The 57,671-nt window shown below is 48.1% G+C and carries 47 protein-coding genes (2 of these 47 cut by a window edge); 11 read left to right on the forward strand and 36 right to left on the reverse strand.

Annotated elements, in window-relative coordinates; all coding sequences use genetic code 11:
- A protein-coding gene (locus BM257_RS10165) for a transketolase family protein (RefSeq protein WP_092071929.1) crosses the window boundary here: on the reverse strand, nt 1-836 show its start. It extends 1,180 nt beyond the left edge of the window; 836 of the gene's 2,016 nt are visible here — the first part of the coding sequence; the start codon lies at nt 834-836; the stop codon falls past the left edge of the window.
- Nucleotides 837-956: 120 nt separating this feature from the next.
- A complete protein-coding gene (locus tag BM257_RS10170; protein ID WP_255405745.1) occupies nt 957-3,431 on the reverse strand; it encodes a glycoside hydrolase family 2 protein in 2,475 nt (824 codons plus the stop codon).
- Between the two features lie 207 nt (nt 3,432-3,638).
- On the opposite strand from BM257_RS10170, the gene BM257_RS10180 reads away from it, so the two are divergent.
- Nucleotides 3,639-5,459 (forward strand): glycoside hydrolase family 2 protein, encoded by a 1,821-nt coding sequence (locus tag BM257_RS10180; RefSeq protein ID WP_092071938.1) that lies wholly within the window; start codon nt 3,639-3,641, stop codon nt 5,457-5,459.
- A 35-nt stretch (nt 5,460-5,494) separates the two neighbouring features.
- Nucleotides 5,495-7,489 (forward strand): PP2C family protein-serine/threonine phosphatase, encoded by a 1,995-nt coding sequence (locus tag BM257_RS10185; protein ID WP_092071941.1) that lies wholly within the window; start codon nt 5,495-5,497, stop codon nt 7,487-7,489.
- 213 nt (nt 7,490-7,702) lie between these two features.
- Here the strand turns inward: BM257_RS10185 and BM257_RS10190 are convergent, their stop codons facing one another.
- From BM257_RS10190 to BM257_RS10290, 21 genes are all read right to left on the reverse strand, one after another.
- Nucleotides 7,703-9,295, reverse strand: coding sequence for an alpha-N-arabinofuranosidase (locus tag BM257_RS10190; protein ID WP_092072151.1), 1,593 nt, complete (start codon nt 9,293-9,295; stop codon nt 7,703-7,705).
- 25 nt (nt 9,296-9,320) lie between these two features.
- A complete protein-coding gene (locus BM257_RS10195; RefSeq protein ID WP_092071944.1) occupies nt 9,321-10,541 on the reverse strand; it encodes a DUF4421 family protein in 1,221 nt (406 codons plus the stop codon).
- Nucleotides 10,538-12,139, reverse strand: a complete 1,602-nt coding sequence (locus BM257_RS10200; RefSeq protein WP_369821320.1) for a xylulokinase — start codon at nt 12,137-12,139, stop codon at nt 10,538-10,540. Before BM257_RS10200 ends, BM257_RS10195 begins: the two co-directional genes overlap by 4 nt.
- Nucleotides 12,140-12,142: 3 nt before the next feature.
- Nucleotides 12,143-13,684, reverse strand: a complete 1,542-nt coding sequence (gene araA, locus BM257_RS10205; protein ID WP_092071947.1) for an L-arabinose isomerase — start codon at nt 13,682-13,684, stop codon at nt 12,143-12,145.
- Between the two features lie 30 nt (nt 13,685-13,714).
- Nucleotides 13,715-14,413: an L-ribulose-5-phosphate 4-epimerase gene (locus BM257_RS10210; protein ID WP_092071950.1), complete on the reverse strand. Its 699-nt coding sequence runs from the start codon at nt 14,411-14,413 to the stop codon at nt 13,715-13,717.
- A gap of 4 nt (nt 14,414-14,417) precedes the next feature.
- Nucleotides 14,418-15,095 carry an NUDIX hydrolase gene (locus tag BM257_RS10215; RefSeq protein WP_092071953.1) on the reverse strand — a complete coding sequence of 226 codons (678 nt, stop codon included), beginning with the start codon at nt 15,093-15,095 and terminating at the stop codon, nt 14,418-14,420.
- 8 nt (nt 15,096-15,103) lie between these two features.
- Nucleotides 15,104-16,783, reverse strand: coding sequence for a sodium:solute symporter (locus BM257_RS10220; protein WP_092071956.1), 1,680 nt, complete (start codon nt 16,781-16,783; stop codon nt 15,104-15,106).
- 34 nt (nt 16,784-16,817) lie between these two features.
- A complete protein-coding gene (locus BM257_RS10225) occupies nt 16,818-17,996 on the reverse strand; it encodes an aldose epimerase family protein (protein ID WP_092071959.1) in 1,179 nt (392 codons plus the stop codon).
- 147 nt (nt 17,997-18,143) lie between these two features.
- Nucleotides 18,144-19,307, reverse strand: a complete 1,164-nt coding sequence (gene galK, locus BM257_RS10230; protein WP_092072157.1) for a galactokinase — start codon at nt 19,305-19,307, stop codon at nt 18,144-18,146.
- Nucleotides 19,308-19,323: 16 nt separating this feature from the next.
- On the reverse strand, nt 19,324-20,634 hold the full coding sequence (locus tag BM257_RS10235) for an MFS transporter (protein WP_092071962.1): 1,311 nt from the start codon (nt 20,632-20,634) through the stop codon (nt 19,324-19,326).
- Nucleotides 20,635-20,666: 32 nt separating this feature from the next.
- Nucleotides 20,667-21,755 carry an aldose epimerase family protein gene (locus tag BM257_RS10240; RefSeq protein ID WP_092071965.1) on the reverse strand — a complete coding sequence of 363 codons (1,089 nt, stop codon included), beginning with the start codon at nt 21,753-21,755 and terminating at the stop codon, nt 20,667-20,669.
- Nucleotides 21,756-21,866: 111 nt separating this feature from the next.
- Nucleotides 21,867-23,183, reverse strand: a complete 1,317-nt coding sequence (locus tag BM257_RS10245; protein ID WP_092071968.1) for a bifunctional folylpolyglutamate synthase/dihydrofolate synthase — start codon at nt 23,181-23,183, stop codon at nt 21,867-21,869.
- A 12-nt stretch (nt 23,184-23,195) separates the two neighbouring features.
- Nucleotides 23,196-24,350, reverse strand: a complete 1,155-nt coding sequence (dnaJ, locus tag BM257_RS10250) for a molecular chaperone DnaJ (protein ID WP_092071970.1) — start codon at nt 24,348-24,350, stop codon at nt 23,196-23,198.
- Nucleotides 24,351-24,401: 51 nt separating this feature from the next.
- Nucleotides 24,402-24,992, reverse strand: a complete 591-nt coding sequence (locus tag BM257_RS10255) for a nucleotide exchange factor GrpE (protein ID WP_092071973.1) — start codon at nt 24,990-24,992, stop codon at nt 24,402-24,404.
- Between the two features lie 45 nt (nt 24,993-25,037).
- Nucleotides 25,038-26,651: an ABC-F family ATP-binding cassette domain-containing protein gene (locus tag BM257_RS10260; RefSeq protein ID WP_092071976.1), complete on the reverse strand. Its 1,614-nt coding sequence runs from the start codon at nt 26,649-26,651 to the stop codon at nt 25,038-25,040.
- A gap of 554 nt (nt 26,652-27,205) precedes the next feature.
- Nucleotides 27,206-27,619 (reverse strand): lipocalin-like domain-containing protein, encoded by a 414-nt coding sequence (locus tag BM257_RS10265; RefSeq protein ID WP_092071979.1) that lies wholly within the window; start codon nt 27,617-27,619, stop codon nt 27,206-27,208.
- A 271-nt stretch (nt 27,620-27,890) separates the two neighbouring features.
- Nucleotides 27,891-30,776, reverse strand: a complete 2,886-nt coding sequence (locus tag BM257_RS10270; protein WP_255405751.1) for a UvrD-helicase domain-containing protein — start codon at nt 30,774-30,776, stop codon at nt 27,891-27,893.
- 333 nt (nt 30,777-31,109) lie between these two features.
- Nucleotides 31,110-32,153, reverse strand: coding sequence for a TRAP transporter substrate-binding protein (locus tag BM257_RS10275; RefSeq protein ID WP_092071985.1), 1,044 nt, complete (start codon nt 32,151-32,153; stop codon nt 31,110-31,112).
- A gap of 16 nt (nt 32,154-32,169) precedes the next feature.
- Nucleotides 32,170-32,988, reverse strand: a complete 819-nt coding sequence (locus BM257_RS10280; protein ID WP_143096826.1) for a hypothetical protein — start codon at nt 32,986-32,988, stop codon at nt 32,170-32,172.
- Nucleotides 32,989-33,004: 16 nt separating this feature from the next.
- A complete protein-coding gene (locus BM257_RS10285; RefSeq protein WP_092071991.1) occupies nt 33,005-33,583 on the reverse strand; it encodes a DapH/DapD/GlmU-related protein in 579 nt (192 codons plus the stop codon).
- Nucleotides 33,584-33,595: 12 nt separating this feature from the next.
- Nucleotides 33,596-33,982, reverse strand: coding sequence for an MmcQ/YjbR family DNA-binding protein (locus tag BM257_RS10290; protein WP_092071994.1), 387 nt, complete (start codon nt 33,980-33,982; stop codon nt 33,596-33,598).
- Nucleotides 33,983-34,909: 927 nt separating this feature from the next.
- Between BM257_RS10290 and BM257_RS10295 the strand changes: the two genes are divergently transcribed.
- The 3 genes from BM257_RS10295 to BM257_RS10305 all read left to right on the forward strand — a co-directional run bounded on the left by BM257_RS10295 (nt 34,910) and on the right by BM257_RS10305 (nt 38,860).
- Complete coding sequence (locus BM257_RS10295; protein ID WP_092071997.1) at nt 34,910-35,566, forward strand: porin family protein; 657 nt, start codon at nt 34,910-34,912, stop codon at nt 35,564-35,566.
- A gap of 11 nt (nt 35,567-35,577) precedes the next feature.
- Nucleotides 35,578-37,125: a S41 family peptidase gene (locus tag BM257_RS10300; RefSeq protein WP_092072000.1), complete on the forward strand. Its 1,548-nt coding sequence runs from the start codon at nt 35,578-35,580 to the stop codon at nt 37,123-37,125.
- A gap of 73 nt (nt 37,126-37,198) precedes the next feature.
- Nucleotides 37,199-38,860 (forward strand): S28 family serine protease, encoded by a 1,662-nt coding sequence (locus BM257_RS10305; protein ID WP_177216086.1) that lies wholly within the window; start codon nt 37,199-37,201, stop codon nt 38,858-38,860.
- A gap of 159 nt (nt 38,861-39,019) precedes the next feature.
- Here the strand turns inward: BM257_RS10305 and BM257_RS10310 are convergent, their stop codons facing one another.
- Complete coding sequence (locus tag BM257_RS10310) at nt 39,020-40,906, reverse strand: M13-type metalloendopeptidase (RefSeq protein WP_092072006.1); 1,887 nt, start codon at nt 40,904-40,906, stop codon at nt 39,020-39,022.
- Nucleotides 40,907-41,983: 1,077 nt separating this feature from the next.
- On the opposite strand from BM257_RS10310, the gene BM257_RS10315 reads away from it, so the two are divergent.
- Together BM257_RS10315 and BM257_RS14885 are read left to right on the forward strand one after the other, a co-directional pair.
- Nucleotides 41,984-42,877, forward strand: a complete 894-nt coding sequence (locus tag BM257_RS10315; protein ID WP_092072009.1) for an RluA family pseudouridine synthase — start codon at nt 41,984-41,986, stop codon at nt 42,875-42,877.
- Nucleotides 42,878-42,887: 10 nt separating this feature from the next.
- On the forward strand, nt 42,888-43,064 hold the full coding sequence (locus BM257_RS14885) for a hypothetical protein (RefSeq protein WP_177216087.1): 177 nt from the start codon (nt 42,888-42,890) through the stop codon (nt 43,062-43,064).
- Here BM257_RS14885 and menA read toward each other — a convergent pair.
- The gene (gene menA / locus BM257_RS10320; protein ID WP_092072012.1) at nt 43,033-43,944 is read right to left on the reverse strand and encodes a 1,4-dihydroxy-2-naphthoate octaprenyltransferase; all 912 of its coding nucleotides are present in this window, start codon (nt 43,942-43,944) and stop codon (nt 43,033-43,035) included. The two genes, BM257_RS14885 and menA, sit on opposite strands and share 32 nt — an antisense overlap.
- A 77-nt stretch (nt 43,945-44,021) precedes the next feature.
- Here menA and BM257_RS10325 point away from each other — a divergent pair, with 77 nt between their 5' ends.
- Nucleotides 44,022-44,663 (forward strand): HD domain-containing protein, encoded by a 642-nt coding sequence (locus tag BM257_RS10325; protein ID WP_092072014.1) that lies wholly within the window; start codon nt 44,022-44,024, stop codon nt 44,661-44,663.
- A gap of 14 nt (nt 44,664-44,677) precedes the next feature.
- Here BM257_RS10325 and BM257_RS10330 read toward each other — a convergent pair whose 3' ends face one another.
- The 4 genes from BM257_RS10330 to uvrB form a co-directional block, all read right to left on the reverse strand.
- Complete coding sequence (locus tag BM257_RS10330; RefSeq protein WP_369821321.1) at nt 44,678-47,026, reverse strand: putative porin; 2,349 nt, start codon at nt 47,024-47,026, stop codon at nt 44,678-44,680.
- The gene (locus BM257_RS14890; RefSeq protein WP_177216088.1) at nt 47,023-47,196 is read right to left on the reverse strand and encodes a hypothetical protein; all 174 of its coding nucleotides are present in this window, start codon (nt 47,194-47,196) and stop codon (nt 47,023-47,025) included. The genes BM257_RS10330 and BM257_RS14890 overlap by 4 nt, the downstream gene beginning before the upstream one ends.
- Nucleotides 47,193-47,819 carry a DUF4468 domain-containing protein gene (locus BM257_RS10335; protein WP_092072017.1) on the reverse strand — a complete coding sequence of 209 codons (627 nt, stop codon included), beginning with the start codon at nt 47,817-47,819 and terminating at the stop codon, nt 47,193-47,195. The genes BM257_RS14890 and BM257_RS10335 overlap by 4 nt, the downstream gene beginning before the upstream one ends.
- Before the next feature lie 77 nt (nt 47,820-47,896).
- Nucleotides 47,897-49,927 (reverse strand): excinuclease ABC subunit UvrB, encoded by a 2,031-nt coding sequence (uvrB, locus tag BM257_RS10340; protein ID WP_092072019.1) that lies wholly within the window; start codon nt 49,925-49,927, stop codon nt 47,897-47,899.
- A 147-nt stretch (nt 49,928-50,074) separates the two neighbouring features.
- Between uvrB and BM257_RS10345 the strand changes: the two genes are divergently transcribed.
- Genes BM257_RS10345 through BM257_RS10355 form a run of 3 tightly spaced genes read left to right on the forward strand, consistent with a single transcriptional unit; the run spans nt 50,075 to nt 51,714 of the window.
- Nucleotides 50,075-50,902, forward strand: coding sequence for an outer membrane protein assembly factor BamD (locus tag BM257_RS10345; RefSeq protein ID WP_092072022.1), 828 nt, complete (start codon nt 50,075-50,077; stop codon nt 50,900-50,902).
- A 3-nt stretch (nt 50,903-50,905) separates the two neighbouring features.
- Nucleotides 50,906-51,253 (forward strand): DNA-directed RNA polymerase subunit omega, encoded by a 348-nt coding sequence (locus BM257_RS10350; RefSeq protein ID WP_092072024.1) that lies wholly within the window; start codon nt 50,906-50,908, stop codon nt 51,251-51,253.
- Between the two features lie 8 nt (nt 51,254-51,261).
- Nucleotides 51,262-51,714 carry a DUF4293 domain-containing protein gene (locus BM257_RS10355; RefSeq protein ID WP_092072027.1) on the forward strand — a complete coding sequence of 151 codons (453 nt, stop codon included), beginning with the start codon at nt 51,262-51,264 and terminating at the stop codon, nt 51,712-51,714.
- Nucleotides 51,715-51,801: 87 nt separating this feature from the next.
- Here BM257_RS10355 and BM257_RS10360 read toward each other — a convergent pair whose 3' ends face one another.
- The 7 genes from BM257_RS10360 to BM257_RS10390 form a co-directional block, all read right to left on the reverse strand.
- Nucleotides 51,802-52,965, reverse strand: coding sequence for an AIR synthase-related protein (locus BM257_RS10360; RefSeq protein ID WP_092072163.1), 1,164 nt, complete (start codon nt 52,963-52,965; stop codon nt 51,802-51,804).
- A 21-nt stretch (nt 52,966-52,986) separates the two neighbouring features.
- Complete coding sequence (locus tag BM257_RS10365) at nt 52,987-53,568, reverse strand: LemA family protein (protein ID WP_092072166.1); 582 nt, start codon at nt 53,566-53,568, stop codon at nt 52,987-52,989.
- Between the two features lie 71 nt (nt 53,569-53,639).
- Nucleotides 53,640-54,851, reverse strand: coding sequence for a TPM domain-containing protein (locus BM257_RS10370; protein WP_092072030.1), 1,212 nt, complete (start codon nt 54,849-54,851; stop codon nt 53,640-53,642).
- A gap of 6 nt (nt 54,852-54,857) precedes the next feature.
- Complete coding sequence (locus BM257_RS10375; protein ID WP_092072033.1) at nt 54,858-55,604, reverse strand: shikimate dehydrogenase family protein; 747 nt, start codon at nt 55,602-55,604, stop codon at nt 54,858-54,860.
- Between the two features lie 13 nt (nt 55,605-55,617).
- Nucleotides 55,618-56,352 (reverse strand): bifunctional demethylmenaquinone methyltransferase/2-methoxy-6-polyprenyl-1,4-benzoquinol methylase UbiE, encoded by a 735-nt coding sequence (gene ubiE / locus BM257_RS10380; protein ID WP_092072036.1) that lies wholly within the window; start codon nt 56,350-56,352, stop codon nt 55,618-55,620.
- A gap of 42 nt (nt 56,353-56,394) precedes the next feature.
- Nucleotides 56,395-57,342 (reverse strand): phosphoribosylaminoimidazolesuccinocarboxamide synthase, encoded by a 948-nt coding sequence (locus BM257_RS10385; protein ID WP_092072039.1) that lies wholly within the window; start codon nt 57,340-57,342, stop codon nt 56,395-56,397.
- A protein-coding gene (locus BM257_RS10390) for a PhoH family protein (protein ID WP_092072042.1) crosses the window boundary here: on the reverse strand, nt 57,320-57,671 show its 3' end. The gene runs 626 nt beyond the window's last position; 352 of the gene's 978 nt are visible here — the last part of the coding sequence; its start codon lies beyond the right edge, outside the window — the gene reads right to left on this strand; the stop codon is at nt 57,320-57,322. Before BM257_RS10390 ends, BM257_RS10385 begins: the two co-directional genes overlap by 23 nt.

Here is a 57,671-nt window from a genome sequence, read left to right on the forward strand (position 1 = left end):
TTCTTCATGGTGTTGATGTATGCGTCGCCACCGAGAGGAGCACCATGAGTAGCACAGTTGCTCTCGTAGCTGCTGTTGTCAGCCTTACGGGCACCCTTACCCATGACACAGTGACCGATAATCAGTGAAGGACGGTTCTGCTCCTTCTGAGCGTTCTTGATAGCCTCACGGATCTGGTCAACGTCATTACCGTTGATTTTCTGAACATACCAGCCCCATGACTCATACTTCTTAGCAGTGTCTTCTGTCGTAACGACCTCTGTCTTGGTACTGAGCTGGATATCATTAGCGTCATAGAACATGATGAGGTTGTCGAGTCCGAGGTTACCGGCGATACGGCCTGCACCTTGGGAGATCTCCTCCTGGACACCACCGTCGGAAATATAGGCATAGATGGTCTGACCCATTACTTCCTCACCGAGCTTTGCCTTCAGGAACTTAGCGGCAATAGCGGCACCGACAGCGAAAGTGTGTCCCTGTCCGAGCGGACCGGAGGTGTTCTCAATACCACGGGCAATCTCACGCTCAGGATGACCAGGGGTCACTGAACCCCACTGACGAAGGTTCTTCAGATCCTCCAAGGTAAACTTGCCAATGAGGGCGAGCTGGCTATAGAGCATAGGAGCCATGTGGCCGGGATCAAGGAAGAAACGGTCACGGCCTTCCCACTCGGGATGCTCTGGGTCATAAACAAGGAATTCACTGTAAAGGGTGTTGATGAAATCTGCACCGCCCATTGCACCACCGGGGTGACCAGACTTTGCTTTCTCAACCATCGAGGCAGCCAGGATTCGGATATTGTCCGCTGCCATGTTCATAACTTTGTTGTCGTTCATAATATAAATATAGTTATAATTGTATTGCGTTAGAGAGTAACGTAGCCGCAAATTTACTCATTTATTTTCATATAATCACCTTTTCTTTGGAATATTTAGCAAATTAGCGAAAGATTTATCTCAAAAACAGGAGAAAAGCACCTCTTTGGGAGCGGTAGGGATGCGACAGGTCACCGTACGTGTCTCACCAGGAGCCAGTGTCAGGTAATTGTCTGACCAGTAGGCAGGACAGAGCAGTTCTCCCTGTGGGTTCTTCGCTGTCAGGCGTGTCATGAAGGCTACTTTGTCGGAACGGTTGATGACGGTTGCCTCATAGACTCCTTCCGCAATTTTTTTGGTGGTCATCTGGCAAGACTTGTCGCACATATTGTCAAGCATGGCATAGGAGGCATACCGGGTGATGGGCGTATGTACCCAGTTTGTGTTAGCCCAGTCGTAGGTGTCATCCTCCGCTGGCAGGAAATAGTCGTTGGTGGCAATGACGGTTCCATTGTCATCCGTCAGTTGGAGGAACAGGAAGGCAGCGGGAGAACCAGTCAGGTCGATGTCGAACACCTTCACAGCCATAGCAGGAGACACCTCTGTCTGTCGGCTCTCCTGTATTGCCCGCTGTCCTTTCAATAATCTCATGGAAGCCTGGAGGCGGGCGGGAGATAAGGTCTCATTGACAGCATATACCGCCTTGCTATGGTAATCATAAATCAGTTGTAGCGGGGCATTGGCTCTTTTGACGGCGTAATAGGCGGCATTGGGTTGTTTGTAATAGTCATAGAGTTGCCAGTAGATCCCTGGTCGCGCTCCATTCAACATCCATTGGATGATACCAGTGGTATGGGAGCGGCGCACACGGAAGGACTCGAACATCGCCTTGGTACTCTCTGCACTCAGCATGTCGGCTCTGTACAGATACTCGTCGATGTCTTTGGCATCTCCGAAGCGGTAGTGGATGACCTCGTTCAGTTTCTTCAGGGAGTTCATTTCCGAGGAGGAGGCAGTGCATAGGATGTCCCAACGCCGGTCTACGGGAAACAGCTGGTCACCCAGCATCTTCTGGAGGGACTCCTTCACAGGCAACTGTGCTCCGATACCTGTCTCTGTGTTAAAGCCGAAAGCACCACCGGGAGCCTCAGGCAGATACCAGTATGACGGACCGACATACTCATAGGGACCTTCCATCTTAGTGCCTGACGGACCAGACAGTTCACTGACCTGTCCCTTGGCGGATATCAGGTAGTCACGGTCGTCCTCCTTGCTAAGAAACTGCCGGTAACACTGTTCCAGCTCTGGCTTGGGTATCCTGTCACTGCCCACAAACCAAGCGATGATGGAGGGATGGCGGCGCAGCCACATCACCTGGTCCTCAAACGACTGGGCGACGAGTGCGATATTCTCTTTGCTGATGATACCGCCATAAGGTTCTTCGGTGGGAGAACCGAGATAGTCTTCCCACTCCCAGTGGCAGCTCCAGCCGACGAGAATCATCAGTCCTAACTCATCACAGAGGTCATAGAGGTTCTGTGAGTTACCCCAGAACCCTTCCAGCCGCACGGTATTCATATTCATGTCGCGGACATACTCCAGTTGCAGGCGGTTGGTGGAAGGGGTGTCGCGTAGATAGATCTCGTCAGTCCAACCAGCTCCGCGGAGCAGTACCTCCTTACCGTTCAACTGGAAGGCGCGATAGCCCTCGTCCGTCAGATAACTGCGGATCTCACGAATTCCGAAACGGATATCCTCCGCATCAGACACCTTGTCATTCTCCACAAACTCCAGATGCAGGTCGCAGAGCTCAGGTGTTCCCATGTGGTGGCACCACCATAGACGGGGGTGTTCTATATGGATCTCCGTGGGGATGGTGAGACGACACTTCTCACCAGCGGCGAGACGGATAGGATAGCTGAACGGCTGTCCGTCGGCTGTTCCTTGGATACTGCCGGATACTTCCTTGTCAGTGAGATTCCTCAGTTCGGTGGCAATGGTGAGCCACGCTTCATCAAGGGTTTGGGTATTTACTCTTGAGCGGACGGCGGAATGTGATATCGCCACGTTACCACAGACCTTCACCCTCACCTCACGGAAGATGCCCATGTTCTCATCGGCAGGACGCGGGTTCCAGTCGGCAAAACCAATACTGGGCTCCCCAGGCTGGGCGCGGAACACCTCCACAGTAAGCTCGTTCTCCTTGGCTGTCTCCTTGGTGATATCAAACTCAAACTGGCGAAACGGTCCTGCCATCTCCTGTTTGTCGGCAATCAGTCTTCCGTTGAGCCATACATTGGCGCGATAGCAGATACCGTCAAAGCTCAGTAATACGTGCTCGTCTTTCTTCAGTGACGGTATGTGAAAGGTTGTACGATAGCGCCAGCTCTTCTCAAACTGTTTCTTGTCGATGCGGGCATAGTCGGCAGCTGTCAGCGCCTCAGGCTCCATACCATTTGCTGTCAGCACCCCCATCAGGGTAGAGGGTACCTGAGCCGGTATCCATCCGTTGACGGTCTCTACTTGCCAGCCCTCTGTCAGTCTGAGTGTCTGTGCAGAAGCGAAGTCACTCATGGTTAATGTACCAATCAGTAGTAATAATCTGTATAGTTTCATGATGATGGATATAATAAGCAATGACAAATATACTCATAATTATCCAATGGTTCATCTTTTCTTTGGAATAATTAGCAAAATTACCAATATTTTTCGTATCTTTGAGACTGCGTCTCGAAGTGCCCCACGTTCGAAAATCCTCAAATATATTTGGTATTTTGCTCACTTATTCGTACCTTTGATGCGCTATAAACAAAGAATACGTGTATGAGAAGAAGATTTTTCCTCTGTTTCCTATGGCTGCTTGCCTGTGGAACGGTTGTTGCGGAGGAGGTACCTCAAGTGGCTAATATCCTCTCTCGTCAGGTGACTTCCCTGAACGGAGCGTGGCATTATATCGTGGATGTTCAGGAGGAAGGCTATTATGACTATCGGATGAATCCTACACCTTGGGGATTCTTCCGTAATGCCAAGCCACAGCGTCCAGAGGATCTGATAGAGTATGACTTCGACAAGGCTCCTGTGATGCAGGTGCCTGGCGACTGGAACACGCAGGACTCTCAGTTGTTCTTCTATGAAGGCACCGTGTGGTTCTATAAACAGTTTAGGTTAGAGAGGAAAGAACAGAGAGGAGGGAAGAGAACTCTTCTTTACTTCGGTGCCGTCAACTACGAAGCGTATGTCTATGTCAATGGTCAGTTAGCTGGTCATCATGAGGGTGGTTTCACTCCTTTCAACTTCGACGTCACGGACCTGTTGCAAGATGGTGATAATGTCGTCATTGTAAAGGTGGATAATAAACGCCGGGCAGCACATGTGCCGACCTTGATTTTCGACTGGTGGAACTATGGCGGTATCACCCGTGATGTCTTGTTGGCGGAGGTGAACCCGGTATATATTGAGAACTATAGCTTGCAACTTACCAATCTGAAAACCAAAGAGTTGTCTTTCTCTGCTCAACTGAATCACAAGGAGTCTGACAAGGAAATAACACTCTCCATTCCAGAGTTGAGAATCAAGAAAACCTTCAAGACGAATGCTGAAGGAATAGTTCATAGCTCACAATTCACAGTCCATAGTCCCCAACTCAAACTATGGTCTCCGGAGTCCCCTATATTATATAAGGTGGAGATCCAGATGGGTGATGAGGTCATCCGTGACGAGATAGGCTTCCGTACCATAGAGACACGTGGTAAGCAGATACTACTCAACGGCAAACCTGTCTATCTGCGTGGTATCAGTATCCATGAGGAGAAAGCCTATGGCGGCGGACGTGCCAACTCCACTGCCGATGCCCATACCTTACTCTCATGGGCGAAGGAGTTAGGATGTAACTTCGTGCGCCTTGCACATTATCCACATAATGAGTATGCGGTCCGTGAGGCAGAGCGTATGGGACTGTTGGTGTGGTCGGAGATACCTGTCTACTGGACCATCGCATGGACGAATCCGCAGACCTATCAAAATGCGGAGCGGCAGTTGACGGATATGATCCGTCGTGATCAGAATCGTGCCAATGTCATCATCTGGTCTATCGCCAATGAGACACCTCATAGTGCGGAGCGTGACACTTTCCTCAGCCGGCTTGCCACGAAGGCACGCTCATTAGACAATACACGTCTGATATCGATGGCGATGGAGGTCACCTCAGCTTCCAACTATAAGAACCGCCTACAGGACAATATGAACGAGTATGTCGACGTCATCTCTTTCAACGAGTATATCGGCTGGTATCGGGATGTCAACGACGCATCGAAGATGGAGTGGGAGATACCTTACGACAAACCTGTCATCATCAGTGAGTTCGGTGGTGGTGCGAAATATGGGCTGCATGGAGCCAAGAACCAACGGTGGACGGAGGAGTTTCAGGAGAACCTCTATCGTGAGAATATCGCTATGCTGGAGAAGATTGACGGACTGGCTGGCACTACCCCCTGGATTCTGAAGGACTTCCGTTCGCCCCGTCGTGTCCTCAATGGCATTCAGGACTACTACAACCGTAAGGGTCTCTTCTCTGACCAAGGGGAGAAGAAAAAGGCTTTCTATGTCCTGAGGGATTGGTATGAGAAGAAAAGAGGGCAAAAGTAAGATACTGTTTATATTAGAAGAAACAAGACAAAAAGATGAGACACTGCTTATATATAGGGATGTTACTGTTGTTGCTGAGTGCCTGCGCTCGCCATCATTCCGGTCGCACGGACATGGCGCTGATAGACAGTCTGACGAGTGTGGTTTACAGTATGATGGATGACCAGCCGGAGCAGGCAATGGCGTTAGTTGACAGTCTGGAGCGGGAGGGCATCTACTCATCCGTTATGGCAAACTGCCGCCGGGCGCAGATAGCCTCCGAACAGTACGAGCCCAGCAAGTCGGAAGCCTATGCCCTGCGTGCACTGAACGACAAGCGTCTGAAGGATGAGAAGACAGAGATAACCTATTTTATATATAATCTCCTCATCAATTCCGCCTCTAATGTGGGGAATACCGAGCAGGCGCTGAAGTACGCCACCGAGGCTGTCCGCATAGCACATAGCGACAGCAGCAGGGCGTCGAAGCTCTATCTTCCTGACTTCCTGACGAGTATAGGCAGTTGTCAGTTTAAGTTGAACCGCAATCACGAGGGTAATGAGAACTATGAGCGAGCATGGCTCGGCAACGAGGAACTCCTGAAGAATGCCAAGAGCTTCACATGGTTCTATCCAGCCTTCATGCTGGCTGTCTCCGCCATTAACGACAATGCCGCCACTGACAGCCTTGATGTCGCCATGCGGTGGTTGCCCAGACTGCAGAATATTTATCAGCGGACCATCACTGCCGAGGATATCCCTGACCATGTGAAAGACAACTGTACCGCCGAGATGGAGATGACGTTAGCCCGACTGTATGTCCTTCTCGGTCAACGACGGGAGGCGGAACAGCATTATAAGGCGTTTCTCGCCACCAACTTCGCTAAGTGCTCGGCAGGTCAGAAATACTCCGCCTCTTATCTGGAGAAGACAGGTCGGTGGGCAGAGCTGGCACAATGTGTTGATCTGTCGGAAGCATATTATGTGGAGAATCACTCGCAGTACACCCATGAGTATCTGAACACGGTGCTTGCCCGTAAGTTCAAGGCACAGATGCAACTCCACCAGCATGAAGCCGCACTGAATACTGCCGCCAGTCTGATAGCGATGCTGGACACAGTACAGGAGTTGGAGAACCGTGATGACGCCGCGAAACTTGCCGTGGTCTACGAGACTCAGGAGAAGGAGCAGAAGATAGCCCAGCAGGAGGCTGACCTGACGAAACAGCGGCTCATAGCCATCATCGTGGCTTTTGCCCTGACTGTCGTCTTCCTTGTGATGTATGTCGTTTTCCGTCGTCAGGCTGCCCGCCGTCTGGCATTGGTGTCTGCCCAGAAGGAGCGCATCGAGTCGGAGCTGCGCATTGCCCGTGAGATCCAGATGTCAATGGTGCCTAATGACTTCCCCCAGCTTGATGGACTAGACCTTTACGCTCAGATGACACCTGCCCGTGAGGTGGGAGGTGATCTGTACGACTACATCATACAGGACGGCTATCTGTTCTTCTGTGTGGGTGATGTCAGCGGCAAGGGTGTTCCTTCCTCTCTCTTTATGGCACAGACGCTGCGACTGTTCAGGGCGTTTGCCAAGCGTCGCTATGCGCCTGCTGAGATAGCCACCCGCATCAATGACGAGTTGACGGATCATAACGAGAACGGTATGTTCGTGACCATGTTTATTGGTAAAATCAATTTGCGGACGGGCAGTCTGGAGTTCTGCAACTGTGGTCACAATCCTCCTCTGCTGTCTGGACAGGTGATGGAGGTCAAACCCAACGTGCCTATCGGTCTGTGGGAGAACTTCGTCTTCGAGGGTGAGGAGCGTGAGAACGTGAAGGGCTGTCGCCTGTTTGTATATACCGACGGATTAAACGAGGCGGAGAATCCCTTCCAGGAGCAGTTCGGCGAGGACCGCCTGACGTCAGCCCTGCGTAGTCATCCGGAAGGAACGTCACGCCAGTTGATAGAGTATCTGTTCGCCCAGGTGGCTCTTTTCCGTCAGGGAGCAGAGCCTAACGACGACCTGACGATGCTCTGTCTCAACATCCTATAATACATTGAACTTTACTAAAGTATCTGTAACAGGGGTAAAGTGCCTTTGTAACAGGGGTAAACAGCCTGGGAAACAGGGAGAAAGGTAGCTCCTTTTGAGTTTTTGACGGGCGGTCAATTTATTCATAGCGCCCGCTACAAATATTTGTAGCGGGTGGCAAAAATATCCGTAGCGGTCGCTAAAAACCTTTTTTGACCACTTCCTTCCTCTTTTTTACTTGAGCGAGAGTACAATGATACTCTTGGCAGGAACCTTCAGGGTAAGGATACCCTTCTTCAGTTTGGCATCCTTGAACTCCTTTGGAGCCACGATGTCCGGATGCTGGAAGTCGTTGAAGTCGGCAACGTTCTTCGAGGTGAGGATACGACCGCTGACCGTCTTTGCCTCCATACCGTTCAACTGGATCTCGATGGTCTTATCCTGGTCGAGACTGACATTGGTGAGAGAGAGTACGACACTGCCGTCCTTCGTCTTTGCCGCAGAGGCGGAGAGAAGAGGGCAGGGGCGATAGCCTGCATCCTTGGCACCTTCCTTCTCCTTGAAATATGCCTTGCTCACCTGTATGATCTCACTCTCGATGTCGATAGGAAGATAGGTGGCCTCCTGGAACGGGGTGTACATCTCGAAGACATGATAGGTCGGGGTGAGTACCATATGGCCAGTACCTTCCTGGTCGGTGAGGATCATCGACTGGAGTACGTTGACGACCTGTGCGATATTCGCCATCTTCACACGGTCGGTATGACGATGGAAGACATTGAGCGACAAGGCAGCGACGAAAGCGTCACGCAGGGCGTTCTGCTGATAGAGGTGTCCGGAGATTGTCCCAGGCTCCTCGTCCCACCATGTTCCCCACTCATCGACGAGCAGTCCTATCGTATTCTTTGGGTCTTTCTCATTCATGATAGCCTTGTGCTTCTTGATGACTTCCTCAATCTCCAGACACTTACCCAAAGCCCAGTAGTACTGGTCGGTATTGAAATTGATGGCAGAGCCTTTCGAGCCATCCCAGCCAGAGCATGTGTAGTAATGCAGACTGATACCCTGCATGCGGTTGCCGATATTCTCCATCAGAACCTTTGTCCAGTCATAGTCATAGTCGCTGGCACCTGAGGCGATGCGGTAGAGTTTGTTACTCCCCTGGTCACGCAGGTAAGTGTTATACTTACGGAATAAGTCGGAATAGTATTGGGGTGTCATGTTACCGCCACAGCCCCATGCCTCGTTACCGATACCGAAGTACTTCACGTGCCAAGCCTTGTCACGTCCGTTCTGACGACGCAGACGAGCCATCGGCGTATCACCGTCACTGGTCATATACTCCACCCACTGGGCCATCTCCTTGACGGTACCGCTACCTACATTACCACTGATGTAAGGCTCACAACCGAGCATCTCACAGAGATTCAGGAACTCATGGGTACCGAAGGAGTTATCCTCGATAGTACCACCCCAGTTGTTGTTACGCAGAGAGGGACGTTGACTCTGAGGACCGATGCCGTCCATCCAGTGATAGTCGTCGGCGAAGCAGCCGCCGGGCCATCGCATCACAGGAATCCTTAAAGCTTTCAATGCCTCGAAGACATCCTTGCGATAGCCGTTGATGTTGGGGATAGGGGAGTCTTTTCCCACCCAGAGACCGCCATAGATACATGAGCCCAGGTGCTCAGAGAACTGTCCGTAAATCTCACGGTTGATCTTCGCACCAGGCTGGTCGGCATGTAAGGTCGCCTTGACAGCGTCAGCCGCTGATGCGGAAAGAGTCATCGCAGAGGCAATGACCATCATTGTCAGTAACTTTTTCATCATTTTAGTTATTGTTGTTGTAGGTTTAAAATCTTATACCGAATTGGGTGTTGACATACCAGTCGTACATCTTCACATTCGTATTGTCGTGGTTATAGGTGAAACGGTGTACCTGTCCATAGACATTCACAAAGAAATTCTTGGTATTATAGGTAATACCGGCGCGTCCGTTGATATTCAGTTTCCAGCGGGTCTTCTTGATTTCCTCACCCGTCTCCCACAGTTCGACATCATTCTGCCAGGATAAGTCTTTTTCATCTATAGGCATGGGTTTCTTCGCCTTACCATTCGACCATTGATGTGTCTCAGCATTCCATGTGCCATAATCCTCTATATTATCAGACGATTCCATGAACTCGTAATTGCTGTCATACTTGGTCACCTTCACACGGTTATAGACACTGATGGTTGGCATAATCATGATGTTGAATAACCATCCTCTGGCTGGAACCCAGTTGTAGCCGTAACCGACACCGATATTTGCCTGCTGGACCTTGATTTTACCGATATTGTTGGCTGCAGCGACGAACTCACCGTTCAACTTGTCAGAGTAATCAAGAGACGACTGGTACCAAGAGAGTCCTAAGAGCAGGGAACCTGCTGAGCGTCGCTGGATGACGGACTGATTGTAGGCAGCGTCCTGCGAATAGTGTTTCCCATTGAATACATAATAACCGTCGATAAAAACGGAACGGACCCAGATGGGAGCGTAGCTCTGATAGGGCACCCCTTTCTCATCCATCTCTGCATCATAAAATCTTGCATGGGCATCAAGTTTGATGTCCTGTGTCTTAAAACGTCGCAGACTGAAGATGAGTCCGTAGTTGGTACCTGTTGAGCTCACCGTCCAGTAGCGTCCCGCATTCCTGATTAAAGGGAAGGAATAGCCGATACCTAATCCACGATAACCGACCCATACCCCCAGGTATGTAGCCAGTGGTGGATTGATATGCATGGACCATGATAATTGAGTCGCGTCTTTCCATATCTCTGAATTGATACTGTTGAAATCGAAATCGGAATTCATTCTTACGGATACCTCGTTGATTTTAGGATAGACGACGACACGCCAAGGCTTTTTAGGTACCTCAATATAATTGGGGTCAGCCTTGTTCTCCCAGAGGGAGTCAATATAATTCATGCCCTTCCGCAGATTGCGGGAGAGCCATGAATCCTTTTGGGCATGAATGCCTAGTGCCGTGAAGGCACTAAGCATCATGACAGATATGATCCGTTTACCAATCATTTCTTATGGTCAACGGCACTTTGTTCTACGGGCAGACAACGTTTGTAGTTCTCGGTATATTTCTCAAAGCCGGCAACATCCTCGGCAATGGGGGCAACTGATGTTCCCTTGTTGCCTGCGAAGACAACCTGCTCCAGATAATCCTCGAGAGACAGATGTTGTGGGTTGCGGGTCTGGAATGCCGACAACAGGGCGATACCCCATGCGCCACCCTCACCGGCAGTCTCCATAACGGAGATGGGGGTGTTGAGTGCGGCGGCGAGGAAACGCTGTCCTACGCCTTTGGTCTTGAAGAGACCACCATGTCCTGTGAGACGGTCCACCTTGATCTTCTCCTCTTTAAGAAGGATGTCATTACCGATCTTCAGTACGACGATGGAAGAATAGAGCTCAGCACGCATGACATTGGCAAGGGTGAAATTGTCATCAGGACTGCGGAGGATCATCGGGCGACCTTCTGCAATACCTGTCACGGGCTCACCAGAGATATAGTTGTAGGCGACGAGACCACCACAGTCGGGGTCACCGAGGAGAGCATGGGTATACAATACCTGATAAACCAGGTGCTTCTCCTGTACTTTGTCAATCAGTTGCTCGTAGTCACGGAACATCTTCACCCAGTTGTTGAGCTCACTGGTGCAGTTGTTACAGTGTACCATTGCCACGAGAGAACCATCAGGTGTCGTCACCATGTCAATCATCTCATAAGGCTTGCTCAGTGGTTTCTCCAAGACGATCATTGAGAAGGAGGAGGTACCGGCGCTGACATTTCCTGTGCGCTGCTTGACGGCATTGGTTGCCACCATACCTGTTCCGGCATCACCCTCTGGAGGACAGACAGGGATACCTGCATTCAGGTGTCCGCTGGTGTCAATCATCGAGGCACCTTTGGGTGTCAGGAAACCAGCATCCTCTCCTGCACTCAGTGACTTAGGAAGGATGTCTGACAGTTTCCAGGGGTAGTTCTTCGAACTTACCAGCTCATCGAACTTTTTGACCATTTCCGCATCGTAAGACTTGGTGGCGGGGTCAACGGGAATCATACCAGAGGCGTCACCGACACCAAGGACAAACTGACCTGTTACCTGCCAATGGATATATCCTGCCAATGTGGTGAGGAACCTGATGTCTTTGACATGCTTCTCGTTGTCAAGGATACACTGGTAGAGATGACTAATGCTCCAACGGAGGGGGATGTTATAGTTGAAGAGCTTGCTGAGCTCGGCAGCAGCCTTGCCAGTGTTCGTATTACGCCAGGTACGGAAAGGCACCAGGATCTGCTGGTTCTCATCAAAAGCCATATAGCCGTGCATCATAGCGGAGAAACCAATGCCGGCAAGGTTTGTGATCTCACATTCGTATTGGTTCTTCACACTTCTCCGAAGGTCAGCATAGCAGTCCTGGAGTCCCTGCCAGATGTCATCAATGGAGTAAGTCCACAGTCCGTCAACGAGTTGGTTCTCCCACTCGTGAGCTCCCTGTGCGATGGGTTTGTTCTGCTCGTCGATGAGGACGGCCTTGATACGGGTAGAGCCAAACTCGATACCGAGAGTCGCCTTACCAGCTTCTATCGTTTGTTTTGCTTGTTTGATATCCATAGTTTAACGCAATGCTTTGTTTAACATATAGTATACTTCGTTGCTTTGCAACTGTTGCTTGAACTCGTAGGTCTTCGTGTCCTTGTTGATCTTGACATACTCGATACCAAGAATCTCGGCGAAGTCCTCCCAGTACTCCTCGGTGATATCATAGGAGAAAGCACTGTGGTGTGTACCACCAGCGAGGATCCATGCGCCGGCGCCAATCTCGAAGGTCGGCTGTGGAACCCACAAAGCGGAGGCGACAGGCAGGTTAGGCATGGGTTTCGGCTCGATGCACTCTACTTCCTGAGAGATCAGGCGGAAGCGGTTGCCGAGGTCAACCACTGTAGCCTTGATGCCACGTCCTACTTTGGAAGTGAATACCAGACGGGCGGTCTGTTGCTTGCGGATACCAATTCCGAGGAAGTGAACCTCCAGTTTGGGTTTGTCGACAGCGATCAGCGGACAAACCTCGAGCATGTGGCTCTGCAGACAAGAGCTGCGGTCGCCGGCGAAGTTGAGGGTGTAGTCCTCCAGGAACGAGCAACCAGTAGGCAGTCCCTGTGAGATGACCCAAAGGGTGCGATAGAGACAAGCGGTCTTCCAGTCGCCCTCTGCACCAAAACCAATACCCTCAGCCATCAGACGCTGGGAGGCAAGACCCGGAATCTGGTCGAAACCACAGAAGTCTGGCTGGTTGATATCAGCATCACCAAGGTCATCGAAATTGGTGGTAAACGCGGTGGCTCCCTCGTCTTTCAGGACACGGCGAAGGGCTATCTCTGCACGGGCGGCATTACGGACTTTCTGCCAGTAAACCTCCTCGCCACTCTCGTCAATCTTAATGGTATATTCTTTCTTATAGACTTCCACGAGCTCGTCAACCTCCTTGTCGGTGACCTTCTTCCAGTAGTCCATCATGGAACTGACGGGGTAGTAGTCGACATGATAGCCGAGACGCTGCTCGAACTCCACACGGTCACCATCCGTGACGGCAACATTGTTCATGTTCATACCGAACATCAGACAGCGTACGTTCTTGGCATCGGCAACACCGGCGGCGACACGTGCCCAGACGGCAATCTGTTTCTGGGCAGCGGCATCCTTCCAATAGCCGCAAACAACCTTACGGGGAACACGCATACGAGTACAGATATGTCCGAACTCGATATCACCATGAGCACTCTGGTTGAGGTTCATAAAGTCCATATCCATCGTCTCCCAGGGGATCTCCGCATTGTACTGGGTGTGGAAATGAAGCAACGGCTTCTGTAAGTCTTGCAGACCCTTGATCCACATCTTAGCAGGTGAGAAGGTGTGCATCCATGTGATGATACCCACACACTTCTCGTCGTTATTGGCAGCTTTCATGACATCTTCCACCTCTTTCGAGCTGTTTGCCGTTCCTTTATATACTACCTTAATAGGGATGATACCGCTGTTGTTCAGACCTTCTACCATCTCCTTGGAGTGACCGTCCACCTGTACGACAGCGTCACCTCCGTATAACAGCTGGGCACCAGTTACCCACCATATCTCATAATTATTAAATGCTTTTGTCATTGTTTTGTTAGTTACTTTTGGTTTTATTGTTTATTTTTTCTTCTGTCCATAGTAGGCGTTAGGTCCGTGCTTGCGAGAGAAATGCTTCTCGATGAGCAGGGGATTCATAGTCGTGTCCGGATTGACCGAGAAGGAGACAAATGCCATCTTGGCAACCTGTTCCATGACGACAGCGTTATAAACGGCATTGTCAGGATCTTTTCCCCAAGAGAAAGGACCATGGTTCTTGACCAATACACCGGGGGTGTGGACGGGATTGATATTACCTGCCTCGATGCGGTTGACAATGACCACACCAGTGTTGTACTCATATTCCGCCATCTGGTCTTTTGTCATATCGAAAGTACAGGGAATCTCATCATGGAAATAGTCAGCATGGGTAGTACCGATATTGGGAATGTCCTTGCCAGCCTGTGCCCATGCTGTCGCATAGGTAGAGTGGGTGTGTACCACACCACCGATTTCAGGGAATGACCTGTATAATACTAAATGGGTGGGGGTGTCGGACGAGGGATTCAGGTCTCCCTCTACAACCTGACCTGTCTGCAGGTCGACAACGACCATGTCGGATGCTTTCATCACGTCATATTCAACACCTGAAGGCTTGATGACTACTAAGCCTTTCTCACGATCAATACCAGATACATTGCCCCATGTGTAAATCACAAGATTGTGTTTCACGAGGTCAAGATTGGCACGAAATACTTTTTCTTTCAGTTCTTCTAACATAATATTATAATTTAAAGTTGGGATCTTCGTCGTATACTCTTCTGTTAAAGCGATAGAGGAAAGCACCGCGTTTGGAGTTTGTCTTGTCAATCAACTCCGTCTTCTCAATAAAATCCATTTCCTTGACGCGCTTACGGAAATTACGCTTGTCAAGTTCCTCGCCGTTGACAGCCTCGTAGAGACGCTGCAACTGGGTGAGGGTGAAAAGACTGGGAAGCAGACGGAAACCGACAGGCTCTGTCTTGATTTTTTCTCTCATCATCATACGGGCTTTGTTGACCATTTCACGATGGTCGGAATAGAGCGGAGGCATTTCCTCTATATTCACCCATTCTACACCATGCTCTTGAAGTAAATGGCTGTCATAGTTCTTTACGTTGATCAGTGCATAATAGGCGATGGAAATGACACGCTCTCCAGGGTCACGGTCGATGTCTCCGAAAGCACCGACCTGTCGCATATAGATATTACGCATTCCTGTCAGTTCGAAGAGGGTTCGGTTGGCAGCGTCATCAACACTCTCGTCGATGTGAACGAAGCCTCCGTAAAGACTCCATTCATCTCGACCAGGATCCATCTTACGCTTGCCAATCAGTATCTTCAGCTTGCCTTCGTCAAAACCGAAGATGATACAGTCGACAGACACGTATATCTTTTGATATTCTAAATAGAAAGATGTCATCTCTTATCTTACCAGAAATAGATATAGAAAGCGGCAGTAAAGCCAAGGATAATGATGGTGTGGATGATATCCCATTTGTTCCAACTGGCACGGGTAGCGGCAATCTGCTCAGGGGTAGAGGTACCGAATACCAGACCTTGGATCTTCTTCTCGTCAGGAGCCTCGGTGCAGAGGGAGACGATGATGACAATCAGACAGCAGACAACCAGCATGACTCCACAGAAATAGAGCCAGTTGAAGTCGTAGAATACTGCCTTGAACCAGTTGTCGGCAGCATCTGTTACATTACTGTAGTAAACCTTGGCACCCAGACGGGTCAGACCGATGATGATACCTGAGAGCAGTCCCCACATACCACCTTTGGCGGAGGCACGCTTCCAGCAAATACCCAGCAGGAAGGCTGAGGCGATACCAGGAGCCAGTACCGACTGTACATCTTGCAAATAGTTGTAAAGTACATCACCAACAGAACGCATGATAGGGATCCACAAGATACCAAGAATCACGATGACCACTGTAGCCACCTGACCGATACGGACAAGCTGCTTCTCAGGGGTCTCAGGCTTCAGACGCTTCCAGAAGTCGATGGTGAACAACATCGCTGAACTATTGAACAGGGAAGCCAGTGATGACATCAGGGCGGCAAGGATACCGCAGACAACGAGACCTTTCACACCGGCAGGCAGAATCTTTGCCACAAGGGTGGGGAAGGCAGCATCAGGAGTTGACAGTGTAAATACCTCACCATTGGGGAGTGTGATACCCTTGGTAGACATCGCATAGGCTATCATGCCAGGGATAAGGAACAGGAATACGGGACAGAGCTTCAGATAGGCACCGAAGATAGTACCACGACGACTCTCTTTCTCGTCCTTACCAGAAAGGACACGCTGGACAATAAACTGGTCTGTACACCAGTACCAGAATCCAATGACAGCGGAGCCTACCAATGCTCCCAACCAAGGATACTGCGGATCGCGCAGATCACGCATCAGGTTGGTCATGTGGTCGCCATACTCGTTGACGGTCTGGATGGAGCATGTTGCCATCATCTCATCCCATCCACCGAGTGCTCTCAGTCCTAATACCAGGATGATGAGTGAGCCTAATAATAAAATAGGTGTCTGGAGCACAGAGGTGTAGAGCACACTCTTCATACCACCGAATACGGTATAAAGGGCGGTGATAAGCACCAGACCGATAGCGGCAATCCAGAAGAAATCAATACCCCAGAGCTCCTTGATGCCAAAGACCTGCTGGAATACGAGTCCGCCAGCATATACTGTTACGGCAACCTTGGTCAGCACATAAGAGATGAGCGAGATGACACTCAGGATGGTACGTGACTCTTTGTTGAAACGACGCTCAAGGAACTCAGGCATCGTATACACCATGGAGCGGGTGTAGAAAGGTACGAAGACCCAGCCCAGAATCAGGATCATCCAACCCTGGATCTCCCAGTGTGCCATCGCCATACCTGACGAAGCACCGGCACCAGCCAGTCCAATGAGGTGTTCTGAACCTATATTCGACGCAAAGATGGATGCACCAATCGCAATCCATGTTGCATCTTTACCACCCAGGAAATAATCTGCCGAGTTGTCGTTCTTCTGTGAAACGACCCATACTACAATACCAATCAGCGCACAGCAGAAAACGCCAATGACAATCCAGTCTAATAATGCCATATTATTTACTATTTTCTATGTTATGATTTGTTATTTATTTCACAGAGAACTTATAAGCGGCGTGGCTATAGTATTTCTCTCCAGGGTTCAGCACAGGCTGTGCCCAGTCTTTCTGGTTAGGACTGTCAGGATATTTCTGACTCTCCAGACATACGCTGACATGTTTGGGATACTTGAGTCCGTGTTTGCGGATAATCTCAGCATCACGACCAACACCTTGGAAATTTCCGGAATATACTTGAACACCGGGCTCATTGGTGAACATCTCCATGAAGATGCCTGTCTTGGGGGAATAGAGGCTGGCACATACTTGTGTATCATCTCCCTTTCCGTCTTTATAGGTGTTTAAGCAGAAGTTATGGTCATAACCTGTAGCATTCTGAATCTGATCGAAAGATGATTGAATACTGTCGCCAAGGGCGTGAGGAGTACGGAAATCCATTGGTGTGCCCTCTACAGACTTGATCTCTCCTGTCGGGATATAAAGCTTGGTGCTGGGTGTGAAATTGTCTGCATTCACATACAATATCATGTCATATCCTGGCTGTGTGAAATCACCGCTCAGATTATAGTAGTTGTGGTTGGTCTGATTGATGATGGTTGGCTTGTCTGTCTCTGCCTCCCATGTCATATCTAATGTGTTGTCGGATGTCACTTTATACGTGGTGACAGCTGTCACCTTACCTGGGAAACCGTTCTCACCGTCTTCTGCCACAATGGTCAGTTTCAGGATAGAGTCACCAATCTGCTCTGCGTCATATACCTGATTCATCCAACCTGTTGTCCCACCGCCATGAAGACAGTTGGGACCATCGTTTTTCTTTAACTGGTAGGTGGAGTCGTTCAGTGTAAACTTACCATCCTTGATACGATTAGCATAACGACCAACAGAAGAACCATAGTCTGAGGGTGAGTTCAAAGTATCTGCATATTGGGCAATATTGTCAAAGCCCAATACCACATCCGTAGGCTTACCGTCTTTGTCTGGTACCACCAAACTGACGACTCGTCCACCGTAATTGGTGATACAGACTTCCATACCATTTTGGTTCTTTAGCGTGTAAAGCTTTACAGGCTTCTCGTTGATGATAGTGTCAAATTTTGCTGGATCAAGACCAGATAATGTCAATGTTGACTCGGTCTTCGAACCACATGCGGAGAATATGGTCAATGCGATACCACATCCCATCATAGTTTTCATTAGTTTCTTCATTGTTAGTATGTTTTAGATATTATATATGTTAGTAATTTGTGTGTAAAGTTACTACTTATTTTTGATATAACAATGAAAAGAAATAGCCTAAAGTGTTATTTTTACACTTTAGGCTATATATTTAACCTTTATTAGCGAATCAGCTATTTAACAAAGCTTACGGGAGCCATCTCCAATGACCACGTCATAAACCTTTGGTTCATGTCCGTATTTAGCATTGAATTTCTGCTTGGCATCAGCGATAAACTGTTTATAAAGGTCGTTACGTACTAAGTTAATGGTGCAACCACCAAAACCGCCGCCCATGATACGTGAACCAGTAACACCGTTCTCTTTTGCGATGTCATTCAGGAAGTCAAGCTCCTCGCAAGAGACTTCATAGTCTTTTGAGAGTCCCTCATGGGTCTTATACATCATTTCTCCTACTTTCTCGTAGTCACCCTCGTTCAGAGCATCACAGACAGCGAGGACACGGTCTTTCTCACCCAGGACGAACTTAGCGCGTTTGTAATCCTCGTCACCAACTTCTGCCTTCACTTCCTCTAACTGCTCCCAAGTACAGTCGCGTAAGGTCTCATACTTACCTTCTGGATGTTTGGCGGCAATATGCTTAACAACATTCTCGCAGGAGTTGCGGCGATCGTTGTATGGGGAGCCTGCCAGCTGATGCTTTACAACAGAGTCAAGTAATACCAGACGGTAGCCGTCGGGCTTGAAGGGGAAATACTCAAACTCGCGGGAGCGGCAGTCAAGGCGCATCAGACAACCTGCCTTTCCGAATACAGAGGCGAACTGGTCCATGATGCCACAGTTTACACCGCAATAGTTATGCTCTGTTGCCTGTCCTGCAAGAACCATATCCCATTGGCTGACTTTGTTGTCACCGAAGAGGTCGTTCAGACCACAGGCGAAACAACTCTCCATAGCGGCAGAGGATGACATTCCCGCACCAAGAGGTACGTCACCGGCAAAGGCAATATTAAAACCTTTTACGGGAACTCCTAATTTCTTCATCTCCAAGGAGATACCATAGATGTAACGTGCCCATGAAGCCTTTGGCCCATTAGGGTCGGAGAGCTTGAAGTCCACACGGTCTTTGAGGTCAATGGCATATGCCATCACTGTATCTTCAGTCCCGTTAGGACGCATCTCTGCCATGATACCCTTATCTACGGCACCAGGGAATACAAACCCACCATTATAGTCAGTGTGCTCACCAATCAGGTTGATACGACCCGGTGAGGCATATACATTTCCTGTTTTACCATCAAAATGCTTGATAAAACGGCTTCTTACAAATTCAATATCCATCATAATAATTTTTGTTTTAATCCACAGGAATGTCCTTATTCACATTCTTTGAGCCAATAAGAGCGTACCAGAACATATACGCCATAGCCAGAAGGGGTACGAAATAACTAATCATATAGCCAGTATTGTCGGCAATATAGTTCTGAATCAATGGAAGTACGCCACCACCGACAACCATCATCATGAAGATACCAGAGGCTTGTGCGGTGTACTTACCTAATCCTTCTGTGGCAAGATTAAAGATAGAAGCCCACATAATGGAGGTACACAGACCGCAGAGAACCAGCAGCATAGCACTGACAGGAACCTCTGTCATTTCGAATGAAGAGCCAGTGAACAAAGGCATTGATGTCATGACGGTCTTAGGAATGAAGATTGCCAAAAGGATCAGGATCATTCCCATACCATTGGTCACCGTCATCATGGTCTTTGATGAAACCTTATCAGCGATGAAACTGGAGCACAGACGACCGACTAGCATCAGGAGCCAATAGGTTCCTGCAACGAAACCACCGATGGCAGCAGCGTTAGCAAGTAATCCCGCGCCTTTTTCTGTGGTGTCAGCGATATAGAAATTCAGTGTTCCAGGAATACCGACCTCTACACCAACATATAAGAAGATAGCAATGACTCCCAGTGTGCAGTGGCGGAACGACCATGGGGTGTGCTCGAACGTTGTGGCAGCGGTAACCCTACCCATCTCTGGATCTTTGATGGGGATAAGTGCCAGTGCGATAAACGCGGAAGCAAAGACAGCCATCGCAATATACAGAACAAGGTTGATTTGTACAAAGTCTGTTTCCTTGGTCACTGTACCAATCAGGGCACCTACCAGCATGGGGGTCAGTGTTCCTGAGAGTGAGTTCAGCGTACCGCCCATCAGGTTCAACTGGTTACCGCGGTTACCACCGCCACCCAGCAGGTTCAACATGGGATTGACGACGGTATTCAGTAAGCAGACGGAAAGACCTGATACAAACGCACCCAACAGGTAAATGGTGTTGTCCTGATAACCTTCCAGTGCCTCGAAACCAGAAATCCACTGGATGGTAACACCGATGAAACCTACCAAAATACCAAGAAGAGCCGTCTTCTTATAGCCGATGCGTGTCAGCATCTTACCTGCAGGGATACCCATGAACAGATAGGCGAAGAAATTCATAAAGTTACCTAACATGGCAAGCATGTTAGAGCCACCTACCTCAGGGTCGTTTTTCATCACGACACCGATGGGCGCTGCCAGATTGGTGACGAACGCAATCATGGCATAGAGGAACATCATTGTGATAATGGCAATGATACTTCCATTCTGTTTTTGATTACTCATATTTATATATACTAATTAATGGTTATGGTCCTTTATTCCACGCCAAACTTATATACTGTCTTCTGCTTGTATTGCTGACCAGGATTAAGGACTACAGATGGGAAGTAGGGACGGTTTGGTGTATCGGGGAAGTGCTGTGCTTCCAGACATACCGCGCTTCTGAATGGGAAGGTGCATCCGTTGGCACCCTTATAGCCACTGGCGTAGTTTGCCGTGTAGAGCTGCAGACCCGGTTCTGTGGTGTAACACTCCATCGTACGACCGCTCTTTGGTTCGGTGATCTTGGCGGCAAAGCTCAGTTCTCCCTCTTCACGCTTGTTGAGTACATAGTTATGGTCAAAGCCTTTTCCGAACTTAATTTGCTCGTTATCGGCATTGATGTCCTGACCAAAAGACTTCGGGGTACGGAAATCGAATGGGGTACCCTCTACCTTCAGGATCTCACCTGTTGGAATAGCTGTAGCGTCAGTAGGAAGATAGAAGTCTGCATTGATCTCGCAAATCTGGTCCTCGATAGTGGGAGTAGGATCTGCAGTACCTGCCAAGCTGAAGAAAGCGTGATGTGTCAGGTTGACAATAGTCTTTTTATTAGTGGTGGCAAGATATTCAATCACCAACTCGTTCTCGTCAGTGAAGGTAAACTCTACTGTAACATCCAATTCACCAGTAAATCCTTCCTCACCATAAGAGGATTTGCGATGCAAAGCCAGGGAGCGAGGTCCCATCTGACGGGCGTCCCATACTTTGGCATTGAATCCCACAGTACCACCGTGCAGGTGGTTTGGACCATCGTTCAGTGCTAATTGATAGTCTTTGCCATTCAGTGTGAATTGTCCCTTGCAGATACGGTTGCCCCAACGACCGATCAACGTGGAAAGATAAGGCTCTTTGCCACTGGTGAGTTGTTGGATACTACCATGTCCCTGGATGACGTTAGCGACCTTACCATCTTTGTCTGGTACCATAATAGCACAAATGGCACCTCCATAGTTAGAGATAGCCACTTCATAGCCCTTGCGGTTACGCAGGATGTACAAGTCTGTTTTCTTACCATTGATAGTGGTCTGAAAATCTTTACGGTTCAGACCACACAAATTCGCATTTTCGGTTGTGTTCGCCATAATTGATTGTTTTTAGTTACATATATGTATCTAACATGCAAAGTAACCAAAAAAAAACGAATTTAACGAAAGAAACGAGGAAAAAAACGTTTAATGGAGTGTTAAAAACAACTAAATGCACTTTTTCAGGAAATCGCCCACCAGATAGCTGCTGCCTCCAATGAAGATGAAATCCTTGAGGGTTGCTGCCTCTTTGGCAGCTCTATATGCTTCAACCACAGTGGGATAACACTCTCCAGATAGTCCGTGCTGGGCAGCCATCGTCTTTACGACACTTCCATTAATGGCGCGTTTGGTGGCAGCCTGTGTGAAATAGTAACAAGCGTCTTTGGGTAACATATCCAGCACCTGATTGATATCTTTGTCCTCCACCATGCCAAACACGATATGGCGTTTGGCACACTCCACTTGTGCTATCTGTTGGCTCAGGTATGTCCATCCTCCGACATTGTGTCCAGTGTCACAGATAGTCAATGGGGCTTCGCTGACAACTTGCCAGCGACCAGTCAGTCCCGTCAGTTTACAGACATGAGCCAGAGCGTCAGCCAATTCCTTCCTGAATTGCTCATGACTCTGTGGTGTGGAGCATGCGGACAGGAATCCTTTCCGGGACAACACCTTCAATACCGCAAAAACAGTATTCAGGTTCTTCTCCTGGTAGATACCTCCTAGTTCTCCTTCTATCTCTCCCCAATGACGGGTGGTATAGTGCATCTTGCCATTTGCAAGGGGAGTCGCATTGAGAACCTCTGGGTTGTCATCAGCGAATAAGATGTCACTACCTGTCTCCTGGGCTTTCTTCTCAAAGACAGGACGTGTCTCCTCATGGGTCTCGCCAATGACTACGGGGACACCTTTCTTAATAATACCAGCTTTCTCTGAGGCAATCTTCGCAAGGGTGTCGCCCAAGAACTGGGTATGGTCAAAACTGATATTCGTGATGACAGAGACGAGGGGGGTAATGATATTCGTACAATCAAGTCGTCCACCCAGTCCGACCTCTATGACGGCGACATCTATCTTCTTGTCGGCAAAGTATTTAAAGGCAAGTGCCGTTGTCACCTCAAAGAAAGAAGGGGAGAGGGGCTCAAAAAAGCCACGCTCCTGTTCTACGAAGTTTATCACATATTCCTCAGGAATCATCTCCCCGTTGACACGGATACGCTCCCTGAAGTCCACCAGGTGGGGGGAAGTATACAGTCCCACACGATAGCCACATTCCTGTAAGAAGGCGGCAAGGGTATGGGAAACAGAACCTTTTCCGTTGGTTCCACCCACATGGATGGTAGCATATTGCTGATGCGGATGTCCGAAATGCTCGTCCAATGTCCATGTATTACTCAAGCCCTCCTTATATCCTGTTGCCCCTTGTCGTTCGAACATGGGCATTTGGTGATAAAGATATTCGCAGGTCTCTTGGTAATTCATGGTGAAAGCGGATTAATTGAAATAGTTCTTGAAACGCTGGAAGATAGAGCGCTTGGTAGCGGCGTCTCCTTGGAAATGATCGCTGTGCTTGAAACGCTCAATAGCTTCCTTCTCCTCACGACTTAAAGTTTTCGGGACATAGACACTGACATTGACGACCAGGTCACCGTTACCACGGCCATAACCCTGTACGGCAGGTAGTCCCTTACCTCTCAGTCGGAGCGTCTTACCAGGCTGTGTGCCCGGCTCCATCTTGACTCTCAGCTTAGTACCTTGTATGGTAGGTATCTCTACGTCGCCACCCAGTGCGGCTGTCGGGAAATCGAGTAGCAAGTTATAAATAAGGTCGTTGTCATCACGGATGAAACGCTCGTCCTCTATCTCTTCGACAAACACCTGGATGTCACCATTGATACCTTTGTTGTGTCCGGCGTTTCCTTTGCCTGGAACATTGATAATCATACCCTCTGCCACACCTGCGGGAATCTTGATCTCAACGACTTCCTCACCTTTCTCAACACCAGTACCGCCGCACTGACGACATTTGTTCTTGATCACATGACCGGAACCGTTACAGTTGGGACAGGTGCCTTGAGTCTGCATCATTCCGAAGATGCTCTGTGTGGTATGGGTGATCACACCGCTTCCGTGACATGTCGGACAGATCTCTGTGCCACTGCCATCTTCCGCACCAGTACCATGACAGTGAGAGCAGGGGATGTCCTTGCGGACCTTGAACTTCTTGGTGACACCAGTGGAGATCTCCTCAAGGGTAAGACGAACCTTCAGGCGAAGATCACTACCACGATGCTGCTGAGGACCACGATGGGAACTGCCGCCAAAGCCGCCGAAACCTGCTCGACCGCCAAAGATATCGCCGAACATCGAGAAGATGTCGTCCATATTCATACTGGTGGCATTGAATCCTCCGAAACCGCCTTGCGGTCCGTTGAATCCAAACTGGTCGTATTGCTGACGCTTCTGTGGGTCGTGCAATACGTCATATGCCTCGGCTGCCTCCTTGAATTTCTCTTCAGCTTCCTTGTTGCCGGGATTGCGGTCGGGGTGATATTTGATGGCGATGGTGCGATACGCCTTCTTGATCTGGTCTTCTGTAGCGTTCTTATCAACGCCAAGCACCTCGTAATAGTCTCTTTTTTGTGCCATAGATTACGTTTACTTCTTACATCTTACATCAGACATCTTACATCAGACATCTTACTGTCCTACTGCCACTTTGGCGTGGCGAATTACTTTTTCGTTTAACTGATAACCTGTCTGCAGACAGTCAATCACCTTGCCTTTCTTGTCGTCACCCATTCCAGGTACCATAGCGACAGCCTCATGCAAGTCGGTATCGAAATCTGCATTCTCAGTCTCTATCTTCTTTACACCCAGTCCTTCGAGTGCCTTCATGAACTTATGATAGATGAGTTCCATCCCTTCACGAAGCACGGCGGGGTCGTCTGTCTTCTCTCCATTCTCCATCGCACGCTCCATATCGTCGATGACGGGCAGGATGGCGCTGACAGCTTTCTCGCCGCCATTCAGGATCAGTTCGGCCTTCTCTTTCAGGGTGCGCTTGCGGTAGTTGTCAAACTCAGCGGTCTTATAGAGTATCTGTGTCTTCAACTGCTCGATCTCCTCCTGTGCAGCCTCTAAAGGGTCTTTCTCCTCGGAGTTCTCGGAGTTCTCGGAGCTCTCGGAGCTCTCAGAGTTCTCGGAGTTCTCAGAGTTCTCGGAGTTCTCAGAGTTCTTTAAATTCTCAATCTCTTCCTCTTCCAGATGATTCTTTTCTTCTTCTTTCATAGCTTAATATTATTTATAGGTTATACAGCAAATTCCGTGCCATGATTATGAATACAGTTCTGCTTTCCTCTCCTTAATAGCCTCGTCATAGATGTAGTCATCGTAAGTCATGAGCTTGTCAATGGTACCTTTAGGTGTCAACTCGATGATACGGTCGGCAACGGTATTGATGAACTCGTGGTCGTGGGATGCAAACAGGATATTACCCTTGAAGGAGATCAGGTTGTTGTTGAAAGCCTGAATAGACTCCAGGTCCAGGTGGTTGGTAGGTGTGTCGAGGATGAGACAGTTAGCGTTCTTCAACTGCATACGGGCTATCATACAACGCATTTTCTCACCACCGCTGAGCACATTGACATGCTTCAGCACATCCTCTTCCTTGAAGAGCATACGACCTAAGAAGGACTTCATCATCACTTCATTACCTGTGCCGTACTGGCTGAGCCAGTCTACCAGGTTCATCTCACTCTGGAAGAAAGCGGTGTTGTCGAGTGGGAGATAGGCTGTCGTGATGGTGACACCCCATTTGTAAGTACCGGCGTCTGCCTCACGATTACCGTTGATAATCTCGAAGAGCGCGGTCATCGCCTTGGGGTTATGTGACAAAAATACAGTCTTCTGTCCTTTCTCTATCGTGAAGTCCACATGGTCGAAGAGTACGGTGCCGTCAGCGTCTACAGCCTTCAGTCCTTCCACTTCCAGTATCTGTGTACCAGGCTCACGCTCCATCGAGAAGATGATACCAGGATACTTACGGGTAGATGGGGTGATCTCCTCGACATTCAGTTTCTCCAACATCTTCTTACGGGATGTCGTCTGCTTGGATTTTGCCACATTGGCAGAGAAGCGACGGATGAACTCCTCCAACTGCTTGCGCTTCTCCTCGGCTTTCATCTTCTGGTTCTGCTGCTGACGAAGGGCGAGCTGACTCGACTCATACCAGAAAGAGTAGTTTCCTGAGAACAGGGTGACCTTTCCGAAGTCGATATCTACGGTCTGGGTCGATACGGCATCGAGGAAGTGACGGTCGTGGCTGACAACCAGGACGCACTGCTCTAAGTTAGAGAGGTATTCCTCCAACCATTGTACGGTGTCGAGGTCGAGGTCGTTGGTAGGCTCGTCGAGCAACAGGTTGTCGGGATGTCCGAAGAGTGCCTTGGCAAGCATCACACGTACCTTCTCGTTATTGGAGATCTCTGCCATCTGCTTGTAATGCTGTCCTTCTGGCACACCGAGGTTCTGCAACAACTGTGCTGCCTCGCTCTCTGCCTCCCAACCGTTCATCTCTGCGAAAGCCATCTCCAAGTCGGCGGCACGGTTGCCGTCTTCCTCCGTCATCTCGTCTTTGGCATAGAGTGCCTCACGCTCCTTCATGTTCTTCCACAGGGGCTGGTGACCCATCAGTACTGTGTCCATCACAGTAAACTCATCGTATTTGAAGTGGTCCTGTTCCAGTACTGACAGACGCTCGCCAGGAGCCAGCTCCACAGTACCCTTGTTGGGTTCCAGTTCTCCACTGATAGCACGGAGCAGGGTAGACTTGCCGGCACCATTGGCGCCGATGATACCATAGATATTACCACTGGTGAACTTCAGGTTAACGTCCTTATAAAGTGTTTTCTTGCCAAATTGAATAGCGAGATTTGTAACTGTTATCATATATTCCTTATACCTTATTAATATAATTATCACATAAAACGGATGCAAAGGTACACATTTTATCTGAAAAGACAAAATGTGTACCTAAAAATTGATATTGTTAGTTACATCCCTTACCAGTCCCATGACATATTTGCTTCTATATTCATTTAAAGCCTTTAATTAATTCGTTTGGAGGCTTTAATCACCTCGTTTGAAGCCTTTATTTATCGGCGTTTCAGCCACATCAGGTGATTTAAGTGATTCTATAATACACGAATTTATATATATAGCAAAAATAATTATGGGGATAATTAATTTAGTAATATATAGATTTACAAAAAATACAATCACTTAAATCACTTTTTTATTAAAAAAGCGATGCAAATCACTCATTATCAACAAGTTTCGAAGTTTCTGCATTTATCGTTTTAGATGACCTCATAAATTAAAATCGGGACGATTCTTGCTCTGCTCACAAGGGGATTAGTTCCCATGTGAGCACAGATCATGCGGATTCATATGTCACTTACCCGTCCTATGACATATTCTCACAATCCTCATGTGAGGTTTACTTACGATTCCCTGATGAATACATAATGGAATGAAGTTCCGTTGCTGGCAGTTCCATTCCACGTCATCTTATCGCCACTAATAGTTACTGTTACCACGAATGTGTCACCATTTTCACTCTTTGCTGTAATAGAGTTACCCTTTATGGTGTAAGTACCAGAATAGCCAAAAGTAGATGCTGTGGAAGTATATGTCCCATTATTATTAATTGTAATCTGTTTGCCCACCATCAATCCATCAACTGAAGCACCACGAGCACTATCCGTACTCGAAGTACACATCCACGTGCCAACAGCTTTCGTTACCAGTTCATTTCCTCTAGACCCGTCATCTGAGTCATCACCACCGCATGATACCAACATCAGTGACATCATCACTACGATCATCAACTTACTCCAAATAGTTTCGTTCTTCATAGCTATAATTTTTTTTGAATTAAGTTTCTACCTGCAAAGATACGATTAAATTAGGAGAAAACCAAACTTTCTTCGCTTATTTTTCAAATGCCAGGAACCAGTAACTATGGCATTTATAAGAAGTTGAGAGCTCAGTCTTCCTTTACTCGTCAATCAATGGCTAATACATGTCCTCGGTATGAACTGAATCAGGAACTTATGAATCATCCACTTTCTGAACTATAGAGAGAAGTATCAGAAATACCTATGTATAAATCTCAGAAGTCTGCAATTATTCCTTATAATGATTCAAATAATCTTTCTTTGAGATCATATTACTACACCCACTCCTATTTGGCTTATAATTAGTGCAACCTAAGAATGGATCACTGCCATTTTTACCCTGCTTGACAATCATATAGCCATCACGACATTTATCACATTTCATAATTGGCAGAATACCACCTTTTAAGTCGTTTGTCATAAAGTCGCATATCTCTGGTTCGTTAGAACATATCCAAAGTTTTAATCCGTATGCTTTCTTATAACGTAATTGTAATGGATAGCCACAGATAGGACAACGCTTATCTATTGGATTCTTTGTTTCTTCCATTACAAGATCGCCATTGACTGTAACATTAGGATAATCAAATAATATTTCCGTTACAAATTCTGATGGATGCTCTTGGGGAGTTACAATATAAACACGATTCTTTGTCCTTGTCAAAGCAACATAGAATAATCTTCGCTCTTCTGCATACTCTATGGAATGGTCGTCTTTTATTACATATTTTAGTACTGGATCCTCTTCAACCTGTGAAGGAAAACCATATACTTCATTTCGAGCATTAATAATTATTACATTGTCATATCCCAATCCTTTAGCACGGTGAACCGTCATAAATTCTATTGGCTGATGTGGAAAAGCATTTGATATCACATTACCTGTTTTCTCATCATACATAAAATCTGCTGATTTTCCTAAATTATACGCATCAAAGCCATATCTTCCTAGAAGTAATATAGAAGATTGAGGATTCTCTATAACAATCTGTTTAATAATGTTCTCTACTGTTTTTCCTATTAAAAAATACTTACCTCCTTTACCTTCGTATTCCTGTCTAGGAACTTCCTCTGTATATGTTTCTATCACAATCGGATTTTGAATGTGTTTGGAAGAAATAAGAGCCTTTTTTATTTGAGATGAGTTCTTTTGGATAAAACCACCAGCAATATCTATGACTTCCTGAGCATTTCGATATGTTTTTGTGATACTTAATTCCAGTCCATATCCAAATGTCTCTTTAAAATGAGTAAATAAAGTAATGTCTGATCCTGCATACGCATAAATAGATTGCCAATCATCACCCACAGCAATTATCTTTGCATTGCAAAGTTTGCTCAATTCTTTTGTCAGGTTAAAACGTTGTCGGGAAATATCTTGATATTCATCCACTATTATGTATTTGAAATCGAGTTTTTTCCCCTTTATTTGCTCTTCCTTGATAATTTTTGTCGAGTCATTGATCATGTCCTCAAAGTCAACGGCATTTTTTTCTTTTAGTCTTTTAGCATACTCATGATAGCATTGTTCGCATACGTCTAAAAACAATTTTGTCCTAACATTCGAAGAACGAGATTTAAAGCGATAGAATTCATCAACCGTGTATCCATTAGTTTTAAAATTCTGAATAAAAGTACAGATTAATTTTACCAATTTAGCTATATACCTGTTTTCTTCTGTACTTATTATTTTATCAAAGACTTCTCTTGAAGGCCTTGGGACAAGAGAGAATCCATGATCAATCAGTAATTCTTTCAGATGTTCTAACACATCTCTTCCATCGTTATACTTTGAATATGTGTAAATTAAATCTGTATGATGTGTCTGATGTAAGGCTATTTTATCTTTTATTGCCCTATTGTATTTATCTAATTCTTCTTGCGTATATCTATTATTCCGCCCATCTTCAGTGATACCAAAGTGTTCAATATAGGCAACTTTTTCACCTTGCGTTATAGTAAAATCTGGAGTGTACGGTTTGTGAGAACGTAAAATGTTGTATGGATAAGGTTTTTCATATACATACTCTATGTTGTTCATGAAAAGAAAATTAGCAATACGAACCTCTTGAGAAGAACGTAATGTTTCACGAACAATACTAACACACCTACCTGTTCTTTGGCTGATTATCTTTTCCGTGTACTCATCTATACTACCTTTCATTGTAGAAAAGTCTGCCTTTACCACATAATTAAAAAACGCATTAAGATCATCTCCTTCATAAGGAGCATCAAAATAGCTACCAAAAAATAGAATTAGTTTATCAACCAGCTCCGGATTCTCTAATATGTTCCCTTTTAGATAATTGCTGACTACATTAAACATAAAGCCACCATCAACAACTAACTTCCTTTCTTCTTCTTGTCTACGAACTATAGCGTATCCTGTTTTATGGAATGTAGTTACAGGACAGTCTATTTTCAGCGCTTTGTTAATCTTTGAACGCAATTCCCCAACAGCTTTGTTTGTAAAAGAGATAACTAGGATTTGTTCAGGAAGTATATGTTTCTTTTCAACTAGATATTTAACCTTTGCAGCTACAGTGGTAGTCTTACCAGCACCTGCACCAGCAATAACCAATGTGTAATCTTCATCTGAGAGCACAACTTTTCTCTGTTCATCATCCAGAAGGACATTGGGGTCTACTCTTTTAAGAATATTATCTAAATACTCTTTTTCAGAAATGAGATGAGATGAGACGAATTTGTCGTTATGCTCTTTAATAGTAGTTGAGCTATTTTTATTCAGCAAATCTCCATATGTAGCAATAAAGTCGTCTATTCGCTTTGTTTCCACATGATTTTGTGAACAATAATAATCTAAAGTTTTTGAGTTCTTTAAAGTACAGAAATGATTATAAATATCAAAATTTTCTTCCAACAGGAACTGATAGTCTCTTCTTGCAAGAAATGAATTTTTATCTAATAGACTCTTCAGGTTGTTTTCAAATTTAGCAAGTTTCATTAATTCTGGAATACTCTCTATCCCAGAATTATTTCTTATGTGTTTAAATCCAAAAAGTTTGTCAAGTAAAGACATTCGATTTTCATTTGAATGCAAAAATAGCATATTCCTTTGAAAATTCCAAATAATTACAACTTTTATTGCATTCAAAATTAATAAATGTCATATTGATTATGCCAGTCGTCTCTCCAACAAAAACAAAAACCCTGCTATTCCTGCTACAATGTGGTTGAGATGCCGATGTATAAAGGGCGGAGCCTGTAGCACGATTGGGATTTATCGTGCTACAATGGTGCTACAATCCCACTACCTGACAGCGACTGTTTTTTGAGCGGTTTGCTTTCGGCTATAGGCGTTCAGTTGTTTGGCTGGAGCCGTTCAGTCGTTTGGCTATAGCCGAACGGTTGAAAGAGCGTACCTAACTCCCTCGAAGGTAGGCACTAACACCCCATTACCAGTAACCTTTTACCCTTACGCAAGGCATCAGGAGCACAAAGGGACAGTCCCCCTGTGAGCATGTTGTACCAAGGAACGGAGCTTCTCGAATACGCGGCGGACGTCTGCCGTGCTTTCGGATTCTTTTTCCTTCACCCATCGTTCCTGCACTTCGCTCTGACGGACGTTGGTGACGAAATCGGACACTTCCTCGTGCGTGAGGCGGCGTACGGTGCAGCCTTCATTGCTCAGTTGCTGAAGCATCTGCTCGTAACTCTCATCCATCGTCTTGCCCATCGCCTTGTAGGTCTTGCTTGCCGCACGCTCGATGGCTCGCTTGTCCTTCGGGGGCAGGGCATTCCATCGGTCGAGGTTCATCGCCACTAAATAGATGTGCCCTAACCAAAGTTCCTGCGACACCAACAGGTGAGGGGCGGCACGGTGGGCACCGATGTCCCATCCGCTGTCTATGTTCACCATGATGCCGTCGATGGCTCCGGAGCGCAGCGAATCGGAAACTCGCTCTCCCCAGGGGATGCGTTTGTTCGTTGCTCCTGCATTCTCCAGATAACTGATGTGCCAGAAACTGGCAGTTCGCCACGTCTGCTCTTTCAGCGCATTGAGGTCTGCCATCGGCTCTCGGCTATAGAAGCCCACGGGATAGCCCGTAGCTACGAGCACGGGGTGGATGCCCGCATGGTGCAGCTCCTCTGTCAGTTCGGGAATCGTCTTGTAGGCTTTGCGGATAAGTGCGACCTGTGCCTCGCCCGAGGGTCCTGCCAGGAAACTCTTGAACAACTGGTGGAGTGGCATCCGCTGGCTATCGTATTCGGGTACTACCGTAGCCATGTCGGCTTTCGTGCCTTCGCGCACCGTCTCGTAGGCATCATAGCTCGATGAAAGTTCGCCGTTCCAATGGTGGTCAATGCGGATGCGCCCCTTGCTTTCCTGCTCTACAAGGCGGAAGAACTGCCGAGTTACCTGCGTCCGCATGTTGCCCATCGGCTCGTGGTCTGTGAAAGTCAGCGTCTGCGCTCCCACGAACATCGGGACGCAAAGCATCATTAGAAATATAATTTTATTCAAATCCATCTTTATAAATAGGAATTTACTTGTCTAAAACGACCTCTAAAGTTTGACGCTTATAATTTAATACAACTGCGTTACCTCCGAACGAATATGCATTCAGTACCCCATCGTCATGCTGACCATTAAAGAAATCATGAGTAAATTCATACTTGCCTATTTTGAAGTGAACATTTCTGGTCAGTTCGGCTTCCACCATTTGTAGGCTGTGTATCTCGTCCGCACTTTCTTTTCTGACGGTTTCCGTTGGCCCTGCATCAAAGCCTTTGGGAAATTTACAGTGTCTACTCCCTGTATCAAAGAGGAAACTAAGCTTATCTTTTCCAATGACACCTTTAAGTCTAATTGCATTCACATGCTTTTTTTTAGGGTAATAATTCCAGTGAATGACAGTTCCTGTTGGTTTCCGTTTGGTGTCACATAGCTCAACAGAATTGTTTTTCAAATCAAATTTCCAGACTCCTTTTATAAGGATATTCCCACCTATGATGAACCGTGGAGCATAGTCTAAAAACTTTCCCGACAAATCCATTACCATGCAATACACTTTGCGATAAGTAATACCGCAAAAACTCAAAGAGTCAAGAACAATGTAGTTCCTTTTCTTTCTGTATCCTAGTTTGTTATATTCATTTTCCTTAATGTTGAAGGTTTCTGTGGCATAAGCAGAATCAATGACACAAAATGAGCATCCTGTATCCACCATGGATTTTACTGACTGTGTTTGTGCTCCTCTTGATAAAGATATGTTACTGTATATCCATGATTCAACAAACTTCACCTGTGGCATTGCCCTCAGACAGGACATAATGCAAAACACCAATACCAAAAGATATTTCATATTGCTAAATTCCGATTTATCTGTCTTTTATCTCTATCTTTTTTATCACCTTGGCTGGCACACCGCCAACAATCGTATTCGGTTCAACATCTTTTGTCACGACAGCACCTGCAGCTACTACGGCACCATCACCGATAGTAACGCCTGCAAGCACAGTGGCATTGGCTCCAATCCAGACGTTCTTGCCGATGTGGATAGGGGCATAGCTCATACTCTGGCGGTTGGCTGGATTGAGATCATGGTTGATGGTAGCCAGCACGACGTTGTGACCGATGAGTGCACCTTCGTCAATGGTGATACCACCCTGATCCTGAAACTTGCAGCCCATGTTGATGAAGACCCGCTCGCCAACGACAGTGTTCTTACCGCAGTCGGTATGGAATGGTGGAAACACGCCTACCGACTTGGGGACCTCACGTCCCCAAAGCTGTTCCAACAAATCGTGCAACTGCTCTGGAGTATGATACTTTCCGTTAATCTCAGCCGTTATCTGCAAAGCCTCTTGTGACAGCTTATGAAACATCATGTGGACTTCACCGCCTCCAATGACGGGTTTGCCCGATGCCATGTAATCACGAAATTCTTGTATTGTCATTGTTCTTTATTTTCATTTTGCTACTTCTAAATCTATATACTTCGCCCGAATAGCCTTTGGAAGTTTCGATGCAATGAGTTGGTATGACTCTTTAATCAACCCTTCTACTATTGCTTCGTCCATTTCTTCGTAATAAACGTCGCTCCAGTGCGTCTTGTTCCAATGGTAGGCTGGCGTCACGGCAGAGAATTGTTCTCTAAGTTCGATATTCCTGTTTGGTGACAGTTTCAAGGCAATTCTTGAAACTCCGTCCTTCATATCATACCTGCCACCGCCTAACCATAGGCAGACGAATATCTTTCCTTCCAAGCGGAAATTAAGGATGTCTTCACCAAACGCCTGGTCTTCGGTCACTCCTGGGAGTGACAACGTGTACTCTCTGATCTGCTCAATGTTCATACCGACATACTTGTTTCGGGTACAAAGGTACTGCTTTTTTTCCGCATTACTTTTATTTTGTTACTATTTCTAATTATTTTGAGTATTACGAATCTAACAGGTGCTCTCCAAGTTTCATTGTCAACCCAAGTTTGCATATATGGGAGCACAAAGGGACAGTCCCCCTGTGAGCAGGGAAAGACATTAGGCAATATTTTGAACAGAATCCTAATGGCGTGGAAATAATGATATTAAAAGGAAGTCGACAAATAATTATGGAGCACAAAGGGACAGTCCCCCTGTGAGCAGGGAAAGACATTAGGCAATATTTTGAACAGAATCCTAATGGCGTGGAAATAATGATATTAAAAGGAAGTCGACAAATAATTATTAAGCGAAAATATGCTCTTAAAGTAGATTTCGTTAAGACATTCATGATGCGATATAATAAATAGAAAAGCCGCTAAATCGCGGCTTTCAAATGGGCAGGGGCGGTGAAGTCTTACCCTCTCGGGATTCTACCCGGATAGCCAAAACATTGTTTTGACATTGCAAAGATATGAAATTATCTGATTACTTCCAAATAAAATAGTACTTTTTTTACTTTTTCCTCCCCCTCAATGAATCATTCAGTCATCGACGAAGTCGCTTGACAGAGCAAGAAACCCAGCTTTCTTGTCATAAAAGAGATCAAGAGATGTACTCCTAATTCATTTAGGGCAGCATCGCGAATTGCGATGGTGCTTATGAGGCCCGAGCCATCATCATTGTTTTCCAAGTGAGACAGGTACAAGTCCCTGAGTGTCTGCCGATTATGCAGGTTGCAATCCACAGACTGCTAAAGATTTTTGCTCAAATTAAGAATTGTTTGCAAAAAAAGTTGTACCTTTGCAGGCGTTTTTAAAAAAGATAAGCAAATAAAAAAGACACTAATAAAATGATTTGCAAATGAAAAGGACATTAACAATGCTTGCGCTCATGCTGCCTATGATGGCGTTTGCCCAATGGCGCGTGGGTGTCAACTGTGGTGCAGACATGAACCACTTCATTATCGACAAACAGTATCAGACCGACTATCAGTACAAGGACCGCTGGGGTGTCACCATGGGTGTCATGGGACAGTACGACATCACCGACTGGGTCGGAGTACGCGTAGAGTTGGACTGGACACAGAAGAACTACCGCCAGAAGCGCGAGAACCTGCAAATCTGCGACTACAAGTACGTCAACAACTACCTGCAGTTGCCCGTCATGGGCTCGTTCAGTTTTGGCGGTGAGAAGCTGCGCGGCTTCTGCAACCTCGGTATCTACACAGGCTACTGGCTGAACAGCAACCGCAAGGGTACAGACTTCAACACCCTCACTGAGACGAATTACGACTTCAGTGAGAAGGTGGAGTTCATGGATGAGCGCGACCGTCGCTGGGACTTCGGTTTCGTGGGCGGTGCCGGTGTGGAGTACCGCTTTGCCAGCCACTGGGCAGCCCAGGTGGAGCTGCGCTACTACTACAGCACGGTAAGCACCGTGAAGGTGAACGACCTGGTCAAAGACTATCGCTACAACTCAACGATGGCCTTGCAAGCCGGCATTTGGTACAGATTTTAAGTGAAAAGACAATGAAAAACAGAATCATGATATTAGGAGCACTGATGTTGACACTGGGTATCACATCGTGCCACAAGGACAGTGACGTCGTGCTGAACTACGCCTACAACGACGAAATGGCCTTCAACAAGGCTAAAGACAGTTATGCCGAGAAGTTTAAAGTATTCTGGCATGGTATGAACAGCACCTACTCGCTTTGGGACTATGAGAAAGAGTGCGGTCTGGACTGGGACGAGTACTACAACGTGATGTTGCCGAAGTTCGAGAAGCTCGACGAGCTAGGCGGGGTTAGCGACGAGGACTTGGAAAAACTGATGGAAGAGATGGTTGCCCCGCTGCACGACGGCCACCTGAGTGTTGAGTTCTATAACCATAAGACTGGCAGTTTTGTGCGTGCAGAACCAAGTATGCTTCGCAATATGTCACGTCCGGACTTCGCACTCATGTCATTTACCCCCAACCTGAAGCCCTACGTCAACAATACCAAGTATAAGTTGAAGGACTGGAAAGAGACCAACACGTATGCCTCGGCACAGTTGTACTACGTGATGAACACGCCAGGTATCGGCTATCAGTGGGCAGTTGCTAAGCAGAAAGAGCTGTCGAGCAAGGAGAATCCTACGGAGATGGAGGCCACCACACTGGCCTACCTGAACAGCTTCATCAAAAACATGGCAATCCTGCAAATAGAGGGTGTCTCGGATAAATCCATTCAGATGTACAACAACCTTGTTTCGATGTATAGCTTCCTGAACGTTCCGTTCCTGGAGCCAATCAACCCAGAGCTCGTCGAGGGCGGTATCGACATCAAGTACGCTTTGTTCGAGGACAACATCGCCTACCTGTACATCAGCGACTTCTCCCTGACCACCTACCTGAATGACCTCTATTTCGAAAAGTACTTCAGCGGCTCCAAGCACGACACCGAGGTCGCCACCAGGGTAAAAGACGTCTATAACGCATGGTTCGGAGCCATCCAGCGCCTGCATAAGCAGAAGCAGCTGAAGGGCGTTGTCATCGACCTGCGCTCCAACGGCGGCGGTATCGTCTACGATTCCAATTACGTGCTGGGCAGCCTGGCTCCCCAAGGCGGCATCCAGTATGGCTATGCACGCTTCAAACGTGGCGCCGGCCGCTACGACTATTCACCCTTCATGCCGCAGTCGGCTTCGACGATGGCTGATGAACATGAGATCATCGACGATGTTCCCATCACCATCCTCATCAACTGCTGGTCGGTCAGCATGTCTGAAACGACGTCGCTGTGCGCCAAGCAGCTACCCAATGCCCGTTTGATTGGTACGCGCTCGTGGGGCGGACTCTGTGCACTGACTGGACAGGAAGAGTTCACCGTCAACTACACCGGTCACATCGGCGTGAAGCGTCAGACTCCCGTTTACGTCTACCTCCCCATGGTTGCTATCCATGATATGAACAAGAAAGTGCTGGAGGGCTACGGTGTCGAGCCTGACATCGAGGTAAGCCTCGACGCCAAGCACTTGGATGAGTACGACACCCAGCTGGAACGTGCCCTGGACTACATTCGCACGGGAAATTAAAGTAGTATTGAAGAATAAAAAGTATTGAACTATGAAACAAATCAGATATTACATGCTGGCCGCACTGGCCACGATGATGCTTGTCGGCTGTACAGAGGACAACAACATGGATGCTATTCCTCAGCCCGTCCCTGCGGGCATTCCTGAAACCGACGAAGTGATTAAAGCCTTGTCGGACATTCCTGGAGTCACCAATGTCAGACTCGTCGACGAAGAGAATACCGACGACTACAGCGGAGCCGGAGAGACTGAAAGCCTGGAGGCTAACCGCAGAGCCGGCGCAACAGCCAGTGCACCCTGCTACGCGTTCAGCTTCGAACAGCCCATCGACCACAACAGACCCGAGCTGGGCACCTATCTCCAAGCCTGTCGGCTCAGGTACAAAGGTGCGGAGAAGAATGTCGTCGTGCTGACTCACGGCTATAACATGGAGTACTACGACACCGACCTGGCAACCCAGCTGGATGCCAACCAACTGAATATTGAGCACCGTTACTTTGGAGAGTCGCTGCCCGAGCCCGTCGACAACCTCGACTTGACCTACCTGAACTCCAATCAGCAGGCCCGCGACATTCACAACATTGTCAGCGCCCTGAAGGAAAACCTCTTCAAGACCGGCAAGTGGGCCAGCACAGGTACCAGCAAAGACGGCATCACCACCGCCCTGCAGGCCTACTGGAGCGACTACTACAAATGGACTGACTTCGACGTGTATGTTCCCTTCTGCGCACCCTTCATGATCGGCACCGACTACACTGACGGCACCCACAGCTGTAACGACATCACGCCGGGTACCTACCTGAAAGACATATGCGGCTACGGCTACGAAGCCGGCTCGAAAGAAGCCATCGCCTACGAGCGCCTGAGAAAGATTCCTCAGCTGATATGCACCAACGCGAAGATTCGCGCAGCAGCCAACAAGGCCGTCTATCAGGCAGACCCTGCATCATATCAAAAGATTCTTGAGCAGTACAACGCCAAGAGCCCAATGAGCACAGGCGACCAGACCAAAGACGTGACGGCGTTCACCCTCTATACCTATTATGACGCATTGTTCTCCAAGTTCTCGTATGTACAATTCTACACGTGGGCCGATATTGTTCCCGACTTGAAGCCCCTGGAGGACGGCACGGCAACGGAAGACGAGTGGACCTTCTTCATGCAGTTCATCGTCATGGACGACAAGGCGCTGGACAAATACCTCGCCGACCAGCAGAAGGAGAAGACTTCCCAAGCCATGAGAGGCGCCACCAAAGAAGAAGAGCAGTGGGACTACCTGCGATTCCGTCGCGAGTCGCCCAGAGCTCCCTACAACATCCAGGCCTTCACGGAGCTGGGAGCTGCCGACAACGACTACTCCATAGCCAATACTCCAGGAAGCATTCTGACACCTGCTGACTGCGAGAAAGTCAACTACATGTTCTCCACCCAGGCCCTATACGAACAGTGTGGAAAGGCAGGCATCTACAAGCAGGATGGAGGCTACCTGATGAAAGACTTCCGTAAGTGGGCGGAGACTGAGAACACGCAACCCATCATCTTTGTCTATGCCTACAACGACCCCTGGACGGGTGGCGGCATCGACGACGAGACTGTTTCGCAGAACGATATGTTAGTAAAGGTTGTTGACGGATTAGCCACACACACTGACGTGTTCCTGCACCGCGAATTCTACACGAAAGACTCCGAGACCAAAATCGTCAACGCGCTCAACAAGTTCCTGAAACTGAAATAAAAGGAGACGTCAGACGACAACACAAAAAAAACAAGCCTGCTCATTCCAGCGGGCTTGTTTTTTGCTTACAGCGCATCAAACGTTCCCTCGTCGGGATTCATCTGGAAGTCATCCAGCGGAATGTCTATCGTCTCTTCCCACAAATCTTTTCTTTCCAATTTACCAAATGTATGATCTGCGTTCCACGGGCAGGTATAACAGGTGGTTCCGATTGACGTTGTATAGGTTGTACCACATGTCGGTATTCATCACCACACCATTGACTCTAAGGCGGCCATGGGCGTGCACGTCGTCATGCTTGAGGATTTCGAACGTATTACTACCATACTGGATGCACCAAAGGTGGGCATAGGACTCATAGAACTTGCGGAGCTGCTCGTTGCGTGTCTCACCGGTGAAGCCCTGCTGGTCGAGGCGCTCCTGGTAGGCGTCGAGGGCAGTGAGGAAACCACCCAGGTCGGCAATGTTCTCACCGAGTGTGCGCACACCGTCACAGTAGACCAGCGGATCGCGCTCGGGGTCGAGCTCCAGGAGGTTGAAGGTGCGGACGAGGGTCTCGCTGCGCTCCTTGAAATTCATCTTGTCGGCAACGGTCCACCAGTTCTTGCGCTCGCCATACTTGTCCCACTCGGAGCCGTTGTTGTCGAAACCGTGGGTGAACTCATGGCCGATGATGGTGAAGACGGCATAGTAGCAGGCCTCGCTGACGTCGCCTGTGGGCATGAGGGGCGGCAGGAGCATGGCGGGGTAGATGGAGATGGAGTTGTCGGAGAGCATATAGAGGGCGTTGACCAGTGTGAGGTCGGAGGGGATGGGTTCCTCGTCGGGACCTTGCATGGAGCTCATAATCCTGACAGCGAAGAGGTCGTCGGTGCCCACGAGCTTGGCCGTCAGTCGGGCATTAGCAGCCTTCAGCCGATGCAGAGCCTCTACCATGGTCTTGCAGTCGGCGAGTGCGGGGAGACACTCCTTGTGCCAAGTGTCGGGGTAGCCGACGCACATGTGGCAGTTGTTGAGCTTGTCGATGGCATTGTTCTTGGTGGTCTCGCTCATCCAGTCGACGCGAGCGATGCGCTTGCGGAGGGATGCCTGGATTTCCTTGGTGATGTTGACGAACTTGTCCTTCAGGCTCTGCGGCATGTATTTCTGCTGCACGTGGTAGGACATGAGGTAGTTCAGCTCCATTCGGGCATCAATGCGCAGCGACTTCAGCGTGGCCTGGTCCTTGGCAGGCAGTGTCTTGTTGAACTCGGCCAGTCCAGCCTCGTCGGCAAAGGCCTTATAAGTCAGAAAGGCGCTCTGCATGACATGATAGAGGTCGTCGACGCTGTGGCTGTCCCAGTAGATGTTCCAGCGCAGGATTTCTACTTCGGACATCTGCAGCATGGCAGGGTCTATACCCATTCCCTCGGCAACGAGTGTGAGTGCCGTCTCGCCATTTTCCCCCCTGGTGGTTGACAGGCTGCGGCGTGGCTGTGACTTCATGCGCTCTATGTTCTCCTGGGTGTTGATTCTGTACGCTGACATGGGCAGGATGGTGAGTTTCAGCCTGTCCTTGTCCCAGATAGGGGTGGCCTGTACGACGTCGATACCGTCCATGAACATCTTGCCGAGGGTGCGGTAAGCCTCTTCCTTGGTGGCGGGCTTCTTATATTTCGCAGCCAATGCGGTGATGTAGTCGCGTGACTCCTTGGAGTAGTCGTGCATGTGGTCTGAGAGGGTGAAGAAGCGGCCGATGTCGGGAACGGTCTTCTTCAACTCCTGTACCCTCACTTCCATGGCTTCCTTGGCGGCATAGATTCCGCCGATGTTCTTGCTCAGGTCGTCGGGGATGGGGTTTTCCTTCAGCCACGTGCCGTTACAGTAGTCGAAAAAACTGTCGCCGGGCTTCACCGAAAGGTCCTTGTTGGCTAAATAGTCGTCAGGATAATGATACGGATCTGTCGCCGACGACGCCTCACCATCATCCTTCGAACAGGCGGTAAACAAACTCAAACTGCTGAAAGCTAAAAAGGTAATAAATACCCAAAGATTATTGCCCTTCATATACTTATAAATTATACATTTTAATTTCCATCAATTGTGCAAAGGTAGTCATTTCTTCTGAAATAAATGAATATATTCTTTATTATCTACAAAGTTTCCCATCGTCTCTCTTTTCCTGACTTCGGCGATGCGTCACCCTGTTCGCGCGTGCGCCTGTTAGTTTAATTTTGCTTCTTGTTGAGGATGGCCCTGATGTCGAAGAGAGGATTCGCAAAAACTACTCCCGTCCCGAAACGCCCTGTACATGAGTATTTCAGAAGGAAACGGGAGAAGGGGAGTAGTTTTTTGAAATCCTTGAATTTCTATCAGTACACAGTTTACAGATTGAATAACAGTTAACAAATAACAGTTCCGATTTTCTGATTCGGTTGGCAATGATTGATTTCAGATTTCAGATTTCAGTAAGTCAAAACGTTGAATGCTATGACAAATGACGGATGACAGTTAGTGAAAGTCAACCTTTCTAGTAAAAGCGTCAACGATTCCCAGGGTAGGGTGTCAACTTCTTCAGTATGGTAATGCAGTCTCAGTCTCAGAATCTCAGTTTTTTAAAGCGAACGAACGAACAGTTGAACAGTTATTCCATTTGCCCAAAAATGTTGACCACTAATTTTATTATATATATATTATTTATAATATATATATAATAATATAATATATAGACTTTTATGTATGTTCCTACTTTAGTAAACTGTTCGCTGTTCGTTCGTTCGCTTACTGAGACACTGAGACTGAGATTGTTTCCCTCTTTTTCGCTAACTGTTATTTGTTATTTGTTTGAAAATCCGGTCAAATGATAAACTGTCATTTGTCATTTGTCATAGATCACTTACTGAAATCTGAAATCTGAAATCGCAAACTGTAATCTGTAATCTGTAATGCGAGAGATTCCAGTATTTGCGATGGCTTGTTCCAGTATCTCCTTCACCTTGTTCCAGTATCTGTTATAGGGTGTTCCAATATCTGTTATACCCCCATAGTAATGCCTAATATCACTCATAAGTTTGTAGTATCAAAATTTGGTGGCTGGTGAAAAATGTAGTACCTTTGCAGTCAGAATAGGAATGTAGAGAAGCTATGAGGTATAACCCATATAACCAGCAAGGCGAATATGACCATTTTGTCGTCAGCGAGGAACAGCCGTTATTGGAGTTCTTGTTAGAAAATGTCAAGCAGAGTCGTAACAAGATCAAGTTGACACTGCAGGGCAGGGGAATCCGTGTGAACGGCAAGACAGTGAGTCAGTTTGACTTCCTGCTGAAACCGGGTATGAAGGTCGCTGTCAGTAAGACCAAGCGTAACCAGACACAGTTCAAGAGCCGTTGGTTGAAAATCGTGTATGAGGACCGTTGGATCATTGTTGTTGAGAAGCATGAGGGAATCCTGTCCATGGCAGCTGGTCATTCCTCGTTGAATGTCAAGACGATCCTGGACGACTATTTCAAGAAGTCACGTCAGAAATGCACGGCTCATGTGGTGCATCGCTTAGACCGTGACACGTCAGGACTGATGGTCTATGCGAAGGACATGGATACGGAGCAGGCGTTGGAGCATTACTGGCATGATATCGTGTATGACCGTCGTTATGTCGCCGTGTTGAGTGGGGAGGTGGAACAGGACGAGGGAACCATCGCCAACTGGCTGAAGGACAACAAGGCGTATGTGACATACTCTTCACCTGTTGATAATGGGGGAAAATATGCGGTGACTCATTTCCATGTCCTTGACCGTACTACGGACCACTCGCTGGTGGAGTTCAAGTTAGAGACGGGCCGTAAGAACCAGATCCGAGTGCATGCCGCTGATATGGGACATCCAGTATGTGGTGACGTGAAATACGGAGATGGAAACGACCCGATACACCGTCTCTGTCTGCATGCTTTCCTGTTGTGCATGGAGCATCCGGTGACCCATGAGCGGATGGAGTTCGAGACCCCCATCCCCGTAGCATTCAGACAACTGTTTAAATAGAATTGAAGTGATGGAGAATTTGACCTATTATATCGTATTGCTGCTGATGGTGGTCATCGGCTTTGTGGTGGTGAAGAAGATCGCGGGCTGTCTCTTGAAGTCCGTCTTTACCATCATCCTCATAGCCATTATGGTGGCGTTGTGGTATTTCTTCCTCAGAGAAGGAGCAACCCCGCCGACACTGTAAGTCCGTAGACGAGGATGTTGCGAGCTGTCTCAGCCAGACACTCATTGAGTTGTTTGCCCTGATGGATACGTCTCATCTTCAGCCATGTGAAGAAATGGAGCATGAGATAGATGAAAGGAAGGATGAAGGCAAGGACATGCTGGTTCATCCAGAACACACCTCCCATCAGACAGGCAGCGACCCCTAATCCCAGATAAAGATACTCCGTATAGTGCTCACCGATGCGGACCACCAGTGTTATCTTCCCGTCCCTCTTGTCATTGTCACGGTCACGATAGTTGTTGACTATCAGTAATGCGTCAATGACTAAGCCACAGGCGACAGAGGCTACGAAGACCTCTGTGGTAACCAGGTGCAGTTGCACATAGTAGGTGACACAGACGGGTACGATACCGAAGAACAACAAGACCAGTACATCCCCCATGCCGATATAGGAGAGGTGAGTGGTATAGAGAAAACAGAATACCACACAGAGCAGTCCGACGAATATCATCTCCAACCCGCCGTAATAGATCAGGGGAAGTCCGATGACACAAGCGGCACAGGTCGTGGAGGCTATCGCACGTTTCATGGCATCCGTGGTGACCCAGCCCTGTGTACAGGCACGCAAGGGACCCAGTCGTGTCTCAGCATCATCATTCCCTTTGGCATAGTCGAAGAAGTCGTTGATGAAATTAGCGTCAATCTGCATCACGACGGCAAAGAGCATGCAGAGAGCTGCCGCCGTCCAACTGAACACGTCACCCTCATACTGTTTAGCGTCCATATATGCCAGAGAGAGTCCTATAAGCACAGGTACAGCGGCGCCAGAGAGGGTCTTGGGACGGGCTGCCAGGATCCATGCACGGAGGGAGTTCTGTTTGATGATCGTATCGCTCATAAATACTTTTTTACTTGATTCTTCTTGCAAAAGTACGGAATAATACGTATATTTGCAAAAATTTTCACTGTTTTCTGATGATAAACAATACGGCAAGTCTCGATTTGGTGGAGTTCGTGGAGACACAGATACTACCGCGCTATGCAGAGTTTGACAAGGCTCACAACCTGAGTCATGTCACTCGTGTCATCCGTAATTCCATTGCGTTGGCACGTCAAACAGGTGCTGACATGAATATGGTATATGTCGTCGCTGCCTATCATGACTTGGGACTCAGTGGTCCTCGCGCGATCCATCATCTGACAAGTGGTAAGATACTGATGCAGGATGCCCGACTGAAACGCTGGTTCTCGCCAGAGCAAATCAAAATGATGAAGGAAGCGGTGGAGGACCATCGTGCCTCAGCCTCTCATGCTCCTCGCAGTATCTATGGGAAAATAGTGGCGGAGGCGGATCGTGACCTTGCCCCGGAGACCGTTATCCGTCGCACCGTCCAGTTTGGTCTTGCCAATTACCCTGAGATGGACAGGGAAGGACACTGGAGGCGGTTCTGTCAGCACATGGCGGAGAAATACTCCGTTAACGGATATATCCGTCTTTGGATTCATGGTTCAGAAAGCGAGCGTAACCTGAACCAGTTACGCTCGCTTATTGTCAATCCTACTGAGATGCGGAAAGTCTTCGATAAGATATTCCTGGAAGAATCAGGAACGCTTTAGCTCCTCCAGGGATATTAGTTATAGAAATTCCAAGAGACTCCGAAGCGCAGCACGTTACCATTCATAGGATAGTGAGGAGCCAGGAACATCATCTTATTACCTGATGAGTTATTGACATGACTCATCATCACGAAGAAGCGGGCTCGCTTCAAGTGGAAGTTAGCATAGACATCCACAAAGGGATAGCCTCCCAGTTCCACACGGCTGTTCTCATTCTTCTGAATGGCAAACTGTCCTAGTTGCGGGACATAGTCTGGCGCATAATATTTCGTGAAGTAATATGCGTCGGTACCCAGTTCCACACTCAGCACCTTCGCAATCTTGAACTTCAGATAGAGGTTCGTGAAGATGTTCATGGTGGGGAGCGGGAGCACGTCCTTGTTGGTGGAATTCTGGTAGGTTAACACATTCTCCCAGTTAAGGATACCCACTCTGAAGTCCTGACGGAGTTGTGCCGTAAACACATTGATATTACCACCCTCCTGAAAGACACCAGCCGTCAAACCACTGCGTCCATTGGTTTCCGTCATGGCATAGCTCATACCGAAATAGGTGTAGTTCTGTATTCCGTCAACGGCGATACGCAGTTGGGTGTGGGTCTTGGGATAAGAAAAGAGTCCTTCGATATGGGTATGGGTCTCCTTGGAAAAGTCGGGGTCGTCCCACCAAAGATGCTTGGAGTGGAATTGTCTTTGGAAGAATACGGGATTGAGACGGTGGAAATATGCTTTGGCAGCCAGTCGTACCGTATCACCGAATAAGGGGAAGTTCAGGTCTGTGCCGAAATTCACTTTGAGGGCACCGGCATCCGCACCAACGATCCAAGCCTCTAATGCAAGGTTATAATGAAGGGTCTTTCCTTGTGTCTTGGAGATCTGTCCACCAACACTCACATGTCCCTCTGACCATTTGTTCATGTGATAGATGTCGCCATCATCATTCAAGTCAGGCATTTGGAACTTGCGGTGGTCATAGCTGATGAATCCTTTGAGTCCAGCCTTTGCCCATTTGTTGAAACCTTCGAGGAGGGCGATGGCAAAGGTGTTCTTGATAGACAGGTATTTGGTCTTGTCATAAATGGAGTCATTACTATATTTCCCCTCGTCACTGTAATTATAATAGGTGTTCAGATAATAGTCGTCAGGGGTGTTGTACGCCTGGTAGATACGGCTATGACTGTTGATGTCGAGGGTGTGGATGAAACTGGTGACAGGGACGTACACCCGTTTCATCGTGGCATCGATAGAGTCCTGGTGAGCCTGGGCAGCCAACAGACTGTCCATCTTTTCTTGAGACTCCACTTTGATACGGGTGGAGTCTGCCATCTGTGGCTTCTCCCCGCTTTTGGGGAGGTCTCCGGCTATGCGGGCATTCTCTGGACGACCGCTGGGCATGTTTTGGGAAATCCTCTCTCCCCGGCGTCCAGGTGCCGCGTCTTTCTCCTTGTTCTCCCGCTCCTGTTTCTCTTTCGCAGAGGCAGCGGCAAACTGTCGTGCCTTGATCTCCGCCTCTGTCATTTTCACCTTACGGTAGAAACCGAGGTTATAACGGTGGGAGAGGAAGAAATGGATGGAGTTGTTACGGTTCCAGTTCTTGGAGAGCACGGTAGGTATCTCCTCCTCACTGAACTGGTCGTCGAAACTCTCGGGATGGGTGATATAGTTGTCGTTGGTGATACCTCCGTTCTCCGCCATCTTACGATGGTAGGTGGAGAAAAGGGTATGCATCTGATAACGGTCTCCGATATAAGAGGCGAAGAAGGAAGCCCTGAAATGGGAGTTGCTTTGGTTCTGGTAATATCCTCGGGCATAATGATAGTCCAGGTCGAATCCCATACCTAACCGCTTGTTGGCATTGATGGCAAATTTAGCGTCGATATGGTCCTCACCGTTCTGCTTATTACCACAGTTGTCGTAACTGATATTGGTATAGGGTGAAAGGGTATTGACAAACAGGAATTCGTCAGGCTCTTTCGTCGTATAGTCGTATGGCTGGGTGAAGAAAAAATCACTGGTGATCTTGCGGTCGATAAAGATACGGCTCAGCCGGGGGGTATAGTTACTACCTGTCGTGTTATATTCCCCATAGACACCCGTGTTGAAGATCGTGTTCGGATAGAGGTGGGGCATGGTGTCCAATGCCGCAGGTATGACATCTCCAAAGCGACGGTCAACCGTCCATACATGAACGCTACGAGGTATCTCCTTGTTCTTGACAGAGTCGCGGCGGTTGGGGTTGAAATTACCATTGCTCTCGTCCCGCTGGGTAATCCTGCCGTTCTCGTCGATCTGATTATAAACTTGTGCATGCATAGCGGTTGCCATGCATGCCAGGGTGATCAGTGTATATAACTGTTTCTTCAATTTCTGTCTTCCAGTTTAAGAAGGCGTACCACGACCTCAATAAACTTGAATGCCATGGCGCCGATAATAATATAGGTACCAGTCTCCCGCTGTCCCATGTAATATAGGATCATACCGACAGCAGCCCCAATGACAAATATCGTATTGAGGATGTTACGTAGGAGTCTCATCGGAGTAAGTCCTCAATCTTGTTGAACAGATAGTCCTTGCGGTCAATGGTCTTGCGACGGAACTTACCTGTGATGGGCAGCAATTTGGTGTTCTTCTTGTTGACAGCCTCCTCGTCAGTAATCCATTCCTCTGCTTTATAACGCTGAGGCTTACGCTCCTCCTCATAGAAATATTTGATATGTGACATCTCTACGGTGACTTTCCCGTTCTGGCAAACGGCTTTCAAGACATAATAGAAACGTGTGCGGTCAAGGGAGATGGCGTTGCTTTGGAACACCAGCCACTCCTCGTAACTGGCACCGAGCTCGTAGTCGGTGGTGTCAGCCTTTACGATCTTGCTGTTAAGCTGGTTGGGCTCACGGGTGACGTCTTGAAAGAACTTGCCGATGATATTGTATATGTCGAAGGCAGACTTGCCGGGAGCCTCGAAAGTCTTACTGAAGACGACCTTTCCGTCAACTACAGGAACTGCCCCTTTCAGGTATTTCTGGTTGGGATTCGGCTTTACCACAACGACTTTCTCTACCGTCTCTTTCTTTGTCTCAGTTTGTTCCCAGGTGTTTTGGGCAAATCCCGTCATTGGTATGCTTATCAGGAGCATAGACCATACAAAATGTTTCATAGCTATTGTCTGTTTATAATTATTTTGGATGCAAAAATACAAAATAATGACAGAACAGCCTAATAAATTATGATAATTTATTTTAATTCCAGCTCTTTCTGTAGACGAATAATCTCATCACGGTACTGGGCAGCCTGGAGGAAATCGAGTTTTTTGGCAGCTTCTTTCATCAGTCGTGTCGTCTCCGCAATACTCTTCTCCAGTTGTGGACGGGTCATGCGCTGTACGATAGGATCGGCGGCAAAGGCTCCTTGCTCCATCGGACTGATATAAGCGGTCTGTGCTTGTCTCCTGGTTTCCTCTTCCCCGGCAAACTGTCGGAGATCGCTTTGCTTGAGGGCTTTCTCTATCTGCTTAGGGGTGATATGATGCTCCTCATTATAAAGCATCTGTTTCTGACGTCGCCGTGCTGTCTCGTCGATAGTGAGTTGCATGGATGCCGTGATCGTATCGGCATACATAATCACTTTTCCGTTAATATTACGTGCCGCACGTCCTGCCGTCTGGGTCAGTGAGCGGTGGGAACGGAGGAATCCTTCTTTGTCCGCATCCAGTATCGCCACCAATGATACTTCCGGCAAGTCGAGTCCCTCACGTAACAGGTTGACACCCACCAGTACGTCATACACCCCGTTTCGCAAGTTCTCCAGGATCTTCACACGGTCCAAAGTCGTCACCTCACTATGAATATAAGCTGTCTGGATGTCATGATTCTGCAGGTATTCACTCAACTCCTCTGCCATCCGCTTGGTGAGGGTGGTCACCAGTACACGCTCTTTCCGAAGCACACGTGTTTGTATCTCGTCCATCAGGTCGTCAATCTGGTTCTCCGTAGGACGCACCTCTATCTCTGGGTCAAGAAGACCGGTGGGTCGGATGAGCTGTTCCACGACAATGCCTTCTGACTCGTTTAACTCATAATCAGCAGGTGTGGCACTGACATAAATGACCTGATTCGTCATCTGTTGAAACTCCTCAAATGTCAACGGCCGGTTGTCAAATGCGGCAGGCAGGCGGAACCCGAATTCCACCAGGTTGGTCTTCCTGGCACGGTCACCTCCGTACATCGCTCCAATCTGTGGGACACTAACGTGGCTCTCGTCAATGAACATGAGATAATCGTCCGGGAAGAAGTCAAGCAGACAGTATGGGCGCTCGCCAGCTTGTCTGCCATCAAAATACCGGGAATAGTTCTCGATACCAGAGCAATGTCCCAGTTCCTTGATCATCTCCATGTCATACTCCACACGTTCTTTGATGCGCTGTGCCTTGATACCGTCACCCAGTTCCTCGAAGAATGCTACTTGCTTCACCAGGTCGTCCTGTATCTGCCGGATGGCGATATTTGTCTGTTCCTGTGAGGTCATGAAAAGATTGGCAGGGTAGAGCTTATACTCCTCAAAGGAAGAGAGACGGTCCATCGTGACCGCATCCAGTTCTTCTATACCATCAATCTCGTCATCCCAGAAGGTGATGCGTAGGATCACCTCATTATATGCCATCGCGATATCCACCGTGTCACCTTTCACACGGAAACATCCTCGCTTTAACTCAAGGTCGTTCCTGACATAGAGCGCGGCTACTAATTTTCTTAACAAAGTATTACGGTCGATGATCTGTCCTTTATGAACCTCAATGACATTCTCATGAAGGGCGACAGGACTTCCCATTCCGTAAATACAACTAACTGATGATACAACGACAACGTCTTTTCTTCCTGATAACAAAGCACTTACCGCACGGAGTCTCAGTCTGTCTATCTCCTCGTTGATGGCAAGGTCTTTCTCAATATAGGTGTCGGTCGTCGGCAGGTAAGCCTCTGGCTGGTAGTAGTCATAATAACTGACATAATACTCTACCGCATTATCGGGAAAGAAACCCTTCATCTCCTCATATAACTGGGCGGCAAGGGTCTTGTTGTGGGAGAGGATAAGGGTAGGGCGATTGATCTTCGCAATAACATTTGCCATCGTAAAGGTCTTTCCAGAGCCTGTCACTCCCAGCAGCACCTGGGCTCTGTCTCCTCTTCTTACTCCGTCCGTCAGTTGACGGATAGCCTCAGGCTGGTCACCTGTCGGCTTGTATTTTGATGTCAGTTGAAAGTTCATATCCTGCAAAGGTACGAATAAACGGGTAAAAAACAAAATTTCTTCGTAACAAACGTTATAATCCTACGATAATTGCTAAAAATCGTTCGTTTTCCTTTGTTATTAACGGGAAAATGACTAATTTTGCACGTCAAATTTGATTATAGGATGAATAAAGGCAATATCTTGACGCTCTGTATGGCTGTTCTTCTGAGCAGTTGTGCCTCTGAGTTTAATAGGGTCTACAAGAATGCGGATAATGACTATAAGTATGAGTACGCTAAGCAGTGCTTTGCTATGGGTAAATTCCAGCAGGCTAGTTCGTTGCTACAGGATTTGGTGATGATCCAGAAGGGAAGGGATAATGCCCAGGAATGTTTGTATTTGTTAGGCATGTCCCAATACTGTAACAGAGATTATGAGTCAGCAAGTACTACTTTCAAGAAGTATTATGCCAGTTATCCGAAAGGCAATTTCTCCGAGCAGGCTTCCTTCTATGTGGGACAGTCTCTCTATAGGAGTGCTCCTGAGCCCCGCCTTGACCAGACTCCGACCATTGGCGCCATCAATGCTTATCAGCAGTTCCTGGATTTGTATCCTGATTCAGAATTACGTCCTATCGCACAGCAGCGTCTGTTTGAGTTGCAGGACAACTTAGTACAAAAGGAGTTCCTCTCTGCCCAGCTGTATTACAACCTGGGAGGATATTTCGGAAATATCAATGCCAATACGGAAAGTAACTATGAGGCATGTATCATCACGGCTCAGAACGCTCTGAAGAATTACCCTTATACAAAGATCCGCGAGAAGTTCTCCGTGTTGATCATGAAGAGTAAGTTCTATTTGGCGGAGAACAGCTCCGAGGAAAGGAAGCTCGAGCGTTACCGTGAGGCAGAGGATGAGTGTTATGGATTCCTGAACGAGTATCCTGAGTCTAAGGAGAAAGAAACAGCGGAGAAGTTTATCATTAAATGTAAGAAAATAACAAAAGATTAGAATATGGATTATAAGAAGTCAAAAGCACCAGTAAACACAGTGACACGTAATATCATGGATCTCTGTGAGGAAACTGGTAACATCTATGAGAGTGTTGCAATCATTTCTAAGCGTGCCAACCAGATCAGTGTCCAGATTAAGGAGGACCTGAGCAAGAAGCTGGCAGAGTTCGCCTCTTATAATGACTCTTTGGAAGAGGTATTTGAGAATCGTGAGCAGATAGAGATTTCCCGTTATTATGAGAAACTTCCAAAACCTTCTCTTCTGGCAACACAGGAGTTCGTGGAGGGTAAGGTCTATTGGCGTGACCCTGCTCGTGAGCAGTCTATGATGCAGGAGGAGCGTCTCTGATAAAGATTATGATACAACGTAAGCAAACGATATTCCTCTTCCTTGCCGTCGTCTTTGGTGTACTTTCTTTATGTATGCAGTTGGCAACGGTGTCTTTTGAGGGACTTACCACTTACCGGATATTCAGTCTCTGGGCATTAGGACAGAATAACACCAGCAGTTTTATTCCATGTCCTTTGTTTATACTGATGCTCTTATCCACGACACTGAGTGCATGCACGATATTCCTTTATAAGCGTCGCCCTTTGCAAGCTCGCTTGTGTATGGTCAACATCTTCATCATGGTGTTGTGGTATGTCTCCATGATTGTGGTCAGTAAGCAGCTGGCGCCAGATGCGGCCAATTTCCGTTTGGAGATAGCATCCTCGTTCCCGGCAGTCATCGCGATTCTGCTTTTTATGGCTCGCAAGGGAGTTCTTGCTGATGAACGGTTGGTGCGGGCAGCAGACAGGATCAGATAGGTATCAAATAATCAACGAATAATTTCATAACGACAAAGGCACCCTCCCAATTGGGAAGGTGCCTCTTTGTTTACTAGAAACTCTTTGTTAGTATTCGAAGGTGCCGAACTCACTCTGGATGGTCAGGCTCTTCTTACCTTCCTCGATGTGTCCGATAACCTGTGCGTCGATATTGAATGACTTCGACAGGGCGATGACTTTCTCTGCCACCTCAGGACGGACGTATATCTCCATGCGGTGTCCCATGTTGAATACCTGATACATCTCCTTCCAGTCGGTGCCGGAGCACTCATGGATGGCATGGAAGAGGGGAGGTACTGGGAACATGTTGTCCTTGATGACACGACAGTTGTCGTTGACGAAATGCAGCACCTTTGTCTGGGCTCCACCAGTACAATGCACCATACCGTGAATCTCAGGACGCAGCTCGTCGAGCAGTTTCTTGATGACGGGAGCATAGGTGCGGGTGGGGGAGAGAACGAGTTGTCCCATATTGGGGAGGGCAGCGTACTCCGAGTCCTCAGAGTACTTCGAGAGCAGTTCATATTTCCCGCTATACACTAATTCCTCTGGTACGGCATGGTCAAAGCTCTCAGGATATTTCTCTGCCAGATATTTCGCGAAGACATCATGACGGGCGGAGGTGAGTCCGTTAGAACCCATACCACCGTTGTAACGTTTCTCGTAGGTAGCCTGTCCGGTGGAGGAGAGTCCGACGATGACATCCCCTGGACGGATATTGGCATTGTCGATGACATCACTGCGTTTCATGCGACAGGTGACGGTAGAGTCAACGATGATCGTACGTACCAGGTCACCCACATCGGCAGTCTCACCACCTGTGGGATAGATACCAATACCCATCTCACGGAGTTCAGCAAGCAACTCATCCGTCCCGTTGATGATGGCACTGATGACCTCACCAGGAATCAGCATCTTGTTACGTCCGATGGTACTCGATACAAGGATATTATCTACGGCACCCACACAGAGCAGGTCATCGGTGTTCATCACGATGGCATCTTGTGCGATACCCTTCCATACGGAGAGGTCACCTGTCTCCTTCCAGTACATATAGGCAAGGCTCGACTTCGTACCGGCTCCGTCGGCATGCATGATGTTACAGTATTCCGGGTCACCGCCCAGGATGTCAGGGATAATCTTACAGAAAGCCTGTGGGAAGATTCCCTTGTCGATGTTCTTGATGGCGTTATGAACGTCTTCTTTGGCGGCACTGACACCGCGCATCATATAACGATTGTCTGTCATATCTTAGAATTTAACTTGTGGTGCTTTCTCTGCTCCTGCCTCAGCCTCAAACTTGTCCATCTTGGCGAATCCGAAGATACCGGCGAAGATGTTCTTGGGGAAAGAGCGAATCTCGACATTATAACCCTGAACAGCCTGGTTATACTTGTTGCGAGCCTCGTTGATGCGGTTCTCCGTACCTTCAAGTTGTACCTGTAAATCACGGAAGTTCTCGTTAGCCTTCAGGTCAGGATAGTTCTCCTGAATAGCAATCAGACGACCGAGGGCACTGCCCAGTTCTCCCTGAGCCTGCTGGAACTCCTTCATCTTCTCTGGAGTCATGTTCTCCGGGTCGAGGGTGATCTGTGTCGCCTTGCTGCGTGCTGCCACCACATCCTCCAGTGTCTGCTTCTCATGAGCAGCATAGCCCTTGACGGTCTCCACGAGGTTAGGAATCAGATCGGCACGACGCTGATAGGCAGACTGTACGTTAGACAGTGCCGTTGTTGCGGTTTCCTGCACCTGTACCATAGAGTTGTAAGCACTTGCAGCCCATGCGCCAAGGATGACGACCACTGCGATAATTGCGATAAGTCCTTTACTGATTTTCATAATTCTTTTATTTTTGTTTATTTCGTTATTCCGACATTCCGTGATTCCGACATTCCGACTGGGGCTCACCATCGTGACGTAGCACCTCCACCACCGAAGGAGCCTCCTCCGAAACTGCCTCCACTGAAGCCTCCACCTCCCCACGAGCTGTGTCCGCCTCCGCTGGAACCTCCCCAACTGCCACCGCCAGACGAGTTGTAATCGTAGAAGGGGTTTGAGCGTAGAGAGGCAACACCTAATACAGCAAGCCACTGGTACTTACGGTTGAGATGCATGAAGAAGGCTATCCATGCTATCATGAAGAGCATGTAAAGCCCCGTCGTGGCGATAATCTCATTGTCTATCTCATCACTTTGACTGGTCAGTGACGACATCTCCGGCAGTTCTTTCTTCTGCATGGTGGCATAGATTGCTTCAGTCAGATAGTACATCGCACTGTCGGGCATCTCGGCACGCATGGCTGGTACGACATATTGTTGTTGCAACCGGTGGCACTCCGCATCCGTCAGGTCTGCCTCCAGACTCCTGCCTGGTGACATATTGATGCTGTGGTCCTGATACCCCACAACAACGACCAGTCCCCGGTCGTTTCTTCCCACTCCGTATTTGTTTCCCACATCCTGTGCAAAGCGGAAAGGATCGTCATTCTCGATATGGTTGACGACGATGACGACACTCTCAATACCCAGTTCTGTGTCCAGACGTTTCAGTGTCACGTTCATCTGGTCTACCGTGTTCTGTGCCAGCACATGATCCGGGTTCGACACATACTGGTTGGCATCCTTCAGATGCGGTATGGGGATGTTCTCCGCATTCCAATACCGCTCCTCGGTACTGCTGCTGACAGTTGATACGGCAGGCTCGTCTTCCTCAAAAGGCATGGAGAAGGAGCAACAGCTGAACGCACCCATCATACCAATGGTGAATATCCATCCCCATATATTCCGAGCCTTGCACCATGCTGGGTTCATCTGTTCCCAGACCCTTGTCATCTGCCTGCGCTTGCCCTGATACTCCCTTTCCAGAGCCTGATAGCGTTTGGAATACTGACGCCTGATGCTTGAGACATTCCAGAAAGACTGTTGTTTCTTCTCCATCTTATAGGAATTCTCCAGTGCGATGATGGCGTCATTATATTGATAGGTGAGGGCGTTGAGGTCTGACGACTTCTTCATCAGGGCATTCTTCGGGGTATAGTCATACTTGCGTGTGACCGTATAGCCTCCCCCTAACAGGAGGATGATGAATCCGAGGAAATAGAAGAAAGTCGTCGTCATAGCGGATTATTTCTCGTGCCAGAACTCCCATGAGGCGAAAGCCTGCAACAAGAGCATCTCCAGTCCGTTCTTTACATTGGCTCCATATTCGGCACCCCGTTTCATGAACAGTGTCTCGTCAGGATTATAGATAAGGTCGTAAAGGATGGTGTGACTGTCCATTGCCTCATACGGCAGGTCGGGACATACCTCGGTCTTGGGGTACATACCCAGAGGGGTACAGTTGACAATCACGTTATACTCTTTCACCACCTCCGGCGTGATACTCTGATACTGAATCGTATCCGGACGCTCATAACGGCTGACGAAGACAGTCTCTAGTCCGAGACTGCGCAGTCCGTAGTCTATCGCCTTCGAGGCTCCGCCCGTTCCGAGGATAAGCGCCTTTTGGTGCCATTTCTTATCAAGCATCGGCTCAATGCTCTTGGTAAAACCGATGACATCCGAGTTATAGCCCTTCAGCTCCGTCTTATTGCCACGATGGGTGACACGGATGACATTGACGGCTCCGATGGCACGTGCCTCCGGAGCGATGCTGTCCAGGAAGGGTATCACTTTCTCCTTATAGGGGATGGTGACATTGAGCCCTTTCAGTTCGGGGTTAGAGCCCAGCACTTCGGGGAGTGCGTCGATATTGGGGATCTCATAGTTCTCATACACGGCATCGATGCCTTCATCCTGAAACCTCTGGTTGAAGTAACTGATGGAGAACGAGTGTCCCAACGGGTAACCGATTAGTCCGTACTTATCCATAATTCTTTTCCATTTATTTTGTTGCGAAATACATCGTGCAGATACCGAACGTCAGTCGTTTGAACTGTGCGGTCTGAAAACCAGCCTTCCTCAGTATCTCCACCATCTGCTCTCCCTGCGGGAATGCCTCGATGGTCTTGGTGAGATACGAATAGGCGGCAGTGTCCTTGGAGATGAGTCTGCCATAGACGGGCAGTACCGTGTGGGCATAGATGTGGAAGAGTTGTTTCATGGGGAAAGACACCGGTGATGTCAGTTCGACAATACTCAAATGTCCTCCCTCCCTCAATACCCTGCACATCTCCTGCAGCCCTTTGTCGAGGTCGGCGAAGTTGCGGATGCCGAAGGCTGCCGTGACAGCGTCGAAGGTATTGTCAGGGTAGGAGAGCGCCGTACAGTCTTCTTTCTCAAACGAGATGACATCCTGCAAGCCCTGTCTCCTCACTTTCTCCCTGCCGATATTCATCATACCTTCCGAGATATCCGCTCCGATAAGTCGCTGAGGCTTGAGCATCTCTGCGGCAAGGATGGCGAAGTCACCCGTTCCTGTTGCGATATCAAGCATCGTCTGTGGCTGGTAGGGCTGGAGTTGCTGGATAGCCTTCTTACGCCACCCACGGTCTATGTCCCATGAGAGACGATGGTTCAGCGTGTCGTAGGTAGGGGCGATGTTATCAAACATCTGCTCCACCTGCGTAGCCTTGCTGCCCTCATGATAGGGCTTGATCGTCTCTTGCTGGTAACTCATTTCAGTTGTTCTAGTTATTCAAGATTATCTAGAGTTTCTAGTTTATCTAGTCTTCAAATACTCGCTGACATTCTTCTCGATACGGGCGGCGATATCGTCATTGTCGCTTGCCTTCTCGAACTTCTCTCCGATGATATGCTCGTAGAGCTCGATATAACGGTCTGAGACGCTCTCTGCATACTCGTCGGTAATCTCAGGCATCACCTGTCCGGGCTCGTTCATGAAATCATGCTCGATGAGCCATTGGCGCACGAACTCCTTCGAGAGCTGCTTCTGGGGCTCACCCTTGGCGAGCTTCTCCTCATAACCGTCGGCATAGAAATAACGACTGGAGTCCGGGGTGTGAATCTCGTCGATGAGATACACCTTACCATCGCGCTTGCCGAACTCATATTTCGTATCCACGAGGATGAGTCCGCGCTTGGCGGCAATCTCCTGTCCACGAGCGAAAATCTTGCGGGTATAGTCCTCCATCACGGCATAGTCCTCTGCCGATACGAGTCCCTGGGCGATAATCTCCTCTTTCGAGATATTCATGTCATGACCCTCGTCAGCCTTGGTCGTCGGGGTGATGATAGGCTCAGGGAAACGCTCGTTCTCCTTCATACCGTCAGGCAGTTTCACACCGCACAGCTCACGGCAACCGTTCTTGTACTCACGCCATGCCGAGCCTGTCAGGATGCTGCGGATAATCATCTCCACACGGAAACCCTCGCACTTCAGACCTACTGTCACCATCGGATCGGGGGTGGCGAGCTTCCAGTTCGGACAGATGTCCGTAGTGGCATCCAGGAACTTAGCGGCAATCTGGTTGAGCACCTGTCCCTTAAAGGGGATACCCTTCGGCAGAATCACGTCGAAAGCCGAGATGCGGTCGGTAGCCACCATCACCATCAGGTCGTCGTTGATGTTATACACGTCACGGACTTTTCCGTGATACACACTCTTTTGTCCTTCAAAATTGAAGTCAGTCTTTGTTAATGCTTTCATTGTTATCTTTGTTTTGTTTCTCTTTGTCAAAGCGTTCGTAGGCATTCACGATACGTGTTACCAGTTTGTGGCGCACGATGTCCTTGCGTCCCAGTTCCACCACACCGATGCCCTCTACGTCCTTCAGGATGCGCAGCGCCTCCACCAGTCCTGAGAGCTGAGTCTTCGGCAGGTCTATCTGCGTCATGTCACCCGTGATGATCATCTTCGTGTTCCATCCCATACGGGTCAGGAACATCCTGATCTGCTGCGGAGTGGTGTTCTGTGCCTCGTCGAGAATGACCACGGCGTCACTCAGCGTTCTGCCTCGCATGAAGGCGAGAGGGGCT

It is taken from the genome of Prevotella sp. tf2-5 (assembly GCF_900115435.1).
GTDB lineage: Bacteria > Bacteroidota > Bacteroidia > Bacteroidales > Bacteroidaceae > Prevotella.

Bases quoted from the DNA above. Each gene is read 5' to 3' on its own strand.
- BM257_RS10170 (WP_255405745.1), bottom strand. From the start codon at position 3,431: ATGAAACTATACAGATTATTACTACTGATTGGTACATTAACCATGAGT.
- BM257_RS10180 (WP_092071938.1), top strand. From the start codon at position 3,639: ATGAGAAGAAGATTTTTCCTCTGTTTCCTATGGCTGCTTGCCTGTGGA.
- BM257_RS10185 (WP_092071941.1), top strand. From the start codon at position 5,495: ATGAGACACTGCTTATATATAGGGATGTTACTGTTGTTGCTGAGTGCC.
- BM257_RS10190 (WP_092072151.1), bottom strand. From the start codon at position 9,295: ATGAAAAAGTTACTGACAATGATGGTCATTGCCTCTGCGATGACTCTT.
- BM257_RS10195 (WP_092071944.1), bottom strand. From the start codon at position 10,541: ATGATTGGTAAACGGATCATATCTGTCATGATGCTTAGTGCCTTCACG.
- BM257_RS10200 (WP_369821320.1), bottom strand. From the start codon at position 12,139: ATGGATATCAAACAAGCAAAACAAACGATAGAAGCTGGTAAGGCGACT.
- araA (WP_092071947.1), bottom strand. From the start codon at position 13,684: ATGACAAAAGCATTTAATAATTATGAGATATGGTGGGTAACTGGTGCC.
- BM257_RS10210 (WP_092071950.1), bottom strand. From the start codon at position 14,413: ATGTTAGAAGAACTGAAAGAAAAAGTATTTCGTGCCAATCTTGACCTC.
- BM257_RS10215 (WP_092071953.1), bottom strand. From the start codon at position 15,095: ATGACATCTTTCTATTTAGAATATCAAAAGATATACGTGTCTGTCGAC.
- BM257_RS10220 (WP_092071956.1), bottom strand. From the start codon at position 16,783: ATGGCATTATTAGACTGGATTGTCATTGGCGTTTTCTGCTGTGCGCTG.
- BM257_RS10225 (WP_092071959.1), bottom strand. From the start codon at position 17,996: ATGAAGAAACTAATGAAAACTATGATGGGATGTGGTATCGCATTGACC.
- galK (WP_092072157.1), bottom strand. From the start codon at position 19,307: ATGGATATTGAATTTGTAAGAAGCCGTTTTATCAAGCATTTTGATGGT.
- BM257_RS10235 (WP_092071962.1), bottom strand. From the start codon at position 20,634: ATGAGTAATCAAAAACAGAATGGAAGTATCATTGCCATTATCACAATG.
- BM257_RS10240 (WP_092071965.1), bottom strand. From the start codon at position 21,755: ATGGCGAACACAACCGAAAATGCGAATTTGTGTGGTCTGAACCGTAAA.
- BM257_RS10245 (WP_092071968.1), bottom strand. From the start codon at position 23,183: ATGAATTACCAAGAGACCTGCGAATATCTTTATCACCAAATGCCCATG.
- dnaJ (WP_092071970.1), bottom strand. From the start codon at position 24,350: ATGGCACAAAAAAGAGACTATTACGAGGTGCTTGGCGTTGATAAGAAC.
- BM257_RS10255 (WP_092071973.1), bottom strand. From the start codon at position 24,992: ATGAAAGAAGAAGAAAAGAATCATCTGGAAGAGGAAGAGATTGAGAAT.
- BM257_RS10260 (WP_092071976.1), bottom strand. From the start codon at position 26,651: ATGATAACAGTTACAAATCTCGCTATTCAATTTGGCAAGAAAACACTT.
- BM257_RS10265 (WP_092071979.1), bottom strand. From the start codon at position 27,619: ATGAAGAACGAAACTATTTGGAGTAAGTTGATGATCGTAGTGATGATG.
- BM257_RS10275 (WP_092071985.1), bottom strand. From the start codon at position 32,153: ATGGATTTGAATAAAATTATATTTCTAATGATGCTTTGCGTCCCGATG.
- BM257_RS10280 (WP_143096826.1), bottom strand. From the start codon at position 32,988: ATGAAATATCTTTTGGTATTGGTGTTTTGCATTATGTCCTGTCTGAGG.
- BM257_RS10285 (WP_092071991.1), bottom strand. From the start codon at position 33,583: ATGACAATACAAGAATTTCGTGATTACATGGCATCGGGCAAACCCGTC.
- BM257_RS10290 (WP_092071994.1), bottom strand. From the start codon at position 33,982: ATGAACATTGAGCAGATCAGAGAGTACACGTTGTCACTCCCAGGAGTG.
- BM257_RS10295 (WP_092071997.1), top strand. From the start codon at position 34,910: ATGAAAAGGACATTAACAATGCTTGCGCTCATGCTGCCTATGATGGCG.
- BM257_RS10300 (WP_092072000.1), top strand. From the start codon at position 35,578: ATGAAAAACAGAATCATGATATTAGGAGCACTGATGTTGACACTGGGT.
- BM257_RS10305 (WP_177216086.1), top strand. From the start codon at position 37,199: ATGATGCTTGTCGGCTGTACAGAGGACAACAACATGGATGCTATTCCT.
- BM257_RS10310 (WP_092072006.1), bottom strand. From the start codon at position 40,906: ATGAAGGGCAATAATCTTTGGGTATTTATTACCTTTTTAGCTTTCAGC.
- BM257_RS10315 (WP_092072009.1), top strand. From the start codon at position 41,984: ATGAGGTATAACCCATATAACCAGCAAGGCGAATATGACCATTTTGTC.
- BM257_RS14885 (WP_177216087.1), top strand. From the start codon at position 42,888: ATGGAGAATTTGACCTATTATATCGTATTGCTGCTGATGGTGGTCATC.
- menA (WP_092072012.1), bottom strand. From the start codon at position 43,944: ATGAGCGATACGATCATCAAACAGAACTCCCTCCGTGCATGGATCCTG.
- BM257_RS10325 (WP_092072014.1), top strand. From the start codon at position 44,022: ATGATAAACAATACGGCAAGTCTCGATTTGGTGGAGTTCGTGGAGACA.
- BM257_RS14890 (WP_177216088.1), bottom strand. From the start codon at position 47,196: ATGAGACTCCTACGTAACATCCTCAATACGATATTTGTCATTGGGGCT.
- BM257_RS10335 (WP_092072017.1), bottom strand. From the start codon at position 47,819: ATGAAACATTTTGTATGGTCTATGCTCCTGATAAGCATACCAATGACG.
- uvrB (WP_092072019.1), bottom strand. From the start codon at position 49,927: ATGAACTTTCAACTGACATCAAAATACAAGCCGACAGGTGACCAGCCT.
- BM257_RS10345 (WP_092072022.1), top strand. From the start codon at position 50,075: ATGAATAAAGGCAATATCTTGACGCTCTGTATGGCTGTTCTTCTGAGC.
- BM257_RS10350 (WP_092072024.1), top strand. From the start codon at position 50,906: ATGGATTATAAGAAGTCAAAAGCACCAGTAAACACAGTGACACGTAAT.
- BM257_RS10355 (WP_092072027.1), top strand. From the start codon at position 51,262: ATGATACAACGTAAGCAAACGATATTCCTCTTCCTTGCCGTCGTCTTT.
- BM257_RS10360 (WP_092072163.1), bottom strand. From the start codon at position 52,965: ATGATGCGCGGTGTCAGTGCCGCCAAAGAAGACGTTCATAACGCCATC.
- BM257_RS10370 (WP_092072030.1), bottom strand. From the start codon at position 54,851: ATGACGACGACTTTCTTCTATTTCCTCGGATTCATCATCCTCCTGTTA.
- BM257_RS10375 (WP_092072033.1), bottom strand. From the start codon at position 55,604: ATGGATAAGTACGGACTAATCGGTTACCCGTTGGGACACTCGTTCTCC.
- ubiE (WP_092072036.1), bottom strand. From the start codon at position 56,352: ATGAGTTACCAGCAAGAGACGATCAAGCCCTATCATGAGGGCAGCAAG.
- BM257_RS10385 (WP_092072039.1), bottom strand. From the start codon at position 57,342: ATGAAAGCATTAACAAAGACTGACTTCAATTTTGAAGGACAAAAGAGT.